The organism is Phocicoccus schoeneichii (assembly GCF_014635565.1).
GTDB lineage: Bacteria > Bacillota > Bacilli > Staphylococcales > Salinicoccaceae > Phocicoccus > Phocicoccus schoeneichii.
In genome coordinates this window covers 57,672-115,342 of sequence record NZ_BMDB01000004.1, presented here as the reverse complement: position 1 = coordinate 115,342, position 57,671 = coordinate 57,672, and the positions used below count along the sequence as shown (strand labels likewise).

The window sequence follows — 57,671 nt, the reverse complement described above, 5'->3', positions numbered from 1 at the left end:
GATTTTGTACGGAGGATTGTCATGCTGAGTAACGTAAAACATATATTTAAACTAGATCCAAATAAAGAGATTTCAGATGAAAACCTACAAAAAGTGTGCGAGAGTGGCACAGATTTAATTTTAGTAGGTGGCACGGATGGAGTCACAGAAGATAATGTGCTTGATTTACTTGCCCGTGTACGTAGATATAGTGTCCCGTTAGCATTAGAGGTGACAGACACGGATTCTGTAACTCAAGGATTTGACCATTACTTTATTCCGAGTGTGTTTAATACAAACGATATGAAATATCGTGACGGCATTCTTGTAGATGCATTAGAAGACCATTTTCCGGTCATCGACTTTGAGGAAATTAGTTTATTCCCATATATTATTTTAAACGAAGACTCAAAAGCGTTTAAAAAGAGCAACGCATATCTTCCGCCGGAGGATGCACTCACGTCTACTCTACACATGATGGACAAGCTGTATAAATTCCCGTATATATACATTGAATATAGTGGAACGCTTGGTGAAATAGAAACAGTCAAAGCAATTAAAGAGACTTTAGAACACTCAAAAGTGATTTACGGTGGCGGCATAAAAAATAAAGAGGAAGCTGAAGCGTTCAGTGAAGTCGCAGATATCATTGTAGTGGGCAATGCGATTTATGACGATTTAAAAAATGCATTAAAAACAGTAGCGAGGTCTAAATAATGGATTTATCTATGATGAATAAAGAACAAAAAGAAGCAATCGTGACAACAGACGGTCCTTTAATTGTCATGGCAGGTGCAGGGAGTGGTAAGACACGTGTCTTAACGCACCGCATCGCATATCTTTTAGAAGAGAAAGATGTTCCTTCATACAACATTTTAGCGATTACGTTTACAAATAAAGCAGCAAAAGAAATGCGTGAACGTGTGGACAAGTTGATTAAAGAAGATACGTCACACATGTGGATTTCAACATTCCACGCAATGTGCGTAAGAATCTTACGTCGTGATATCGATAAAATCGGATATGACAAAAGCTTTTCGATTCTAGACACAACAGACCAGCTGAGTGTTGTACGTGACGTATTAAAAAAGAGAAATATTGACGTAAAACGTTATCCACCACGCCAATTCTTAAATTATATTTCTAGCAATAAAAATGAGCTTGTGACAGTAAAAGAAGCGCGTGACTTAACAACAACATACATCGATGAACTGATGGCAAACGTATATCACGACTATCAAGAAACATTATTTAAAAATAGCGCGCTTGATTTCGATGATTTAATCATGTTGACCATTGAATTGTTTGAAAAACATAAAGATGTATTGTCTTATTATCAAAATAAATTCCAATACATTCATGTGGATGAGTATCAAGATACAAACCACGCACAATACAAGCTTGTAAAAATGTTAGCAGAACAGTTTAGAAACATTTGTGTAGTAGGGGATAGTGACCAGTCTATCTATAAATTCCGTGGTGCAGATATTTCAAATATCTTAAACTTTGAATCGGATTACCCTGATGCAAAAGTAGTCATGCTCGAAGAAAACTATCGTTCTAGAGAAATTATTTTAGATGCTGCAAACAAAGTGATTGAAAATAATACAGAACGTAAGCCGAAAAACTTAAGAACAAGTCGCGGTCGCGGTGAAAAAATCATGATGATCACTGCAGATAACGAGCGTGATGAGGGTACTGAAATCGTCAACCAGATGCAGAAGTTAAACAGAGAAGGTTTCAAGTATCGTGATATGGCAGTGTTATATCGTGCGAACTCTCAGTCTCGTGCGATTGAAGATGCACTTGTTAAGTCAAGCATGCCATACAACATGGTCGGCGGTATGAAGTTCTACCAACGTGCTGAAATTAAAGATTTAATGAGTTACATGAAAGTAGTCCTAAATCCATTTGATGACATCGCGATGGTGCGTATCATCAACACACCAAAGCGTGGAATTGGTGCGAAGACTATTGAGATTTTAGAAAATCATGCAGCCACGCTTGGTACGAGTATCTATGACGCAATGAAAGAAGCAGACTTCATTGGAATTCCTAAAGGGACAGCAAATAAGCTCGCAGTCCTTTTATCAACGCTTGATCAGTTGAAAGAAAAATCGAAGTTTATGTCTATCACAGAACTTGTAGATGAAATCCTGCATGACACAGGTTATCTAGAAATGCTCGTAAGAGAAAACACGCTTGAGAGCACGTCACGTATCGAGAACTTAGAAGAGTTCAAGACCGTAACGAAAGAATTCGACGGAGCAAATGAAATTTCTGATGATCTTCTCTTTGACTTCTTAAGTGACATGGCGCTCGTTTCCGATCAAGATAACATCGACAGTGAAGATCGCGTAACACTCATGACCATTCACGCCTCAAAAGGGTTAGAGTTCAAAGTTGTATTCTTAGCCGGTCTTGAGGAGGGTCTTTTCCCATCCAACCGTTCGATGGATACAGACGAGGAGATGGAAGAAGAACGACGCCTGATGTATGTGGCAATAACCCGCGCTGAGGATCGTCTGATTTTATCTCGCGCAAAATTAAGAACCATATATGGACGTTCTAACTACACACAAGAGAGTACATTCTTAACGGAAATTCCTGAAGAGTTACTTGAGCATAATTCGGCGTTTAAACGTGACATCGCATCTGGACCAAAGCGTCGTGCAACACGCACGTTTACAAATAACGATGGTGTGTCATTCAAGGTTGGAGATAAAGTAACGCATCCGAAATTTGGTGACGGACTCATCACTCAAGTGAAGGGTTCAGGAGATAATGAAGAACTGGATATCATATTCCAACAGGTTGGACCAAAACGATTACTCGCTAATTTTGCGCCAATCAAAAAGAAGGACTGAATGATTGAATGAAAGAAAAAATCAGAGAGTTACAAGAACAATTAACACAATATAATTATGAGTATCATGTACTAGATAAACCAACGGTTCCTGATGCTGTGTATGATCAGCTCTTACGCGAGTTATTTGATCTTGAGAAGGAATATCCTGAGTATAAGACGGAGGACTCTCCAACGGTTCGTGTTGGAGGACAGATATTAGATAGGTTTGAAAAAGTAGAACACTCGTCACCGATGCTATCTTTAAGTAATGCATTCAATGAGGAAGACTTACGTGCATTTGATCATCGTGTGCGTAAAGTGATTTCTGACGTGGAGTACATGTGTGAACTGAAAATCGATGGATTAGCCGTGAGTTTATCTTATGAGAATGGCAGGTTCACAGTAGGCGCGACACGTGGAGACGGAACAGTCGGAGAAAATATCACTGAAAACTTGAAGACGATTCGTGCGATTCCGCTTAAAATCGATGCAACGAGTAGTTTTGAAGTGCGCGGTGAGGCCTATATGCCTAAGAATTCATTCGAGAAACTAAATGCAGCACGTGAAGAAAATGGACAACAAGTATTCCAAAACCCAAGAAACGCAGCAGCTGGGAGCTTGCGTCAATTAGATACGAAACTCACTGCACAGCGTAACTTATCTATCTTCTTATACGGACTCACGCGTCAAGAGATATTTGACATCGATACGCAAAGCAAATCTTTAGAAACGCTAGATGATTTAGGATTTAAGACCAACAAAGAACGTAAAGTTGCTAAAGATATCGATGAAGTGATTGAATACGTGGAATATTGGCAAGCGCACAGACTCGATTTACCATATGAAATTGATGGTATTGTTATCAAGGTCAACAATCTAGAAGCACAAGAGAAAATTGGCTATACAGTACGTTCACCAAAGTGGGCAATTGCTTACAAATTCCCTGCTGAAGAAGTAGAAACAAAAATTTTAGACATTGAACTTACAGTAGGACGGACGGGTGTAATTACACCTACAGCGATTCTAGAGCCTGTGCGTGTGGCTGGAACGACGGTTTCAAGGGCGAGTCTTCATAACCACGAATTAATCGAAGCACGCGACATTCGTATCAACGATACAGTAATCATTCATAAAGCAGGAGATATCATTCCTGAAGTTGTTCGTGTGGTCATGGATAAGCGTACAGACCAAGAAGTGTACAAAGCACCGACGAAATGTCCGTCATGCGGTCATGAAACGGTTAAGCTTGAAGATGAAGTAGCGATCAGATGTATTAACCCAACATGCCCTGCACAAATCGTTGAAGACATTATTCACTTCGTGTCTCGCGGTGCCATGAACATCGACGGTCTTGGCGAAAAATTTGTGATCCAGCTATATGAAGCGGAACTCATTAAAGATGTTGCGGATTTATACACATTAAAATATGAGGACTTAATTAAACTCGACCGTGTTGGAGATAAAAAAGCAACAAACCTTTTAAATGCGATTGAAGCCTCAAAAAAACAACCGCTTGAGAAAGTGTTGTTTGGTCTAGGCATTCGTTTCTTAGGTCAAAAAGCATCGAGACTTTTAGCAGAAGAGTTTCTATCTATTGATAACGTTATGGAAGCAACAGCAGAACGTCTCGTCGAGATTCCAGAAATTGGCGAAGTGATCGCTCAATCTGTGGTTACTTATACACAGAACGATGATTTCGTAGACTTAATTGAGAAGCTTAAACAAAATGGACTAGAAATGAAACAAGAAGCTTTCGAACAGGAAAGTAATCTGTTTAATGACATGACATTTGTTTTAACTGGTAAGCTTGAAAATCTGACTAGAAACGAAGCAAAGTCACGTATCGAAGAAAACGGTGGTAAAGTAACAGGCAGTGTGTCGAAAAATACAACCGTTGTCGTTGCAGGGAGTGACGCAGGTTCTAAGCTAGAAAAAGCGAACGAACTCGGAATTGAAGTGTGGAGTGAAGCAGAACTTCTAGAAAGGCTGGGTGAGTAATATGAAAAAAATGATCATGTTACTCATCATGGGTGCTTTGTTTTTATCTGCCTGTTCTCAGACGTCAGTGGACGTAGAAAACGCGGGTAAAAAGAATACCGATCAGAACGTGTCGACAAAACGACAAGAAAATGTTGCGGACACAGTTACAGATAGCCAAGGAGACGAATACTATCGCTCAGCAATTCCATATAAACTTTCTAAGAGCCGCGGACTTACGAGTACAAACATGGTGTCATCATACAACATGGAAGACTTTGAAGAAGGGCTTTTTGAAATCTCTAAGGATGTGTATTCTACCGAAGATTATATATTCCAAGAGGGTCAAATCTTAACGGAAGACATGACGCGAGCTTATTTAAGACGTCAATTTACGAAAGATGAAATTGATGCAATGAGTGAAGAAGAACTTGTTAAAAGTGGTGCGTTCAGTAACTTAGGATTAAACCCTTCAAAACAGGGAGAAGAAGATCCTGAGGTCATCGCAAAGAATACGCCACTTTACTTATCTCATATCTTAGAGCAAAACTATCTGACTGTGGATGAGGAAGGAAACACTAATTTTGAAGGGATCACATTTGGTCTCGCAATGAATAGTGAGCACCTTTATCAAAAAGAACAGTATGGTACGACATATAGCGAAGATATTAATATAGAAGATGCGAAAAAAGAAGGTGAAGAGATGGCAAGAGAACTGTTAGATCGACTTCGTGCAAATAATGAGTACGTCGACAAAGCAGTGGTATTTGCGATCTATTCTCAGTCTAAGAGCACAGATATCGTTCCAGGACGTTTTCTTTCTTATGCGGTTGTAAAACCTGGAGAAAACGAGATTTCTAAATTCATAGATATCGACGAGCAAAATGTATTGTTACCTTCTAATAACGAAGAAATTTCTGAAGAACTGCGCTCAAATTACAACGCATTTAACAGAGATTTAAGCAGTTACTTTAAGTCATTCACAACTTCAGTTGGTCGCGGACATATTAAAGATGGGGATCTCGATAACTTGGAAATTGAAATTCCAATAGAGTATGAATCACGTGGAGAGATGATTGGTTTATCTCAATACGCGAAATCACTCGTAGAAAAATACTTCCCAAATACACAAGTTGAAGTGAAGGTACAAGATAAAAATAACGTCTATTCGATTATCACCTCGGACAAAGAAGGCAAAACATCGATGTACATTATGGAATAAACACGTATTTTTTGATAAAATTTATAATTACGAAGTAGTGAAATGGAGGATTACAATGCCTGAAATTGATAAAAAAGGATTGCAACATATCGCAAACCTAGCACGCATAGAAATTAAAGACGAAAAAGAACTCGATATCTTAGCTGAAAAAGTAGAAGAAGTTATTGAGCATTCTAAAGACTTAGCAGCACTCGATTTATCTGACGTTGAACCATTGACTCACCCAATCGAACTATTTGATGTGACACGTGAAGACGTTGTAGATGGTGCAGTATCACAAGAAGATGCACTTAAGAATTCACAATCAACAGCTGATGGACAATTTAAAGTACCCAATATGTTATCTTAGGAGGATTTAATGTGACTCACATTCACGAATTAACAGTCGAAGAACTCGTTAACAAAATTAAAGAAAAAGCGTTAAAACCTTCTGAAGTGGTTAACGCATATTACGAAAAAATCGAGAAAGATGAAGATAAGGTCAACTCTTTCATCACGATTACAAAAGAAGAAGCGTTAGAGCGTGCGAAAGAGCTAGACGCACTTCAAGATGAAGACAAGATGGATGGCGCCTTATTCGGTGTTCCATTTGGTATCAAAGACAACTTCAACACGAAAGATGTACTCACGACGTGTGCGAGCCAAATGTTAGAAAACTTCTATCCAATTCACACAGCAACATCTGTTGAAAAATTAGAAAGTTCAAACTCAGTTTCACTTGGTAAATTAAACATGGATGAATTTGCGATGGGTTCTACAACCGAGAGCTCTTTCTATAAAGTAACTGCAAACCCATGGAACTTAAACCATGTACCTGGGGGATCTTCAGGTGGATCAGCAGCAGCTGTTGCAGCAGGATTTGTTCCTTATGCATTAGGTACAGATACAGGCGGATCTATCCGTCAACCAGCAAGCTACTGTGGTGTTGTTGGTATGAAACCAACGTATGGCCGCGTATCTCGCTTTGGTGTCGTTGCATTTGGTTCATCATTTGATACCATCGGACCAATCACAAAAACGGTTAAAGACAACGCACTTGTTTTAGAACAAATGGCGGGTCAAGACGTGCGAGACTCTACAAGTGCTAATAAAGAAGCAGACTTCTTAAGCACAATTGACCAAGATCTTTCTGGTAAGAAAATTGCATTGCCAAAAGAATTCTTAGATGAGCGTACAGATGAAGACGTTAAAAAAGCAGTACAAGAAGCAGTGAAAGTATTTGAATCCTTGGGTGCAACTGTAGAAGAAGTAAGTTTACCTAATGTAAAATACGGTGTGAGTGCGTACTACTTAATCGCTTCAAGTGAAGCAAGCTCTAACTTAGCACGTTTCGACGGTATACGTTATGGTTACCGCGCAGAAAACCCTAAGAATCTTGATGAGTTATACATGAAGACGAGAAGTGAAGGGTTTGGAGAAGAAGTAAAACGCAGAATTTTACTTGGAACGTACGTGCTTGGATCCGGTCATTACGATGAGTATTTTGTACAAGCTCAAAGAATGCGCCGTGTGTTTATCGAAGACTTCAAACAATTATTTGAAACGTATGACTTAATTATTGGACCAACAACGACAGGCGTTGCACCGAAACTTAAAGGTGGTACACAGAATAGTGAAGTGGATGATGTTGAGTCATTACTAAACGACGTATTAACGATTCCAGCTAACATGACAGGCATTCCTGCAATGAGTATCCCATGCGGTAAATCTGAAGAAGGACTTCCAATCGGACTACAAATTTTAGCGGATCACTATAATGAAGCGGCGATTTATAACGCAGCTTACAAATTTGAAGAGAAATATAATCTTCATGATGAATTAAATAATCTCAAAATGGAGGTTAAATAAATGCACTTTGAAACAGTCATTGGACTTGAAGTTCACGTAGAACTCAACACAAACTCAAAAGCATTCTCTGGCGCACCATCACACTTTGGTGCAGAGCCAAACACAAACCTTTCTGTACTTGAGCTGGGTTATCCTGGTGCATTACCAGTAATCAACAAAGGTGCAGTAGAATATGCAATGAAAGCAGCATTAGCACTAAACATGGAAATCCCTGAAGTCACACGTTTTGACAGAAAACATTACTTCTACCCAGATAACCCAAGTGCTTACCAAATCACACAAGATAAAGAACCAATCGGACAAAATGGTTGGATCGAAATCGAAGTGAATGGTGAAAAGAAACGCATCGGTATCACGCGTCTACACTTAGAAGCAGATGCTGGTAAATCAATCCATAAAGAAGATCACTCACTTGTTGACTTAAACAGACACGGTTCTGCGTTAGTAGAAATCGTTTCGGAACCAGACCTTAGAACACCTGAGGAAGCGTACCTTTATCTTGAGAAATTACGTTCGATCATCCAGTACACTGGTGTATCAGACGTAAAAATGGAAGAAGGTTCGTTAAGAGCGGACGCAAACATCTCGATTCGTCCATACGGTCAAGATGAATTTGGTACAAAAACTGAATTGAAAAACCTAAACTCATTTAACTTTGTACGACGTGGCTTAGAACACGAGGAAAAACGCCAAGCTGCTGAATTACTTGCGGGTGGAGAAATTAAACAAGAAACACGTCGTTTTGATGAAAAAACAGGTGAAACAATTTTAATGCGTGTAAAAGAACATGCGGATGACTACCGTTACTTCCCAGAACCAGACCTTGGACCTGTAACGATTTCTGAAGAGTGGAAAGAACGCGTAAGAGCGAGCATTCCAGAACTACCAGATGTGCTTAAGAAACGCTATGTTGATGAATATAAATTGCCTGAATATGACGCGAATATTTTAACATTAGCAGTTGAGACATCAGACTTCTTCAACCAGATGGTAGAAGAATTTGGAACAGATCCAAAACTTGCATCAAACTGGATCATGACAAGTGTGACAGAGTATCTGAACAAGAACCAAGTGGAACTTAAAGATACGAAAATCACTCCAGAAAACTTATCTGAAATGATCAAGCTAATTGAAGATGGCACAATTTCTGGTAAACAAGCAAAACGCTTATTCACTGAACTCATCACTAAAGGCGGTAGCGCGAAACAAACAGCTAAAGACCTTGGTATGGAACAAATTTCAGATCCAGAAACACTGACTAAGATGGTAACAGAAGTCTTAGACGAAAACGAACAATCAATCACTGACTTTAAAGAAGGAAAAGACCGTGCAATCGGCTTCCTAGTAGGTCAAATCATGAAGAAATCAAGAGGACAAGCAAACCCACAAATGGTAAACAAAATCCTACTTGAAGAAATCAATAAAAGATAATTAGAGAAACTCTCCGAAACGATTTCGGAGAGTTTTTTTGATTGTTTTAGGTGAGTTGAAGGGAAGGATTGGTGACAATTTCGCGGTAAATATGGGAATGGTTGGATTATCATTGAAAAAAGGTTTCCTAACAGCTTCTAAAGGCTGGTAGGAAGCCTTTTTTAATTCTAAAGCTTTGCTTACAATTGCTATAAACCATTACAATTTCCATTACTACTTCAAAAATGGTAATGGTTTTTTCTTTTTAGAACATATTGTAAAGCATCGTGCATTAATTTAATTATTAATTTCTTATTTCTTGTATAGCTTTCATGCCACCTTCGATAACTTTTGGATCGAATCCTTTTGATTCCAGGAATGATGCCGCAGCAGTGATGAGATATTAAAGACATTAAAGACATTAAAGATTGGAAAGCCAAAACGATTTATTAACTTCTGTAATTGAAAATGTTCAAGATATAGAGAGTTCGAGAGAATTATTAAATGAATTCATTGAAAATAAAAGTATTGAAGTTATTTATGCTAAACCAATTATTCAAAACTTCTTAAAGTATAGTAAATATGATTTTGTAACCTTCAAAACATTCTATGATAAGCTATTCTTTGCTCATAAAGCTGTAGAAGATGAAGTAGGAGTTTCTATTATGTTAAATGAACCAATTACTGCCTACGGTGAAAAACATCAATTGGATTTATCTAAAGCTTTCTGGAGATCAATACAAAAGTACAAAGCAAATGAAATTGAAAAAGATTTTAATAATTATTTATTTTGAGTCTTCAAATGAGTCTAGTTCTATGGAAAAAGAGGTAGAGAAAAGAAGATGAAGATGAAAGTAAACTATGTAGAAACCTACTTAATGAATCCGTTAGATGATGAAATGATGGTTAAAATACCTAAAACTTACGAGTCATTAAGAAATGGGATTGCAGATCCAGAATCTAATTTTAATGTTGAAGGTGCAATTGACACATCTTTTGATACAGAAAATTTCGGTGAGTTTCTTTATTCCGTTACTAGTATAGAGATTAATAACTTTACAATAGAAGAGCCAACTAACTTATTCTATTTAAATGCTTATTTTATGATACTAAAAGAACGAAATTTGCTCATACTAGAAGAAGAATTAGTAATCACAACAGATAAGCTTAAAGAGATGATTGCTGAGTTATTAGATATAAGGATTGAAGATTTAAATCTACAGCGAATTCATGATACTTTGCAGAAAAAAGAAGTTGAACAACAGAAAGAAACCGATGTTTAGTATTAAAGAAATGCAAAGAGAACACAGGGAAAGACAGCAAAAAGCTAAAAATAAAAACAAGTATTAATTTTGCTAGCAATAGAGGCTATCAAATCAATACACGCCTAGTACTGGACAAAAATTCAGTACTAGGCGTGTATTTTTTTATGTATCAAGTATGAACTATAAAAAAAGACCTAAATACGACTATTGAGAGAAGCATTTAGAGGCCTTGATGTATATAAGATGAAATCGTCTCTAAATATACGTTATATTTGATGGTCCCATAAAAATGTTTTTGAAAAGGTAATATTAACATTTGACAAGAAAAAAAGGTAATGTTACCATAATTATAAGTTAAAAGGAGGAAAGATAAATGGGCGAAGAATTAAGGTTACTATGGAATAAAAACCAAAGAAATATTCAATCTGAAAAACATTTAATAGTACTAAGCTATTATTATTTAACAGCTTTAGAAAAACTAGAACCAGAGAGTGAGATATTAAAAATAGGTATCAAAAATAACTTTATGCGTGAGTTATCAGAGACTGAGTTAGACTCTATTGAACTATTCTTATCAAATAATTTTGAAATAGAGGACATCAGTCAACTACTTCTAGATTATCTTAATATGGTTGATTACACACCACAAATGATGTTTACAAGTTCGAATGAATCAATCTTAAGTTTAGCAAGTTCTTACTTTGACTTTACAAATAATGAATTTGCTGATTTTTGTTCCGGAAATGGCGCAATGTTAAGTAAAGCTCTAAAAAATAAGGCAAAAATCATTAAAGGAATTGAAATTAATGAATTAACACATCAATTATCAATTCTTAGGTTGTGGCTAGAACATGGTACTATGTTAAGAGATGAAATCATTCGAGCAGATATATTTGAGTATTTTGAAAAAAATCCTGAAGAGAAGTTTGAGCAAATATTTAGCGAGTTCCCACTGAATTTACGTCGAAAAGATAAGTATATTTTTGAAGGTATTGAAATTAATCAGAATTCTGATTGGGGATTTATTTCACTAATAATGAATCAACTAAAAGAACGGGGACGCGCGGTAGTTATTAGCACTGTAGGAATTGAAATGAGAAAGACAGATGAAAAAATAAGAGAGCATTTTATTCGTGAAGGCTACATTGAGGAAGTCATTGCCTTACCTGCAGGTATTCTTACTGGAACTGGAATTCCATCTTTTATGTTGGTCTTAAGCCATGGAAATGACTCCATTCGATTTACTGATGCATCAGATGTATATTCAAATGCAGGACGTGTTCGTTTACTTGAAGAAAAAGATGTAGAGAAAATTATCAATTCAGATAATATAAAAATAGATGTTCCAAATGAGAAAGTATTAAAAGAAGGTCGGTTAAGTCCAGAATTTTATTTGCTTCCTGAATTAAAAGGAGGTACAAAGCTAGAGAAAATTGCTGTTATTTTAAATAGTCGTCCACTTCGAAAGCAAGAAATTGATGAATATTCAGCAGCTGAAAACACTGGTATGCAATTAATTCGACTTTCTCATGTTAAAAACGGTCAAATATTAGACGGTGATTTTGTAAATAAAATAATACCAAAACTAATAGAATTAAAAAATCTCGATATAATTGTTACAAGAATCGGTTCTAAGCTAAATGTAGCCTTATATCAAGAGGAAGAGGATATACGCAGCTTCGTGGATGAAAATTTCTTTGTTATTCGTGTGAATAATAAAGATTGGAATCCATATTATTTATTCGCATATTTCCAAAGTGAAATGGGACAAAAATATTTATCTTCTACTTACAGTGGAGCAACTATTCAACGAGTAAATAAGAAGGATTTACTTCATATAGACATTCCGTATATGACGCTGACACTTCAAAATAAAATTGCTGAAAAGACTAAAGAATATTTGGAAAAAATTAATCAGCTTCAACTTTCTTTAGAGATAATTCAAGATGAAAAAGATGAAGTGATGAGTAGTTGGTTTAAGGAGGTCTAGAATAATGGACGACGTGTTAAGTATGGAAGAATTGGAAGTTTTAATTGCAGATGTTACAGAGAAAATACAAAATCAAATTGTTCATCACAACCGTCAAGGACAACTAAACTATTATATAAGCCAATTACCTATAGACTACGAATCCAGTAACAATTATATTCAAGAAAAAGAAGGTAAAATACTTGTAATAGGTCAAAGTCAAGTTCGAAAAAAAGATTTTCGTGGAATAGCTTCAAGTCTTGGAATCGATTCTAAACGATTTGACTTAATTATCAGCTATGAAGAAGTGAAACGATTTCCTTTTAATAGATTAGCCTACAGTGATCACTATGATTATATTTTTGTAGGACCTATGCCACACAAAGTAAAAGGATTAGAAGATGAAGCAAGTATAATTGCACAAATAGAAAACAATCCAGATGTATATCCAGAACTAATTCGAGTTTTAAGTCAATCGGGAGAATTAAAAATTACAAAATCTAGCTTTAAAAGAGCTCTTGAAGAGAATATTATTTAAAAACTGGATATTAATATAGGGTATTACAGTTAATTACTATTACAAAAATATTGGCATAACGAAAAGGAGAAAAATTATGATTACTTCAGAAGAAATTAAAAGTCGTTTATGGGATGGCGCAAATGAATTACGTGGTTCAATGGATGCGAGTCGCTATAAAGACTATATGCTTGGATTAATGTTTTACAAATTTTTAAGTGATAAAACTCTTAATACGTTTAAAGAAAGTTCACAGTTAGGCAATGATATGAGCGAAAGAGAATTAGTTAAGGCATATAAAGAAGCTCATGATGCTTATGGGGATGCATTAAATAATACGATTCAAAGTTTACTTGGTTATTATGTTTTACCAGAATACTTATATCAAACTTGGTTAATGGATATTAATAATGGGGAATTTGAAGTACAAAAAGTAACAGATAGTCTACATAACTTTGAGCGTACGATTGTTATAGAAGAAGGAGCAGATGATTTTAAAGGCTTATTCTCTAGTTCAACAATCGATTTGACCGATACAGCTTTAGGAAGTAATTTAAATGAGCGTAGTCGAAATATTCAGCGCCTAATTCTATTGTTTGCAGACTTAAACATGGTTGCTTTACAAAAAGGTGATATCTTAGGAGATGCTTATGAATATCTTATTGGGCAGTTTGCGATGGAGTCCGGTGCGAAAGCTGGAGAGTTCTACACACCAAAGCAAGTAAGTGAAGTAATGGCTCGAATTGTTGCGAAGTCATCAGAAATTCGTTCGATTTATGACCCAACAGTTGGTTCTGGATCATTACTTTTAACTGTTGCAAAACATTTAGATACACATGAACAGAGGAATCTATCTTATTATGGTCAAGAAAAGAACACAGCAACTTATAACTTAACACGAATGAACTTACTGCTTCATGGAGTTCGTCCTGAAAAAATGACGATTAAAAATGGGGATACCTTGGCTGAGGATTGGCCAGAAGATCCAGAACGACCAAATGAGGGAGTTCAATTCGACGCAGTAGTCATGAACCCACCATATTCTGTAAAAGGGTGGAATCGTTTTGACTTAACAGTGAGTGATCCGCGTTTTGAAGTTGCTGGAGTACTTCCACCACCAAGTCGAGGAGATTTCGCTTTCTTACTTCATGGACTTTTCCACTTAGGTCAAGAAGGAACGATGGCGATTGTTTTACCACATGGTGTATTATTCCGTGGGGGTGCAGAAGGTGAAATTCGTCAACGCCTATTAGAGAAAAATTACATTGATACGATTATTGGCATGCCCTCAAGCTTGTTTACCAATACAGGTATTCCAGTAACCGTTATGATCTTAAAGAAAAACCGAGCACTCGATGAGCCTGTTTTAATGATTGATGCATCAAAAAACTTTATTAAAGTAGGAAAACAAAATGTCTTAGAAGAAAAAGATATCGCAAAGATTGTAGATACGTACACTTCAAGGGAAGAAATAGAGGGATACAGTTATAATGTCTCACGAGAAGAAATCATTGAGAATGAATATAATCTAAATATCCCACGCTATGTAGTGCAACCAGATGAAGAGATCCCTCATGATGTAGATGCACATTTATACGGTGGAATTCCAAAAGAAAACATCGAAAACCTCCATGTACTAAATGAAGTTGCACCGACTATTTTAAAAAATGCTTTAGAAGAAATTCGACCAAATTATTTTGAGTTAAATCAAGAAATAGATAAGCTGACTGAAAGTGTTTTAAATAATGAAGAAATGAAAGAAAAAGCAGCTGAAATGAATGAACGAATTACTGATTATATCAACCATTACTGGCCAACCTTAAAACAAGTAGATGACCCAGCAGATGTTCGACCATTAATGGAAGAAATGTTAGTAGAAATTAAGGAAATCCTTACCAACTTTAAGCATTTGAATATTTATGATGGTTATCAGTTAGTCGCTGAACTATGGGAAAATTATCTAACAGAAGATGTAGAGAAAATATCAGCAGGTGATTTCTATGAACTAGGTCGCTCAAGAGAACCAAATATCGTGACTAAAGGAACAGGTAAAAACAAACGTGAAGAGCAAGAAGGTTGGATTGGTACGCTAGTACCAATTGATTTAATTCGTAAAGAACTCTATGAAGAAGAGGCGAATCTGATTGAAGAAATTGAAGCAAAGATGAGTGAAGTTGAGTTAGAACTTGATGAGCTAGTTGAATCAGCCCAAGTGGAGGATTCTGTTGAGAATGAAATTCTTGGTGAATCATTAAACGCAAGCAAGAATTCATTTACTGTTGGAAACATTCGCAAAGAAATTAAAAACTATGAAGAAAATACTGAAGAATATGAATTAGTTCAAAGAGTTCTAGATTTGCTATCTAAACGAACAAAAACTAATCGAACTATACGTGAAAAAACACAAGCACTCGATATGAAAGTGCAAAACCGTATTTTGGAATTAACGGATCAAGAAATTGATCAACTAGTGTATAAAAGATGGTTTGGTGATTTAGTAGAAGAAATGATTCGTTTAATTGAGGAACCACTGAAAGAAGAGTTAGATATCTTAAAAGAACTAGACAAACGATACAAAGATACTTTAGATGACTTAGATGCTGAATACAAAAGGCTTGAAGACAGCTTTAAAGAAATGACTAGTCAATTGGTGGTGACAGATAGTGAGTAAAGAAAAGTTGGTACCGAAGTTAAGATTTGAGGGATTTGAAAACAATGAGTGGATTCCATATAAATTAAAAAATATAGTTAGGTTTAGCAAAGGTAGAGGATATTCTAAAAATGATTTATTAGAACAAGGTTCTCCTATTATATTATATGGAAGAATGTATACAAATTATGAAATAATTATTCGTGATGTAGACACTTATGCAAAACCTAAAGAAAATACAATTTATAGTAAGGGAACAGAAGTGATAGTTCCTTCATCAGGTGAAACAGCAGAAGATATTGCTAGAGCCTCATTTGTATCAAAAAAAGGAATTATCCTAGGTGGAGATTTAAATATTATGCATCTAATAGAAAATCATAATCCCTTGTTTCTAGCACTATCAATATCAAACGATGATAGAAAAAAAGAATTAATTAGGAGAGCTCAAGGGTCATCAGTTGTTCATTTATATAATACTGATCTTGAAAATGCTGTAGTTTATTTCCCGACATTAACTGAACAAAATAAGATAAGTTCTTATCTTGAAAAAATCGATAAAATGATTCAATTGCAACAATCAAAAGTAAATAAAGTAAAAGATCTTAAATCTGCTTATCTTTCTGAGATGTTTCCAAAAGAAGGAGAAAAATATCCAAAGAAACGATTTGAAGGATTTACAGAGCCATGGGAAGAGTACAAATTGAAAGATATGGGTCGATCCCTTACTGGTCTGTCAGGTAAATCTAAAAAAGATTTTGGTCATGGTGAAGCTGAATTTGTCACTTATATGAATGTATTTGATAATCCTATAGCCAAAAGTACTCAGACAGCTCAAGTCGAAGTTGATGAAAATCAGACAGAAGTTGAATATGGCGATATATTTTTTACAGTTTCCTCTGAAACACCTAATGAAGTAGGGATGTCTTCCGTGTGGCTTTATAATAGACCAAATGTATATCTGAACAGTTTTTGCTTTGGGTTTAGACCTACTATAAATCTGAACCCTTATTACATGGCTTATATGCTTAGATCACCAGAAATAAGAAAAAGATTTATTCTTTTAGCACAAGGGATTTCTAGATACAATATTTCAAAAACAAAAGCAATGGAATTATTATTTCCTATTCCATCAAATGAAGAACAAGAAAAAATTGGACAGTTCTTTAAGAATTTAGACAATCAAATCTCTATCGAAGAAAAGAAACTAGCTAAGTTAGAGAATTTAAAACAAGGGTATCTAAACGATATGTTTGTTTAGAAAGGGGGAAACTGTATGCAACAAAAAACATCATCGGAACAAGCATTTCAAGATCGGTTTGTGCGTGAATTAGAAAAATATAAATGGAAAGCACCTGACCATTTAGATGGAAATAAACAACGCGTAACAGTCAATCATTTAATTGAAAATTGGCGTCATGAACTGAATCGGATGAATGCCGATCAATTAGAAGGAGTTCCTTTAAGTGATGCAGAGTTCGAACAAGTCATGGCAAAGGTTAAACAAATTGATAATAGTTTTGAAGCTGCCAAACTTTTAGCGATGGAAGGATCAACTGGAAAAATTGATGGAATTTACCGAGATGATCATCCGGGTATTACTCGCCGACAAATTACGTTAACGATTTTTAAAAAGTCTCAAGTCCGTGGGGGTGATTCAAGCTACCAAATTGCTCGCGAAGTGGAGAGTGAGAACGGGAATCGCTTTGATATTGTCTTGTTAATTAATGGCTTGCCGTTAATTAACATTGAACAAAAGCGAACAGATAAATCTCTAGATGAAGCCTTTGGACAATTTAAACGCTACTATCGAGATGGAGAATTTGTCAATAATTTCATGGCATTCTCTCAAATGATGGTTATTATATCTGAGGTAGCAACTCGATATTTTGCGACTCCGAAATCTATTAATGACTTTAATAAAAGCTTTGTTTTTCAATGGGCAGATGAAGAGAATAACCCTATAAATGACTGGCAGAAAGTTGTTGAACGCTTTTTAATGATTCCAATGGCTCATCAGTTAGTTGGAGATTATTTAATTATTGATGAAGCGGAAGATGAAGAGAACCGAAGACACATGATCATGCGTCCCTATCAAGTATATGCTTTACAAGCAGTTGAACGCGCTGCCTTAGGATGGGGTGAAGATGGTATTCGTCATGGAGGCTATGTCTGGCACACAACCGGTTCTGGAAAAACGATTACAAGTTTTAAAACTGCTCTATTCCTATCGACTAGAGGTGGTTTTGATAAAGTGGTGTTTCTTGTAGACCGACGTTCACTAGATGCAGCAACAAGTGCAAACTTTAAAGCGTATGCTGCTTATGAATCTGTAACTGTTGATGACACTACGCATACATATCATCTAAAAAAGAAAATGCTTTCTAAACAACGTGGAATTATTGTGACGACGACTTTTAAACTGGATTCTTTAGTGAAAGACTTAATGGAAAATGAGAATTATAGTTTAGCTGATAAAAAGATTGTATTTATCATCGATGAAGCCCATCGAACAACCATGGGCAAAATGATGGTCAATATTAAGAGCTACTTTAAGAAAAACGGGCTTTTTTATGGTTTTACTGGAACACCATTATTTGATGAGAATAAATCAACTGGAATGATTAATGTACAAAGTGAAGTCATTGACACTACCGAAAAACTTTTCGGTCCAGAATTGCATAGTTATACGATTGACCAAGCAATTCGTGATGGGAATGTTTTAGGTTTTCATGTGGATTATATAAATACAGGAGAGTTCGAAGATTATTCTAGTTTAAGAGAAGATTTAGCGGAAAAAGTTTTAAATGATAAACCAGAACTCGGAGAAAGAGCAATTGAGCGAGAGTTACTTAGCAAGTCAGATGCAGAAATTGAACGAATGGCTGTCAAGGAAGGATTATTATCTTACCATGATGAAACGCACATTCCTCGAGTAGTAGAAGAAATACTTTCTAATTGGGAATCACAATCGCAAGAAAAATTCTTTAACGCTATTTTGACGGTTGCCTATAAGGATCGAGTTATTGCTTACTATAATGAATTTAAAAAAGCTTTAGCTAAGATGGATTACGATTTAAATGTTGCGATGACCTTTAGCTTTGGAAATGAAAATGACCCTGACGGTATTTCACCTGATGTGATCAGTGAGATGTTTAAAGACTATGGTAAATTTACAGGTATTGAGTTTCGCGTAGAAGATGGCGACAGTTATTTTAAAGATTTAGTGGTTCGATCGACTCGTGGAGGTAGTGGTCGCAATCCACGAAATATTGATTTGATTATTGTAGCAGATCAGTTACTAACAGGCTATGATTCAAAGTATGTGAATACTTTATATGTAGATCGTCCACTAGAGCTTCAAGGTTTAATTCAAGCTTATTCAAGAACCAATCGCGTACAAGGTCCTATGAAAGAATTTGGAACGATAATTAATTACAAATACCCAGCTATGACAGAAGAGCAAGTCAATCGTGCACTTACACTGTATGGTTCTGGTGGAACGAGTAGTCTAGCAATTGTTGAACATTATGAGGTTGCTGTTCATAAATTTAAAGAGGCTGTTGAGTGGATACAAGAAGTACTACCAGATCCAACAAATTGGGCAGATTTAGAAACAAACAATGAGCAATTGGATAATTTCATTGAATCATTCGCGCATGCAAATCAACAGTTAAATACTGTTCAGCAGTACTATGAATATGAATGGGATGATACAGAATTTGGAATAGATGAGCATCAGTGGATGAAATATATTGGTGCTTATAAAAACTTAAAGCCTGAAGAAGATAACACTGAAATTTTACCAGTTCAGCCCTTAGTTGGTCGAGCTAAATTGTCAGGTACTCAAGTCATTGATGCGGATCATATCTTAGGATTGATTGGAGATCGTGTAAGTAGTAAAGACGGTATTCAAACAGTTGATACAGAGACTTTACGGATTATACATCAACAAATCCAAGAGTTAAGTGATATGGGTGAAGATGATCAAGCGAAACTATTAAAAGAGTTTGTGGATACTGAATTAGTAACCGGAAATTTATCTAGTAATTCACGTTTTGATGATTTGTTTGAAAAATGGAAAGAGAACAAAGTCCAAAGAGAAATTGATGTATTTGCGAAAGATTGGGGCCTTGACGCGAATTTACTATCTGAATCTGTTAAAGAATATTCTTTAAATAAAAAAGAAGTTATTCCTTATATTGAAGACCTACAACGGAGTGTAAATTATGAAGAAGCTAGAAAACCAGAAGTTAGTCCACTCATGCATACCATGCATCTTGTAAATGAAGCTTTGCCAGAGTATATGGTAGAGATAAAAAATAAGTATAAATAGACGAATAAATTATTAGGTAAAAGATAATCGATTAACTAAACCCTATATCCATCAGTTAAGGATATAGGGTTTTCTTGAAATAAACAGCTTTTTAAATTTAATATGAGAGTAGGTGAATTTATGACTATTGGAAAATTATTTGAAGTAGATATTAGAGACCTTTTGTAACATGAGCAGTATGACTTTTCTAACTGGCTTTCAAAATCTGAAAATATGGAAGAACTTAATAATACTGTTGGGATAACTCTTACTGATATTGAAAAAGAAGCTTATGTTGGTGCGTATCGTTGTGATTTAGTAGCAATTGATGAGTTTTATGCTAGAATGCTAAATCAAAATGTTCCACTATTCTATTTTGATTTTGAAAATTATACTAATTAAATAGTGTGCTATTAGTTTACTTTGAAAAAGTACTATTTTTTTTAAAACATAGGCGTATGCGTGTAAATTGAGTATAAATCATTACCAAAACCATTACTATATAACTATAAATGTTGATGTAAAGGGGTTCAGTTGAGCCCCTCAGTTCACAAATTTACTGCAGATAAAAACAGCATACTACAGCTAAAGTGTTTGATACTGAGATTAGCTGCAATCAAGAAAAAAGTATCGCTGCATTAATATTGAAAAAATGTAAGCTAGCACTACGATGTTGAGAGTATCCTCGCACTAATGTCTCGCAAACATCAACTATTACAATAATCCAATATATATATATCCACCAAAAATGAATTAACACAACACATTATATTTACACAAAAATTCCCGAAATCAATAATAGATTTTCGGGAATTAAAATTATTTCACTAAAAATTTTTTTATGTTTGAAATTATTTGTTTTTCTACTTGTGTTGAAAGTGTTGTTTCGTCTTCATTGAACATTGCATCTGCTTCAACGTCTACGTTGCTTACAAAGTAATAGTCATTATTGCTCATATAATCTTGGTCTTCAAGCAGGACGTTTTCTAGGTTATTGTGTTCATGTGCATTTGGTTCTGATAAAACGATTGCTGTCATTCCGTTGTTATAAAAGTCCATATAATACTCGAGCATCTTATTTAAGTTATGCTGAGGTAATACTTCGTCATTGTAGTCTTGAATTTGTAATGCACTAATCATGACAGCGTCTGAGTTATCAAAATAGGGGAGTGTACCTAGGCTTGTTGTATTTCCTTCAATATCAATTCGTTTAAAGGAAATTGTATCAGTATTAAAGGCGTCTTCCAAACTAGAAATAAAATCATTGCTATAATAACTTGGCAGTAGTACAGATACCACGAGTGGTTCATTTTGTTCTTTTAGTTCTTGGTATCTTGCATTTAAATCTTCATCATTAAATATGTAGTTTTCTTCTTTTTGTGAAACATCCTCTTCTTTTTCTGAGTCTGGTTCAATATTTTTATCTTTGTGCTCATCTTTACTTACTTCAGTTTTTTTCTCAGACGGTGATTCTGTATCCACTGCGAGTTTACTTTTAGTCTCAAAACCAAAGTTTAATACGAGTAATCCGAGAAAAATTAAAGCAAGAATCCCTATGATGATTTTTTTCATTTAAGTGCTCCTCTCACTAGGTATAAAAAGTCTATATTTTGACTCTATATGTTATACTTATCACATATAAATAATAACACTTTCTATTGATTTAATCATTATGAAGTATGAAAACGGAATGATAGAATTGATAAAAATGAATGTAACAGAATCTATTCAAGATATATATTTAAAAGCGACATATCCACTTTTAAACACATTGAGAAAAGTTGTGGTTGAAGTTCATCACATTGGATCATCTACATTTAGTACTGAATTTAATACAATTGATATTCTTTTTGTGTGCAAAAAAAGTACGGATATATATGATTATCAAGAAATTTTAATCGCAGATGGCTACACGCCTAGTAAAGAGAAGTCGCCATTTTTTCGGAATCTTCTTATCTTAACTAAAGAGATCGACCAATTGAGCACACGGTATATCTTTATTAGTGAGAATGATGTACGTGTTAAAGAAATTTTGGATTTATCGAATGTTATGAAAAAATCTAAAGTTTTACAAGATGAACTCATTGCCCTAAAGCGAGAAGGTGTTACGGACTACATTGATCAAAAATTTAAATTTTATAGCGATGTCAAAGACATTATGCTGAAAGGTACTGTTCTATGAAAACTGCAAGAATTATCTATAATCCTACGGCTGGTAAAGAAACGTTTCAAGCAGAGTTACCAGAAGTGTTGTCACGTTTAGAAGATGCAGGATATGTTGCGAGTGCCCATCGCACGAAAGGTAAAGGTGATGCTACTTTAGCGGCGAAGAATGCGAGTATTAATGGATTTGATCTTGTAATAGCCGTTGGTGGAGATGGGACTGTTAATGAAGTCATTAACGGCCTGTTTCAATTTGATGAACGTCCGACTCTCGGCGTTATTCCGATGGGTACTGTGAATGACTTTACGCGGGCATTAGGAATTCCTAATGACATTTTTGATGCACTCGATGTTATTATTAATGGAGAAACTGGAAACATCGACATTGGAGTTATGAATGGTAAATATTTCATGAATATTGCTGGAGCTGGAAAAATTACCGAGGTGAGCTACGAGGCACCTAGTCGATTAAAAACAGTAATCGGATCTCTAGCATACTACGTAAAAGGAATCGAGTTAATACCGCAAATTTCTGCGTTTCCAATTAGAATCGAGTATGATGACGAAGTTTATACTGGAAAAGTCATGCTCTTTTTAATTGGGCTTACAAACTCAATTGGTGGTTTTGAGAAGCTCGTACCAGACGCTAAACTAGATGACGGACAGTTTTCTCTTTTAATCTTAGAAGAAGTAAACTTAGCAGAACTTGCGCATGTCCTTACACTTGCTATGCGTGGAGAACACTTTAAGCACAGCAAAGTAAAGTTTATAAGTGCGAGAAATGTAAATGTTTCAAGCTACGAAGATGTACAACTGAATCTTGATGGTGAGTTTGGAGGCATGTTACCCGCTCAATTTAAGAACTTAAAACAGGCATTAGAAATTCGCATGAAAAAAGAGGCTGACTAAACATCGGCCTCTTCTTTATGTAGTGTCTCTGTGTTTGAATGAACTTCATCAGTGTGTTCTTGTGTATTATGTGCTTCATTGAATTCTTCTAAGTGAGTTTGTCGCACTAACGTATAATTTAAAACCATGAACAATGCGATTCCCGAAATGATTACTGCTGGCAAACCGATTTCAAAAATAGTAATAAAACAATAAGCAAACATAATCCAGAGTAATAATTTTGATGACTTCATTAATCGCACCACCTTTACATGTTCAATAGTATTATTATAATGAAAAAAAGAGAGTTTTTAAAGTATTTTAAGGAGAGATGTCAAGTGAGTGACATTCTACAAGGTTCTGTACTCAATTTAACACATGAAAGTAAAGGTGTTGTAAAAATTGGGCATTTTCCTGTTTTTATCAAAAATAGTTTACCAGATGAAGATATAGAATATAAAATTACGAAAAAGAAAAGTAAGTTTGCTGAGGGCGAACTTGTGCGTATTTTAAAAGAGAACGAGAGACGTGTATCTCCGCCGTGCCCGTACTTTTTTGAGTGTGGTGGATGTCAGACACAACATATGGATGACTCACTTGAAATCGAATTTAAGACAGAGAGTGTAAAAAATACGCTAAGTCGACATATTAAAAATATAAAAGTGAACACATGCGTATCGAAACATCTATATGATTATAGAAATAAATCTGTGTTCCATGTGCGTGAAGTGGATGGGGACGTTCATATTGGTTTCTATAAAGACAAATCAAGAGATATTGTTGATGTGAATTATTGTATGATTCAAAAACCCATTGCGAATGACATCATTAAAACCGTTAGAAAGTTAATAAAGACATACAATATTTCAGCATACAATGAAAAGTCAGGTAAAGGGTATCTGAGAAATATTATTATCCGTTCAAATAATGATAATAGCGAAATTCAAGTTGTGTTTGTGACGAATTCAGAATCACCGATTAATAAGAGGTTTGTAGAAGATCTGGTTCATGCACATCAAATGATCACAAGTGTCATTCAAAATGTAAATCAGAAACGTACAAATCTCGTGACAGGCAGAGAATCGAGAGTGATTCATGGAAATGAACGTATTCAAGATAAACTGCTTGGTAAGACGTTTAAACTTCGTCACCAGTCATTTTATCAGGTCAATCATGGTGTGACAGAACTTCTATATCAAGAAGCGATTGACCGAGCGCAATTAACAGAAGATGATATTGTCATCGACGCATATTGTGGCGTAGGAACGATTGGGCAAATTGCGAGTCCTTATGTTAAAAAAGTAATTGGTATTGAAGTAGTCGAAGAAGCGATTCGAGATGCAAAAGAAAATGCAGAGTTAAATGATCGTACGAATACTGAGTACCATGTTGGTAAAGCAGAAGAGATTATGAAACAATTGGTTAAGAACAATGTGCAGCCAGACGTTGTGTTTATCGACCCTCCGAGAGTGGGGACGGACAAAGACTTTTTAGACGCGGTACTCGAGGTCGCACCGGACCGTATTGTGTACATCTCGTGTAATCCGGCAACACTTGGAAGAGATATTAAGATTTTAAGCGAACAATATGAAATAGACGACGTCACTCCATTTAACATGTTTGGAAAAACGTATCATGTTGAAGCGGTGTGTTCGATGATTAAAAAAACAACATAAATATAAATTAAATAAAGTTAGTGATGTGATACTTATATGAGTCATTTCAAAAATCATAAAGGCTACTCTCGAATGTTCAAGGAGAATCATTTAACAATCGGTTTATCTATTCCACTTGAGACATATAAAGGTAGCATGCCAGAAATGAATCTTAAAGAGCAGATGAGGCTCGCTAAACTCGCAGATGATCTAGACTTTGCAGCACTCATGGTGCGTGATATTCCGTTACTCGACCCGTCATTTAGAGATGTCGGGCAGATGTATGATCCATGGGTGTATTTAGGATATCTTGCTGCTCACACAAAGAATATCGCACTCGTCACTGCGAGTGTAATCACGTCATTCCAACATCCACTGAATCTCGCAAAATCAGCAGCATCACTTGATAAGATTTCAGGGGGACGCCTTGTGTTAGGGCTTGCCACTGGAGATCGTGATGTTGAATTCGAAGCGTTTCAGGTGGATGAAAACAAGCGCGCTGAATATTTCCGTGAAGCTTGTTTAGTCATGAAAGACATTTGGAGTAAAGAATTTCCAAAAATACTGACAGAAAGAGTCAACATGACAGGTTCGACGGATATGATTCCAAAACCTGAAATAGGAGATATTCCAATCATGGTCACGAGTTTCTCGGGACAGACATTAGAGTGGATTGCGGAGCACAGTGATGGATGGTTTGGGTATTCCCATTCACCAGAGCAACAAAAAAGATTCACAGATGAATACCGTGAACGTGCTGGACAGTTTAAACCATATGCCCAAATTTTAAGTCTACAACTTTTAAAAGAACCTAATGCACCTAGAGAACAAATCTTTATGGGCACTCAAACGGGACGCAATGCATTAATTGATGAGCTAAACATTTTAAAAGAATCTGGCGTCAATCACGTCTATTTAAATCTAAAATCAAGTGAACGACCAATGGACGAAATGATGGAAGAACTTGCAGAATACGTTTTGCCACACTTTAAGACGATAGAAGAATAAGCATAAAAAAAGAGCGCTAATTTTTACTGAAAATCAGTGCTCTTTTTCTATTTTACAAATCTAATTGATCTAAACTTAAGTTTCCGCCAGAGATTAGGAAGCATACGGCTTCGTCTTTGTTTGGTTTGAATTTACCTTCTAAAATTGCTCCGATTCCAATACATGATGATACTTCGGCTAAAATTTTACCTTTTTCTAGAAGTAATTTTTGTGCTTCAATCATTTTTTCATCTGAAACTGTAATTACGTCTTCTACATACTTCTGTATGTATGGAAAAGTAACCGCTCCTGGTTGGTTTACTACAAGTGCGTCTGCTATTGTTGATACAGATTTTACTTTAACCCGTTTACCTGCTTTTAAACTCTCTGATTGTCTAGGAAGTTTTGCGGGTTCTAATCCGATGACTTTAATATCACTATCAGATTCACCAATCGCAGTTGCGATTCCACCAAGCATACCACCGCCACTTGTTGGAACAAGTATGTAGTCTAAATCCACACCAGTATTTAGAATTTCTAAAGCCATCGTACCTTGACCGGCCATGATAAGTTCATCGTCGAACGGTGGTACGATTGTCATTCCGCGTTCTTCAGCTAACTTATCCGTAACTTCGAAACGTTCTTCCACATCGCAGAATACCATTTCTGCACCATGCTCTTTAATTTTACTTTTCTTAAACTCAGGAGTTGTATGTGGAGTCACAACAACGGCTGGAATTCCAAGTTGTTTAGCTGCATATGATATCGCTTGTCCATGGTTTCCACTCGATGAACAAATGATTCCTCTGTTTAATTCTTCTTCAGATAAACTTAAAATCTTATTCATTGCACCTCTCATCTTGAATGAATTCGTGACTTGAAGGTTCTCTAATTTCACATAGACTTTTGTACCTAAGATATCTTCTAATGAATGGTTACGGATCATAGGCGTCTCAATTGTGTGATCCTTGATGCGTTCTTTTGCGTCTTTAAAATCATTTAATGTTAATGTCATATTGCCACTCCTCTTAGATATGTACTTAAGTCTATGATACAACATTTACTTAAAAACCAAATACAAAATATCTTGAACTTAACTTCAAATCTATATATCATTAATAAGACGTATGTGAATGGAGGAATAGTATGACGGAAGTTACACGTACATATGATGTTACGATTAAAGGTCTTGATAAAAAAGGATCTGGTACCGCAACAATTCGTCGTGAAGAAATCACAGGTAGAAACAAGAACTTAAAGGTGAGTGTACCTGAAACCTTAGTAGGCGAAGAAGTTAGAGTAACTGTACCAAATGCTTTAGGTCGTAGACGTGCAAATATATTACCAGATGAAATATTAAAGCCACATCCAGAAAGAGTAGGGCCAGAGTGTCCGCATTTCGAATTATGTGGGGGGTGTGTGTGGCAACACTATAGCTACGAAGGTCAGCTTAAAGAAAAATACAACAGTATCGTGAAGTTTTTAGAACAACATGATTTTGATACAAGGGTTGTGAATCCAGTTATCGGTATGAATGAAGATCCATGGCATTACCGTAATAAAATGGAGTTTACGTTTGGTAAGAATGGTGAACTTGGACTTCATGAACTTGGAAACTTTAGAAATGTGATTGATTTAGAGACATGTTTAATTGCAGGTAAAAATATGACAGCAGCAATGTTGATTGTGTCAGAATGGGCGAAAAGACATGAGTTACCAGGTTATAACAAAGATACAAATGTTGGTTTAATGAGACATTTAATGATTCGTGAATCACAACTCACTGGAGAAATGATGGTTGCGTTATTTACAACAGATGACCCAGAGAATCACAAAGAAATATTAGATGAATTGATTGAATCACTGACAACACAGCTACCACATATTGAGAGCATCATGTGGATGAAGAACACAGATATTGCAGACCGTGCACAATCTGAAGACACGACAACACTATATGGCCGTGATTTTATCTATGACGTGATGAGTGGCTATAAATATCGCGTGTGGTTTGATACGTTCTTCCAAACGAATCCAGTGCAAGCACAAAAACTTGTAGAACTGGCGATAGAAATGGCAGATGCGAACGAAGATATGAAGATGATTGACCTGTTCTGTGGAGTAGGGACATTCAGTTTACCATTTGCGAGTCGTGTGAAAGAGTTAGCTGGAATTGAGATTGTAGAATCGTCGATTGAATCGGCGAAGAGAAATGCGAGAGATAATGATATAGATAATACGTATTTCTTAGCACAAGACGCGAGACGTGGAATGGATAAGGTGCTAGAAGAGTGGGGAACACCTGATTTAGTACTTTTAGACCCACCGAGAAGCGGTGCTGGTGGTAAAGTGATGCGTAGAATCGGAAGACTGCAGACGGATAAAGTCGTTTACGTGTCATGTAACCCAGAAACATTCGCAGAAGACATTGTGTGGTTAAGAGACTTTGGATATGAACTCAAAAAGGTACAGCCGGTAGACTTGTTCCCACATACAGTGCACTGTGAAATTGTGGCGTTATTGTCTAGGGTGGATGAATAGGAAGAGTTGAAGTGTTGATAGAATAAGGTTTATAGGGTTTCGCTGAAGTTTATTTTGGATGGATAAACGAGCGGAACCCTTTTTTATTGGCTTTAGATGCCCTGAAAATCAGGGTTGACATGGAGGTTCCGGTTGGATAAGCCACCCGAAATCATTCAAAAGTAAATTTTGAAAAGACTCAAATGATGGGAAAATTATATATTGTCTACGGATCAAATTTAAATCTAGAGCAAATGGCAAACAGATGCCCAACTGCGAAATTAGTAGGAACAAGTGAAGTAAAGGACCACACACTCACTTTTAGTGGGCCACACTTGCATGCTGTGGCAACGGTTGAACCGTGCAACGGGAAAGAGTTCCAGCCCTTGTGTGGCAGATTACGCCCAATGACGAAAAAGCACTCGATCGGTATGAGGGATGGCCCTATCTATATAGAAAAGAAATGATAAAAGTTAAAATCGATAAAAAGACCGTCAACGCAATGGTCTATATTGTGAATGAAAGTAAACCACTTGAACAGCCAAGTTGTTTCTATTACTCAACTATTTTAGAAGGTTATCAAAGTGCAGGATTTGATGTCGAATATTTACGTAGAGCAGTTGAGAATTCATATAAAAAAGACGGTGTTACTTTAGAAAACGAATCTAATGGAGGGAAATTAGTGTAGTCCGAATAATATGATAATATACAAGCAAAGTTGAACACACTAGGTGAATGGAAAATACCAAAAAAGGACTGCCTAGATGGCAATCCTTTTTATTAAATGCTAAGGAATTTGTCACTTAGTTATTAAACAATTTATAGCTATTAAATACTGATAAAAATTGTTCGAAGTTAATGTTCCTTAAATCCTTTATTTTTGCATAACTTAAGGCTTTATTAAACTGGTTTTTAGTAAATAGTTCTCTTTGATGGGTGTCTTTTTAACATAATTAAAGAACTATTAATTTTAGGTTTTGGATGAAAGTATTCTTTAGGGATTTTACTTAATATGGATATATCTACTTCAGTCATTAAAAGTAACGCTAGAGAACGATTTGTATTGAGTAGCCTTTTAGCAAATCCTTCCTCGACTATTAAGTAACTAACTGTTGCATTACTTTCAAAGTGTTCTGTTGTTTGGGAACTTGAACTGTAATATATCCTTATTTATAATTCGAAAATTATCGTAATTTGTAACTTTATTTTGTGTTTGAATACATAAATTTGAATCTATCTCGATAGCTGTTACATAATTACATTTTTGAACCAGTTCTAGTGTGAAATGGCCTTTTCCTGAACCAATTTCAAAAACATTATCATTTCTATTTAATTCTAAATTACTCATAATTTTATTTATATGTCGTTTCGAGGTAATAAAGTTTTGACTAAATTTTATCTCTTTTTTGTTCATTATAACCCACTCCAATGTGGTTATAATGAATTTTCTATATTAACAATTCATTATAACCAATTATTTTTCATTGTTAAACCTAAAGTTATTTTAACACATAAATTGTGAATTAAACAGTGAATATTGTTCTGCAAAAGGGTACAGATTGTGGAACAATTAAATAGATGTCTTAAGCTCAGATAGCAATCTGGGCTTTTTTGTCGTGCAAAACTTTATAAATTCATTTAGTTTTTTTATTTGCTAAGGGGGTGGTTATAATTAGAAAGCTAGAAATTTATAAACCAACAATCTTTAAAGCTGAACAATCTTACTACGATAAGGATGCTGCTGATATGGCGGTGAATTTTATTAATTGTTTAAAGCATACAAAAGGTGAATGGTTCGGAAAAAACTTTGACTTGATAGATTGGCAGGAGCAGATTATTCGAGATGTATTTGGAACGATGAAGCCGAATGGCTATCGCCAGTTTAATACTGCCTATATTGAGATAGCCAAGAAACAAGGAAAGTCAGAACTTGCCGCTGCGGTTGCCTTACTTTTAACATGTGGTGATTTTGAACATGGTGGAGAAGTGTATGGATGTGCTGCGGATAGGCAACAAGCATCGATTGTATTTGACGTTGCTGTCGACATGGTGGAACAATCACCTGCACTTAAAGCACGATTTAAGCCAGTCCTTTCACAAAAACGATTGATTTATAAACCTTTGGGGAGTTTCTATCAAGTGTTATCTGCAGAAGCTTACACAAAACATGGATTGAACGTTCATGGGGTCGTGTTTGATGAACTTCACGCTCAGCCGAACCGAAGGCTATATGATGTTATGACTCATGGTTCAGGGGACGCAAGGAAACAACCATTGTACTTCTTAATCACAACAGCGGGAAATGATCAACACTCGATTTGTTATGAAGTACATCAAAAAGCAAAAGATGTACTTGAGGGAAGAAAAATAGATCCTACCTTTTATCCTGTTATCTATGGTGCAGAGGAAGATGATGATTGGACGAATCCTGAAGTTTGGAAGAAGGCAAATCCATCACTAGGAATTACAGTAGATATTGAAAAGGTCGAACAAGCATGTGAAAGTGCCAAACAAAACCCTGCTGAGGAGAACTTGTTTAGGCAGTTACGATTGAATCAGTGGGTAAAACAATCTGTCAGATGGATGCCAATGGAAAAGTGGGACAGATGTGGTTTGCCAGTTGACCCTGAAAGTTTAATTGGTAGAGAGTGCTATGCGGGACTCGATTTATCATCGACAACTGATATAACCGCATTTGTCTTAATCTTTCCACCAGAATATGAAGATGATAAATATGTGATATTGCCATACTTTTGGATACCAGAAGAAAATATTAGACAACGTGTGGATAGAGACAGAGTACCTTACGATGTGTGGGAACAACAAGGTCACATGCTAACAACAGAAGGAAACGTTGTTCACTATGCTTATATTGAAAAGTTCATCGAAGAATTAGGAAAGAAATACAATATAAAGGAAATAGCATTTGACCGTTGGGGTGCTGTTCAGATGACGCAAAACCTCGAAGGATTAGGCTTTACTGTAGTTCCATTTGGACAAGGTTTTAAAGATATGAGCCCATCATCAAAGGAATTAATGAAATTAACATTAGAAGAAAAACTTGCTCATGGTGGACACCCAGTTTTACGTTGGATGATGGATAATATTCATGTTCGAACGGATCCAGCTGGAAACATTAAACCAGATAAAGAAAAATCAACAGAAAAAATTGATGGTGCGGTGGCAACAATTATGGCACTTGACCGAGCAATAAGAAGAAGCGGAACAAGTGATTCCGTTTATGATGATAGAGGATTGATTGTGTTCTAAAGTTAAGGAGGTGATATTCATATGCGGTGGTTTACAAATTTGTTTAAAGCAAGAGACAAACCACAAAACTATTCATTTGGGAGCAATTATAGTTTTTTCTTTGGAAATTCTAGTAGTGGAAAATCTGTTAATGAATTTACAGCAATGCAAATGACTGCAGTATATTCATGTGTACGGATATTAGCTGAAGCTGTAGCTGGTTTACCTCTGCACTTATATAAATACACAGATACAGGTGGCAAGGAAAAGGCAATATCCCATACCTTATATTTTTTACTTCATGACGAACCAAATCCTGAGATGAGTTCATTTGTGTTTAGAGAAACATTAATGACTCATCTTTTATTATGGGGAAATGCGTATGCGCAAATTATTCGAAATGGAAAAGGTGAAGTTATTGCACTTTATCCACTTATGCCAAATAAAATGTCAGTCGAAAGAGATGCAAGAGGTAACTTGTATTATTTATACACAAAAACATTTGATGAAATGACTGGTTCAGAAAAAACAACTGTTGCATTAAAAGCTGAAGATGTACTTCACATACCCGGACTTGGTTTTGATGGTTTAGTTGGATATTCACCAATTGCGATGGCAAAAAATGCAGTAGGTTTGGCAATGGCCACCGAAGAATACGGAGCAAAGTTTTTTGCTAATGGGGCAGCACCGGGAGGGGTTTTAGAACATCCAGGAACTATCAAAGACCCACAAAGGGTAAAGGATAGCTGGAATAAAGCCTACCAAGGTTCTAGTAATGCCCATCGAGTCGCTGTATTAGAAGAAGGTATGAAGTATCAACAAATTGCAATTGCACCTGATCAGGCTCAGTTTTTAGAAACAAGAAAATTTCAGATTAACGAGATAGCTCGAATTTTCCGAGTGCCGCCTCATATGGTAGGTGACTTGGAAAAGTCGAGCTTTTCTAATATAGAGCAACAATCGTTAGAATTTGTTAAATACACACTTGATCCATGGGTTATTCGGTGGGAACAGGCAATAAGTCGAGCATTATTTACGAAAAGTGAAAAGAAAGCATACTTTGTGAAATTTAATGTGGATGGATTGCTTAGAGGTGATTATGCTTCACGAATGAGTGGCTATGCAACAGCGAGGCAAAATGGTTGGATGAGTGCTAATGACATTCGTGAACTTGAGAATTTAGACCGCATACCGGATGAACTTGGAGGAGATTTATATTTAATCAATGGGAATATGACAAAACTCCAAGACGCGGGTGTGTTTGCGAAGAAATATGAAAAGGAGGAAGCCGAAGATGAAGAAGTTTTGGAACTGGACAAAAAACGATAAAGCCGACAAGCGAATACTTCATTTATACGGAGCGATAGCAGAGGAAAGTTGGTTTGATGATGAAGTAACACCATCTGCTTTTAGGGAAGAACTCATGCAAGGCAAAGGTGATATCGAAGTTTGGATTAATTCTCCGGGGGGTGACTGTATTGCAGCTGCACAAATTTACAACATGTTGATGGAGTATCCAGGCGATGTCACCGTGAAAATTGATGGAATTGCCGCATCGGCAGCTTCTGTAATTGCTATGGCAGGCACTGAAATTCAAATGTCACCAACATCATTAATGATGATTCATAATCCATTTACCATCGCAATTGGAGACAGTGAGGAAATGAAAAAGACTTTGCATATGCTTGATGAAGTGAAAGAAAGCATAATTAATGCCTATGAAATCAAAACAAGTTTATCAAGAAATAAACTATCAGAATTAATGGATGCAGAAACATGGCTTAATGCACATAAAGCAATTGAACTAGGATTTGCGGATGGATTGATGTTTGCTAATGAAAATCAAGATAGTGCGGTAGAGAATAGTTTTGTTTTTAGTAGACGAGCAGTCACAAATTCTTTAATGAATAAAATAAAAAAACCACAATTAAAACAATCAGTTGATCCGCTTTATGAGCGGCTTAATCTATTGAAATATTAGGAGGAAATCAATATGAATAAAATTTTAGAATTACGAGAGAAAAGAGCAAAAGCATGGGAGGCTGCTAAAACTTTTTTAGATACTAAACGTGGAAGTGATGGTTTGGTATCGGCTGAAGATGCACAGATGTATGATCGTATGGAAGAGGATATTATGAATTTAGGAAAAGAAATTCAACGTTTAGAACGGCAAGAGGCTTTAGATGCAGAATTAAATCGTCCAATAAATACACCTATCATTGGAAATCCATCTGTTCCAGGAATGGAAACAAAGAGTGGACGAGCTTCTGAAGGTTATACAAAGGCATTCTGGAATGCGATGAGAAGTAAAAATCCAACACAAGAAATTATGAACTCACTATCAGTGGGAACAGATTCAGAAGGAGGATTTTTAGTTCCAGATGAATTCGAGCGTACACTTGTACAGTCATTAGAAGAAGAGAACGTATTCCGAAAACTTGCTAAGATTGTAAAAACGTCCAGTGGCGATCGTAAAATTCCAGTTGTCACTACTAAAGGTTCAGCGGCATGGTTGGATGAAGGAGAAGAATTTGAAGAAAGCGATTCAGTGTTTGGACAGACTTCAATCAGTGCTTATAAGTTAGGTACAATGATTAAAGTTTCGGATGAACTATTGAACGATAGTGTATTTAATTTAGAGAATTACATTTCAACTGAATTTGCTCGAAGAATTGGAGCAAAAGAAGAAGAAGCGTTTCTTGTCGGTGATGGAGCAGGAAAGCCGACTGGAGTGTTTCATGATACTGGTGGTGCAGAATTAGGAGTTACTGCCACATCAGCAACAGCTATTACTGCAGATGAAATTATTGACTTAGTTTACTCTTTAAAAGCACCATATCGTAAAAATGCTGTATTCATTATGAATGATGCAACAATAAAAGCAATTCGAAAATTAAAAGATGGTCAAGGTCAGTACTTATGGCAACCATCACTAACTGCCGGTACACCAGATACGTTATTGAATCGTCCAGTATTCACTTCAGCTTATGCACCGACTATTGAAACGAAAGCAAAGTCTATTGCCTTTGGTGATTTCGGATATTATTGGATTGCAGACAGACAAGGTCGTTCATTCAAGCGTTTAAACGAACTTTTTGCAACAACAGGGCAAGTTGGTTTCCTAGCAAGTCAACGTGTCGATGGAAAGTTGATTTTGCCAGAAGCAATTAAAGTCTTACAACAAAAATAAATAAAGGAGTAGAATGCGATGGGGTATAACGCTAAGAATTATACGGAACAAGGCGGAGAAAAAACGGTTATTGGCGGGGAACTTGTTATTGAAGAAGGGGCAAAGGTCACTGGCCTTCCTTCTTCTTCAAATGAAAAAATGGCAAATCAATCTGATAGTACAGCAGAAACAATAGAAGACTTAGTTGCGGATTTTAATGCATTACTATCGAAACTAAAAACATCTGGTTATATGTCAGAAGAATAAAGGTGGCGAAAGTGATGACATTACTAGAAAAAGTAAAGGCTAATTTAATACTCCAACATGATAAAGATGATGCTTTAATAGAAATGTACATCACTGCCGCCATTTCTTATGCAGAGAGTTATCAACATATTAAAGAAGGCACATATTTAGATGAGAATATGCCCGCGACAACGGAACAAGCGGTTATCATGTTGGCATCACACTTTTACGAAAGTCGAGATGGCAGTACAGGTGGATTTTTCGCAGATAGCGCACTTGCTGGAGAGCAAGTTTGGAAAACAGTCAACCTTTTATTAAGGCTAGATAGAGATTGGAAGGTATAGCGTATGAGTTTTGGTAAAATGCGTACATTTATCGATATCGTAACACGTGAAATTGTAAAAGATGAAGAGTCTTTCAGTGAAGAAACCGATAGAATCCTAGCATCTGTGACAGCATACAAAGAAGAACGCTTTGGTAGTAAGACTTGGGCAAATAGGGCAGCCTTTTCTGAAGCGAATGCGTTATTTCGTTTTAGAAACATTCCCGATTTAACCATTAAACCGAAAATGTTTATTGTATGTGATGATGGGCGATATGAAGTAGTAAGCGTTGATAATGTGAAAAATAGAAATATGTATATCGAGGTTTTAACAAAAAAGGTGGTGGCATCAGATGGCTAAAGTTAATATTAAAATGCCAGAAGAATTCTTGATGAAGATTTCAAGATTGGGAAGTAAAACAGATGAAATCGTTCCGAGGGTTCTTGAAGCAGGTGGAGAAATTGTATTAGATAAAATGAAGTCTAATTTAAGCTCGGTTATTGGGAAGGACACAAAACTTCCGAGTAGATCAACTGGTGAGTTGGTATCTGCATTAGGAGTATCACCTGCCTTAGTTGACCGAAGAGGAAATCATAATGTTAAAGTAGGGTTTAATGAACCACGTAAAGATGGGGTTAGCAACGCTAAATTAGCTAATATAATCGAATACGGAAAATCGGGTCAACCTGCAAAGCCATTTTTAAAACCAGCAAGAAGAACATCAAGGCAACCTTGTATGGATGCGATGATTAAAAAATTGGAAGAAGAAGTGGAAAGCATATGAATGTATTAGCCGAAGTAACTCAAATTGCGGAACAATGTGGTATTCCAGTTGAAACAGGTATCTTTTCAGATACTGCTCCTGATTTATACATTGTAATCACACCAATCGTTGATATGTTTGAATTACATGCAGATAATATTCCAAAGTATGATGTACAAGAAGTTAGGGTTTCGTTGTTTTCAAAAAAGAATTATACATCAATAAAAAATACCTTAGTCCGCACTCTTTTGGGTGCGGACTTTGTTATTACCGACAGAAGATATATTGGTCACGAAGATGATACAGGTTACCATCATTTAGCTATTGATGTAGCAAAATATTATGAATTTGAAATGGAGGAATGATTTATGGCGACTATCGGGCTTGATAGGCTTTATTATGCAAAAATAACAGAAGGGGAAAACGGTGATGAAACCTATGAAACTCCTAGTCCTTTAGCAAAAGCTATTAGTGCTGAATTATCTGTTGAATTAGCTGAGGCAACTTTATATGCAGATGATGGTGCGGCTGAAGTGATTAAAGAATTTCAAAGCGGAACACTATCGCTTGGTATTGATGATATTGGTGTGGCGGCAGCTAGTGATTTAACTGGAGCAACAATTGATGATAACCATGTATTAATATCTACAAGTGAAGATGGTGGAGATCCAGTTGCGATTGGTTTTAGGGCGAAAAAGGCAAATGGAAAATACCGATATTTTTGGCTATACCGAGTGAAGTTTGGTATTCCAGCAACAAACCTTGCAACAAAAGGGGATAGTATTACTTTCTCTACACCAACAATTGAAGGTACGGTATTACGAAGGAACAAGCTTGATGGGCAAGGAAGGCACCCATGGAAAGCTGAAGTGAGTGAAGGTGATGATGGAGTAAACCAAGAAATTATTACAGGCTGGTATAGCGAAGTGTATGAACCAGTATTTGCTGCGGGGACTGAAGGATAAAAGGAGCGATCAATTATGACGAATGAAAGAAGTGCTAAGATTACGATTGGTGGTTTGGACTATGAATTAATCTTAACAACAAAAGCGACAAAGGAAATTGCAAAAAGGTATGGTGACCTTGAAGATTTAGGTGAGAAGTTAATGAAAGCTGAAAATTTTGAAATGGCTTTAGACGAGATTGTCTGGTTAATTACCCTGCTTGCCAATCAAAGTATCTATATCCATAATCGATTAAATGAAGAAAAGAAAGAGTTGTTAACGGAAGATGATGTGGAACTGTTAACATCACCTGTTGAAATGGCAACTTTTAAAGATGCAATTATGGAAGCAATGTTTAAAGGGACAAAACGCTATATTGAGTCGGAGGAAGCCGATACAAAAAACGAAGTGGTCGAGTAAATGATGAAGAAATGTTTGCTCGACTTATTTATTATGGAGTTACACAGCTAAAAAGGACTGAAGAAGAAGTATGGTTGATGCCTATTGGCCATTTGCTTGATCAATGGGAAATCCACAAACAATTCACAGGTCTTACAAAACCTAAAAATGAACTATCCATTGATGACATCATTCCTTATGGAATTTAGAATATTTATTGACTGTGATATACTTTTTACTATAAGAGTGGATAGTTGAAGTATTCATCAAACAATTATATTAGATGTTATTTTGAAGGGAGTTCTTGTATGGATAAATTAAAGCAAATATCTGACTGGATAATATCACAAGGTGCAGAAATAGCACGAGATGTTTTAGAAGAGAAATTAAAAGAAGCATATGATCAAGGACGATTAGACATGTATAACGAACAAGTTGACGATACATTGGATAACATACTTTTTAATACTAAGCGGAACATTAATATCGAGAAGAAAAAGCTCCAAGAAAAGAATTTCTATAATAAACCTTCAGAAGAAGATGTAATCAAAATGCGAGCTTACGAATATTTAATTGAGAACCTTGGAGAAATAATAAAAAACTATAAAGAGAATTAAATATTTTTACATTCTGAGAACATGAATTTGAGAGCAATCAATAGATTGTTCTTTTTTTTATGCTTATTTTTAAAGGAGGTGGCAGTATGGCAGACAATTTTGGGCTTAAAATTGGTGTTGAAGGAGAACGTGAATTTAAGAAGTCGTTACGTGAGATAAATCAAAGCTTCAGAGTGTTAGGCTCAGAAATGAAATTAGTGACATCAGAATTCGATAGAAATGATAAATCTATTAAAGCAATAACCGCAAGAAATGCAGTATTGAATAAAGAAATTGATGCACAAAAGGAAAAAGTATCAACACTAGAAAAGGCTCTTGCCAATGCTGCTGAATCCTTTGGAGAAAATGATAGAAGAACACTTTCTTGGCAAACCCAGTTAAATAATGCGAATGCTGAGTTAAATAACTTAGAACGTGAACTGAAGGACTCACAAGAAGAAGTAAAGAATCTTAATCGAGAAAAAGTAGAAAAACTTGTGAATGGTTTAAAAACAGCGGGTGATATTGCAGGTAAAGTATTAGTAGCCGGTTTAAAAGCAGCGGCTGCGGCAATGGCCGCAATTGGAACTGGGGCAGTCGCATCAGGTAAGTTTATAAAGGACTCTTTAAATGTTTATGGCGAATATGAAGATGCCATGAAGCAAGTTCAAGCAACAATGGGACTTACAGGCGAAGAAGGGGAAGAAGCCTTTAGTAAATTATCTCAAGCAGCAAAAGATGCGGGAGCAACTACACGTTTCTCGGCATCAGAATCAGCCGAAGCATTAAATTATCTAGCTTTAGCGGGATATGATACAGAACAGGCGATTGGTGCATTACCTGGTGTGCTTACCCTTGCAGCTGCGGGTGATATGGATTTAGCAAGGGCATCTGACTTGGTGACAGATTCCATGGCTGCCTTAGGTCTTGAAATCGCTGATATGGATCTGTATATGGACAAAATGGCAAAGACATCACAAAAGTCCAACACAGATGTACAGCAATTAGGTGAAGGTATTCTTGTTGCAGGAGCAACAATGAAAAATGCTGGCCAAGATTTGGATACTTTGAATGTGATGTTGGGAGTCCTAGCAAACCGCGGGATAAAAGGCGCAGAAGGTGGAACGAAACTTAGAAACATCATTATGTCTTTAACATCTCCCACTTCAGCTGCTGCAAAAGAATTAGAAGGTCTGGGCATAAGCGTCACTGATTCATCAGGGAATATTCGAGATATGAACGACATATTTACTGATTTAAATAAAGAACTTGATGGATTGTCAGAAGCAGATAAAATGAACGCATTAAGTAATATTTTCAATAAACAAGATCTAGCGGGCGTTAATGCATTACTATCTGGAACTGGCGATGAGATGAATAACCTATATAAGGAACTTGAAAATGCTGATGGTGCCGCACAGCAAATGTCGGATACCATGGAAAGTGGTTTAGCAGGTTCAGTTCGGAGTCTAAAGTCAGCTTATGAAGGACTACAAATCGTTATCGGAGAACAGTTTGCAGAAATGGCCCAAGGGGCAGTTGGTGATGTGACAGAATTAGTTCGAGATATAACTGAAATATTAAATGATGGATTTCAAGAAGGTGATATTACCGCTATAGGCGAGAGAATATCATCTTTTTTAATTCAAGGAATTAATCGAATTACAGAGTATATCCCGGGTGCCATTGATATGATAGCCACAATGCTAACAGAGCTGGTGAATGTATTGGTAGAACTTTTGCCTACTTTACTGCCACCTTTATTAGAAGGTGCGATTGCTTTATTAACAGGAATTATTGAGGCGATTGTAGGGAATATCGAGCCGTTAGTTGAAATGGTCGTATATTTAGTAACAACTGTTGCGGAATTTATTATTGAAAATTTACCTATTTTAATTGAAGCGGCCATCCAAATTGTTATCGCATTAGCGAATGGGATAGCAGGTGCCTTGCCACAGCTAATTCCAGCGGTTATAGATGCAATCATTTTAATTGTAGATACGTTAATCAATAATTTAGGACAAATATTAAATGCGGCTCTTCGAATTATTATGGCTTTAGCTGAAGGTATTGTTGCAGCTTTACCTAGATTGATAGCTGCCTTACCACAAATAATAAATTCCATTATTAACTTTATTACCTCAAACTTACCGATGATTATCGATATGGGGATCCGTATCATTTTGCAATTAGTAGTTGGCATAATTAAAGCTATACCTTCCCTGGTCGCTGCTTTACCACAAATTGTGATGGCATTAATTACGGGAATAGGAAAAGCAACAATTGCAATTGTCGAAATCGGTCGAAATATTGTACGTGGTCTTTGGGATGGAATTGCCTCCATGGTTACTTGGATCAAAGATAAAATCAGTAATTTTGTAGGTGGAATTGTAAGTGGAGTAAAAGGTTTACTTGGTATTAAATCTCCATCAACTGTATTTGCTGGTATTGGTGATGATATGGCTCAAGGTTTAGGGGTTGGTTTTGATAAGGCAATGAGTCAAGTTTCTGAGGATATACAAGATGCAGTTCCGACAGATTTCGACATTCAATCAAACATGAATGTAGGGGCAAACGGTATTACAACAAGTCAAGATGGATATGGATCCTTAATTACAATCCAACAAATGATTGTCAGAAGTGAAGATGATATTAGAAAAGTTTCACAAGAATTATATAACTTAATTCAAACAGGGTCTCGAGCACAAGGGAGGTTCGTGCCAAGTTAGAAAGGAGTGGGATGAATGGGGTTTACATTTGATGGCGTTCATTCGAAAAACATGAAAATCACTGCAAGAATTGTTAGTTGGCAAGTTTCTCCCGCTCCTAGAAATGCATTTGAAGTTATACCTGGTCGAATGGGAATTGCCGATCTAGGTTCAGATACATCAGAAAAATATATCAAAGTCATTTGTAATATTTTTCCGCAGCATTCATTTACCGAAGTAATTCATCTATTGGATGATGTAGCTGAATGGTTGAACCCTAATTTAGGATTAAAACAATTAGTGCTAGACGATATTCCAAACAGATATTTTTTAGCACGTTTAGTAGAGGAAGTGGATTGTGAGCGAATTTTAAGAAGTGCAGGTTCATTTGAACTGACATTTGTATGTCCAGATCCTTATGGATATGCGATTACAGATGAGCAATTTACGATTAATTCTACTGGTAGCCATGTAGTTGATAGGGAGTTAGGCAATATAGAATCTTTCCCGATATATCGAATGAAAGGAAATATCAGTAGTTCAAGTTCAACATTTTTAACGGTTACCACAAATGGTGAAAGTTTAAAAGTTAATGGACCATTATCATCAAATGAAATATTAATCGTTGATAGTGGATTACTAACTGCAAAAATAACAGATACAAGTGGAAATACGGTTCGGAATGGTTTATCTGTTTTAGATGAGTTAAATTTTCCAGTTTTATATCCTGGTAGTAATGAAATAAAAGTAAATGGTACAGGAGCAGCATTTACGGAACTTCATGTATTAAGTCAAAGTAGATGGAGGTGATTTTATTATGGCGATTAAATCGGTTGTAACATCTCAAACAGATTTTACTGGTGAGTTTCCGATTCATGATGAAACAGTTGCATTATGGCGTTTTAATGAATCACAACCAAATGCAAGTAAGCTGATAGATAGTGGCACAAATAATCATCATTTTACTATATCAAATTGGTCTGGAACATCTGCCAGTTTAGTGGCAGGGAAGTTTGGGCGATTTTTCAGGCAGAATATTGTCAATCCAACAAGTGAAAAGACATATCTTACCGCTACCAATGATGGCAGCTTTTTTACTGATTTAGGGGAGAAAATTGTTGTCGGTGGCTGGATAAATCCAACAACCTATTCAATCGGTCAAACATTTATTCCTATATTTAGTACAAGAAATGGACCAGGACAACCAATCCTGTATATTTCGTTATATCAAGGAAGACTACGATTAATGCTTTATAACAATGCAGGGACATTAATTTATGATACATCCGAGACACCAAGTATTAGCTTTGTAAATAATGGTTGGTATTTTATCACAACAATTATTAATAGGACTGATAAAACAATTCAAAACTTTATCGGTGATAGGTCGAATGGGGCAACTTGGCAATCACCTGTAAGAAATTATACAGGTGTATTGAATGAAGAATGTACCGCTGACATTGTCGTGGGTATGTTACAAGATACGTATTACTATGCTGGTGGTTTTGATGATTGGTTTTTTGAGAAAGATTCAAAGTTAACAATGGAAGATATACACTTACATTTTAAATCTTCTATTCAAGCAAATGGTGCAGATAGTGCATCCCAGGTAGATGCATTAACGGAACCTGGTGCTGTTATTTTAAAGCAAGAAGATAACAAGTATCCAAGTAGTGGTGTACTCTATACAGTACCTAAAAAGTGTAGTTTAGGTGGCAATGGTAGAGTTTCAGTAACTAGTGAATATATTGCTGGAACAACTGCGATTAGTTTAGTAGAAACATCCACATCAGATGACCTTGAGGATTGGACTTCGTGGCAAACAATTGGACCAACAGGTGAATTAATTTCACCTAATAGAGCCTATATCCGCTATCGCATTACTTTAACGACAGAAGATGAAACGAAAACACCGAAACTAATAGAAGTTATATTGCATGATATCCCAAAACCTGCCTATGAAAAACTTGGATTTGCTAGGCCTGTCGTTTTGGATAGTAATGGAGCATGGGATGCAGTTTTAGAAAATGCGTTTGATGTCATTGTTACAAGTGAAATTAATGGTGCTGACATCTTAGAGTTTAAGATTCCTTTTCATGATTTAAAAAGGGAAAGTATTGAAAACGAAAAACAAATTCAAATCGTAGACGATGTGTATCGCATACGAACGATAACGGATGAAAAAAGTCAAGAAGGTAATATCATCACTCACGTATATGCAGAAGCAGATTTTTATGACTTAGCTTTTAGTACGGACAAACAGCCTATTGAATTTAATGCAGATACTGCTGATGTCCCGATGAAATATGCGTTAGAAGGAACGGAGTGGTCTGTTGGAAATGTGAATGTAACTACAAAGCGGACGTGGGAATCAGAGGAGAAAAATGCATTATCTATATTACGAGAAGTGCAAAATATCCATGGTGGAGATTTAATTTTTGATAGTGCGAATCGTTTAGTTCATTTACTGACATTTGGCGGTAAAGATAGTGGTGCGTTATTTAGCTATAGAAAGAATATGAAAAGTATTCAAAGAACAGTGGATACAAGAAGTTTAGTGACAAGATTATACGCATTCGGTAAAGATGGCATGACATTTTCATCTATCAATAATAACAAAGCATATGTAGAAGATTATAGTTTTACATCGGAAGTTCGAATTGCAACACTTGATGCCTCATCATTTAGCAATCCTTATCAAATGTTAGAGTTTGCAAATATGAGGTTAGGTCAATACGCAAAGCCAAGAGTGTCTTATGTTTTAACTGCTATGGACTTATCCGTACTAACAGGTTATGAACATGAAGAGTGGGATCTAGGAGATATTGTTACCGTTAACGATAAAGAATTAAATTTACAAGTGAAGACTCGTATCGTACGCAGGCAGTACAATTTGCAAGAACCATGGAAAACAGTGATTGAATTATCGACAAAATTAAAAGAATTAGGTGATTCATCAGCCCAGTGGGATAAGGCTGCAGATATGCTACATGACACAGATGTGCTTGATCGGCAGGAAATAAAAGATTTAGTACCGTTTAACCATTTAAGAAACTCCAGAGCAGATGATGGATTTACTTACTGGGTGAATTCTGGTTTTAATGTTGATACGAATAATGGTGCAAGCGGTGATGCATCTTTTAAAGCAGAAGGTGTTTTGGGAATGACGAAATCTATGTATCAAACCGTATATCCAGCAAATCGAAAGAATTATACTATATCCGCACAAATTGGTTCTGAAAATCTAGAGAAAGGGCCAAATGGGCAAGTAGGGATTGAAGTGGAAATTGAATACGAAGATGGATCGATTGAAAAGAGAATTATTGATTTATATTAGAGGTGTTTGAAATGGTTTTTTTTACTCAAACTGCACATGCAATTACTCCAAAAGGATCTGGGAAAATTAAGAAATTAACAATTCGATTATTTGTAAAAGATTGCACTGGGACAGTGTATTTTACAGATATTCTTTTGCAAGGTGGCTCAATCGCTACTGGGTGGGTTGGGCATGTATCAGAAATAAAGTGGACTCTTGATGGTTAGGTGATTCGAATGGCGATACAATTTACTCGATTTAGTGAAACGATACGTGTGAAAGAAGATAAAAGAGTCGTAAATGTAACTTTGAAATTGTTCGTTACAGACTGTACGGGGACGATTTATTATACAGATATACAACTTCAAGAAGGCGATAAGCTAACGGGATATGTCTTAAACACAGAAACCTCACTTGAAAAATATAGAGAAGAAAGCGGGGTTCTCCCAGTTCGTTTCTATAATGGAGTGGTTAGAAGTAAAGAAACGATTGTCATATTTAATCTGGGAACAACATCTGCAGGACTGGATTGTCATATCACACCCCTTCAATCAATGAAAGCAGGAAGTATTAAACTTTCGCAAGGATATGGATCCCACCATATGAAATTTAAAGCTGTAGCAAATCCAGATGACACATTTTCATTATTGGCTTCAAGTAGACAAGCGTTGCGAAATCAAAGCAAAACAGAAAAAGAAGGGTTTTATCAATATACCGCAGCATCTGATAGTAAGCACATTGTAGAACTCGAAGAAGGAAAAGCAGCACGAGTTTTATTTGAATTCCAGGAAATGCAAGAAGGAAGTGGCAAGCAATGAGTCAATATCTAGAAGGCAAAAAGACAATGGTGTGGAGTTTCATGGGAAACGCAAGAATGTATGAGGCTTTAAACAAATACGGGGATAGGCTTGATACGGTAGGTATATTTACATTTGAGGTAGATATTACAGGTACTATTAAAGAAACAGGGACAAGTATATCGAGCATGATGCCGTATATTAATAAATGGCCTCATATAAAGTGGCTGCTAACAATCATGAATCATGGAACGGCATCTATATTTACAGCAATCAGAAATAACACAAATGGTGCAAAGGATAAGTTTTTATCTGAAATCGTTCGAATCATGAATAAGTATCCATGGTGTGATGGTGTTGATATTGATTTGGAACGTGGTGGTGGTTATGAAAATAAAGATGCTGCAAACCTTTTATTTAAAGATATTTATCAAACTGTCAAACAACATGACTCATCAAAACTAGTCAATATCTGCTTACCTGGAATGACAGGGGTTCAAGGTTCTGTTGGTGGAGAAAACTGGTGTGTTTATGAAGACTTAGATCCTTATTGTGATACGGCTGCGATTATGAGTTATGGGATGGCTTGGGCGGGTTCCGCTCCTGGTCCTGTTTCCCCGCGAGATTGGTTGGAAGGTATTTATAATTATGCAACAAGCGTCATGTCTCCAAAGAAGATATTCTTAGGTCTTCCAGGTTACGGTTGGAACTGGCGAATTGATGATACTCCTCAGAATTTAAATAGGGTTTATCGTGGTACGTCCAACACCTATTATGCTGCACAACTTTGGATGACAGGTGGTTATAACTTTACAAATGATGCACCACCGCAACCGATGATTCCTATCATTGCTTATTGGGATGATTACGATAAAGTCCCATGGGCATTGCCACATGTCTATGATTACATGGAAGGTCCAGATGCAGTTACGAGAACCAATCCATTAATTGCAGAAGATTATAACCGAAGAAGCTTTTTAACAGCGTATAGTAAACAACAAAAGACAGAGTTTGGAAGTGTGTTTATTGATCGTCTAGGAAGTAATTATGATAGTCATGCGGGAATTGTATCTGATTCTTCTCAGATGGTTACTCTCGGTGAAAACGGTGAAACGACATATAATTTCACTTTGCAATCTAGTGGAACTTATGACATTGCAGTAAGGATTGGTTTTCCTTTTTGGGATAAAAATACGATTAAAATATCAATTGATAATGATGAAACAACCTTTAAGGAAAGTAGGCTATGGTGGCCTTATTGGAGAACAACTTGTTGGTTAACGTTAAAGAAGAATATATCCTTAACAGCAGGTGCACATACCATCAAAGTTAAAGCAGGAATACCTGGTGTACAGTTTTATGGTTTTAGAGTTTGCTCAGACTTTCAACAATCATCTAGCGCGGGTGAAGCGGAGTTCTTACTTGCACCTAGAAAGTTTAAAGGGGTAAATGGTCAAATGGTGGAACCTGATCGGGCATTTAAATTAACAACAGAAGTATTAAGAAGGAAACCAGATTCCGCACTTATTTGGTATGAAGACTTCAGGGATGAAAATCCGCTACCTAGCAATTATTGGACAACCTTAAGTGGTGAATGGGAAGTATGGAAAAAAGATGATTTTAACAATCCACGTCCTTATGCACAGCTTGATGGAAAAGGTGAATTGACATGGAGATATTCAGATTTTAAAGATATACACATTAGAGCAAGAATTGGATTCCCACAAAACGGAAGTGGGAGAGCAGGAGTTTTTTGTGGAGATTTGTTTTGCTGTTTAAATTATACATCTCAACGTCTAGAGTTGTATAAAAGTAATTCATTACTGGGTAGTTATAATGTTCAAATTGAACGAACATCAAACGCTAATTTACGAACTGCTCCTAATCTGTACACGATTGAAATGCGAATTCGTAATAATTCTGTCAGGGTGTATTCCGGGGCAGCAAACACATTCAGATTTAAAGTGGATATAAATGATTTCAGTGGAGGCTATGCAGGAATTCGTTCAGATAACCGCATGATATCTGACTTACTTCGTTTAGGAGATGCATGGACATACGAACCATATGAAAGTGTAGATATAACTTTTCCAAATGGAAACACAGTAGAATTCGGAAGGATACCAAGAATAGGTGTTACTTGGAATAACGAGTTTCAGGTCTTTAAAGTAAATAATGATGTGGAGGAGATAAGCACAAGAAGTGATGATATATCAATGGACTATGATTTCTTCCACTCACAAGAATTACCACTAATTGCGGGAAATGATTATACCGTCAAAATAAAACCAAAGGACATTAACCTTTGGATATCACGTTTATTTTTAGGAGATGCGGATGGTTTTTCAATTCTTTATTATCAAGATGTTGATAGCTTGGTTTATTGGGCAAATGAGGCAGCTTACAGGTGGAAATTACGAGGCATTGCCATTTGGTCATTAGGGCAGGAGGATATGCGAGTTTGGGAAGCATTACCAAAACAAATATAAACATTTAAGGGTGTCTATAAAATGTGGACATCCTTTTTATATAGATGTTTTTAAAATTAAAGGGGGAAACTTTTCTATGAAGGATATATGGAACTGGATACAAATCATCGTTACAGCGCTAGGTGGATTTATTGGTTGGTTTTTAGGAGGGTTAGATGGCTTTTTGTATGCATTGATCATATTGGTTGTTACTGATTATATCACTGGAGTTATGTGTGCAATTGTCGATAAGGAACTATCTAGTGAAATTGGTTACCGGGGGATATTTAAAAAGGTATTAATTTTTATATTGGTAGGTGTCGGACATATGATTGACACTCACTTGATAGGGGATGGCAGCGTTCTAAGAACAGCAGTCATCTTTTTTTATTGCTCGAATGAAGGTATTTCTATGTTGGAAAATGCTTCACAATTAGGTTTACCAATACCTGAGAAGTTGAAAAATGTACTTGCTCAGTTAAACAATAAGGGAGGAAATGAAGAATGAAATTAAAACAATTATTTTTAACGAAGAATGAATGTTACAAGGCAGGAAGGAAAATTACACCAAAAGGAATCATGGTCCATAGCACAGGGGCAAACAATCCCAATTTAAAACGTTACGTTGGCCCAGATGATGGTTTGTTAGGAAAGAATCAATACAACAATCACTGGAACCAGCCACGTCCAGATGGAAGACAAGTATGTGTTCATGCTTTTATCGGAAAGTTAAAAGATGGATCAATTGCAACTTACCAAACTTTACCTTGGAATCATCGCGGATGGCATGCGGGCGGTGATGCGAATAATACACATATTGGTTTTGAAATTTGTGAAGATGGTTTAACTGATAAGACTTACTTTAATAAGGTTTATAAAGAAGCGGTTGAACTTTGTGCTTATCTTTGTAAACAATACAAACTGACGGAGAAAAACATCATCGGTCATTATGAAGGCTATCAGAAGAAAATTGCTAGTAATCATGGTGACCCACGTCATTGGTTTTCAAAACATGGAAAATCAATGGATACGTTTCGGGCAGATGTGAAGAAGGAATTATCGAAAGGTGCGTCAACCTCAAAGCCATCAACTGGTGGAAAGAAACTATATCGGGTTCAGGTTGGTGCGTATAGTGTTAAAAAGAATGCAGATAAGCAACTAGAAAAAGCAAAGAAAGCTGGCTTTAAAGATGCGTTTGTGAAGTATGAATAAATAAAAACAACCGAGGAGTAGTTAAACTCTTCGGTTGTAACTTAAATGACTATTTGTTCTTCCACAATCGCGCCCTTTAATGGAACAAAAAGATTTTAATCTACTTTCATTATATCTAGAACTTCAATTACATATCAACTATTAATCAACATATTACAGAAACAAGGGTTCGAATCCTATCTTTTTATCGCATATAGGTAGAAGACTATTTAGGAGGAAAACCATATGCGAATGACACAACTCTCATCTGAGCATCAAACACCAAATCATAAACCATCAAAACCAACTGAAGAACAACTTCAAAATGAACTTCATTTTCATCTTGCTGAAAAAATGCTCATGAAACTACGCGAAAAAGAACTCATTTCTCAGGAAGAATTCGATCAAATAAGTAAATTAAATCGTCAAAAATTCAATCCATTATTAGGTCCTTTAATGTGCGATAAACCTTGATATAACAGTGTTCTAACGCTAATATGTCACGTACAAGAAAGGAGGGTGAGTGGATGAGAAAGATAACAACACTTGATATGACAACATTTTCAGTAGTAAAACCGAAACAAAAGGTCGCTGCCTATATACGGGTATCGACATCAAACGAGGAACAGCTGATTAGCTTAGAAGCGCAAAGACGACACTACAAAACTTTAATTGAAAATAATGATGAATGGCAGCTAGTTGATATTTATAGTGATGAAGGTATTACAGGAACGAAAAAGGATAGACGGCCAGAATTGCTTCGCTTAATATCTGATTGTGAAAAAGGAAAGATTGACCTCATTTTAACAAAATCTATTAGTCGATTTGCGAGAAACACAATTGACTGCTTGGAACTGGTTAGAAAGTTGATGGACTTAGGTGTGCACATATTTTTTGAAAAAGAAAACATCAATACGAATTCGATGGAAAGTGAACTCATGCTTTCAATCTTAAGTAGCCTTGCTGAGAATGAGTCCGTATCTTTATCAGAGAACAGTAAATGGTCGATTAGACAACGATTCAAACGTGGGACCTATAAATTATCGTATCCACCATACGGTTATGATTATATCGATGAACAAGTAATTGTAAATGAAGAACAAGCACAAGTGGTCAAGCGGATATTCAATAGTGTGCTTAAAGGAGTGGGAACAGAACGAATTGTCAGGCAGTTAAACGAAGAAGGGGTTCCAACAAAGCGAAATGGCAATTGGACGGGAAGCACGATTCGCGGAATAGTTAAGAACGAAAAATACACTGGAGATGTGCTACTTCAAAAGACTTTTACGGATGAGCATTTTAACCGAAAAGTAAATCAAGGTGAACTGGATCAATACTTAATTGAAAATCATCATGAAGCGATTATCACACATGCTGATTTTGAAGCGGCCAATCAGATGATTGAATACCAAGCAAGTCAGAAGAATGTAGCAGTAGGAAGCAGAAAATATTTAAATCGCTATCCATTTTCAGGAAAGATTGAATGCGCAGAGTGTGGCGATACCTTTAAAAGAAGAATTCACACTTCAACCCATAAAAAATATATCGCCTGGTGCTGTTCAACACATATCAAATACAGAGACGAATGTTCGATGCTTTTTATAAGGGAAGAACGTATTCATCAAGCATTTATTACGATGATGAATAAACTAAAGTTTGGTTATAGTTATGTATTAATCCCACTATCCAAACAACTAGAAACGTCAAATCAAGATGAAAACTATCAAATGATTTCTGAAATAGAAACACAACTCGAAGTTACAAAAGATGAACTGAATACATTAATTCAATTAATGACAAAAGGCTTTTTAGAACCTGCTATTTTCAATCAACAGAAAATTGAATTGTCCCAAAAGAATATGAAGCTAAAAGAAGAAAGAGAGCAGTTACTGTATTTAATCAATGACAGTTCAAATCAGCTAAGTGAAGTAAAGCGGCTCATTAAATACTTTAAACAAGGAATATTTATAGATGCATTTGATGAAGAATCTTTTCAAGACATTGTAAAAAAGATAATCGTATATTCACCAAATGAGATAGGATTTCATTTGAATTGTGGCACTACACTTAGAGAAAGGATTGATCGCTAATGGCACATACACCTTTTGGATATGCAATAGTAAACGGAAAAATTGAAGTTCACGCCAAAGAAGCTGAGCAATTAAAGCTTTTAATCGCATCATACTTATCGGGCCAATCTTTAGCTAATGCAGCAAGGGAATCTGGTATTAATCGGTCACATGGCGGAATTACTAGAATATTAACAGATGAAAGGTATCTGGGAAATGAAATATTTCCTAGCTTAATTTCAAAAGAGCAATTTGAAAAATTGAAAGAAGAAAGGTTTAAACGAGCGAAGAAGCTAGGTCGATTAAATAGAACAAAAGAGAAAGAATCATTTACACCACCATTCGCATTTACAATCGGAAAAGTGGAGGATAAATACGACAATCCCATTAAACAAGCAGAATATGTATATAGCTTAATAAAAGAAGAGGTGACTTAAAATGACCTTAGCAAGAAGCGTAACCGTTATCCCAGCGAGAAGAAGAACAAGAAATATTGATGCAGAGGAAAAGAAAAAATTAAAAGTGGCAGCTTATTGTCGGGTATCAACGGATAGCGAAGAACAAGCAACTAGTTATGAAGTTCAAGTGGAACACTACACTACCTATATTCAGAACAATCCTGAATGGGAACTTGCAGGAATCTATGCAGACGATGGCATATCTGGAACAAACACAAAAAAGCGTGAGCAGTTTAATAAAATGATTGAAGATAGCATGAATGGAAAAATCGACATGATTATTACAAAATCCATCAGTCGATTTGCGAGAAACACGCTGGACTGTTTAAAATACATCAGGCAATTAAAAGATAAAGAAATACCTGTGATTTTTTGAAAAAGAAAACATCAATACAATGGATGCAAAAGGTGAAATTATGCTCACCATCATGGCATCCCTAGCACAACAAGAAAGTCAGTCACTTAGCCAAAACGTAAAACTAGGAATACAATACCGATACCAGCAAGGTGAGGTGCAAGTGAACCATAATCGCTTTCTAGGCTATACAAAAGATGAACATAACAGATTAGTCATCAATCCAGAACAAGCAAAAATCGTTAAACGAATTTACCGAGAATATTTAGAAGGGGCCAGTTTGGTTCAAATTGCACGTGGACTTGAAGCGGATGAAATACTTACCGCAGCTAAACGATCTAAGTGGCGGCCAGAGTCGATTAAAAAGATTCTCCAAAACGAAAAGTATATCGGGGATGCATTACTTCAAAAGACATATACTGTAGATTTCTTAACCAAGAAGCGAGTTGTAAATAACGGACATGTCCCTCAATATTATGTTGAAAATAACCACGAACTAATCATTCCAAGAGAGATTTACCTACAAGTTCAAGAAGAAATGATGCGAAGGGCAAATATTCGAAACGGAAAAACTGGAAAGAAACGAGTGTATAGCAGCAAGTATGCCTTGTCGAGCATTGTCTTTTGCAAAGAATGTGAAGATGTTTTCCGAAGGGTACATTGGAATAACCGAGGATACAGATCTATCGTGTGGCGATGCGTTAGCAGGCTAGAAAGAAAAACACATCTTTGCAATGCAGAAACAATCAGAGAAGATGAACTACACCAAGTCATAGTACAAGCCATTAATGAAGTCTTGGGCAACAAAGATAATTACTTAGAAATATTAATAGAAAATATTGAAACAGTTTTGAATGAAAATGCGGATAAACCAACAACTGATATTGACGAAAAGTTAGAAGAACTTCAAATGGAACTGCTGAGGCTCGCAAATTCAAAAGAAGACTACGATGATGTAGCGGAAGAAATATACCGATTGCGGGAACTGAAGCAAGAAGTCATGTTGAAAAATGCAGCGCGAGAAGGACTTAGACAGCGGATTGAAGAAATGACAAAATTTTTAAAAGAGCAACCACAGCAACTTGAAGCGTATGACGACTTATTAGTAAGGAGATTGATTGAAAAAATAATGATACATGAAAGACAATTAACAATTGAATTTAAGTCAGGAATTGAAATTATCAAAGAAGTATAATCTGAATACCCAACGAGCCCATGTCGGAAAAGGCATGGGCTTTTATTTATATTAAATTGACCGAAGATTCATGCCCATATACAATAATGTAAAGGGGAGTGATATCAGATGACGGATGCGAAGAAAGCGTATGATCAAATATCTGAATTTATTAGCAATGATAATGAGAAATCACTTTTGTTACGTGGTATAGCTGATACTGAAAAGCATCAGGTGTTATTAAAGGCTCTTAACAAACATGGTAATTTGAAAGGTATAATACTCCTTATCCATACAGCGAGAGATGGAATGAAAAACTTTTTCAGGTGGGCAGAGCTATTTAAAGTAAAAGTGCCAAAAAAATACGGAGAGGCTATGAAATTATCTAATCTAACACTTTACTTTGATAATCTCACTACTAAAAGTTATAGTGGAAAATATGATAATTATGAGTTTGATTTTATGATTATATGGCCAATTCAAAGTGTTACTAAAAATGAAGATGAAATCCAAATGATTAAAGAACTGACAAAGCGTCAGAAAACTAAAAAAATAATTTATTTAACTATTAAAGAGCCTTGGTACAATCCAGATGCCTTCGCAGAATTTGCTGATAGGGTTGTTCAGTTAGATTGTGAGGATGATAATCCCAAAGAATATAAAAGGATACTAGATGTCTATAAGGATGATATGGATAGGCATAGAAGAATGTAAGTTCTTTGTGCGATATTTTTTTAAGGTCTGACAGGGGAAAAAGTATATAAGGGTGAGTTGTTAAAGATATGGATAAGATGATACAGAGAATTTGGCAATATTCTAATTACTACGGTGACATGTTAGCAACAGCAGTCCGATTACATAATGAGGGAGAAGATTATGCAGCTACATTAGTTTTGTACAATGCAACGGAGCTTATTTGCAAGTCCGTAAGAGAAAATTATAACCAAAATTTTTCGCAGGATTTATCCCACTTACAAAAGAATGGTTTGTTGTCTGAAGATGATTATGAATTCCTTTCAAACAATGAATTCGGTGTGAGAGGTATTAGAAATAAAATGATGCACAGAGATGCCTATCAATTCTGTTTAGAAGATTCTGAGGGAATTGTTCTTCCGTTTGCAGATGATGGAACTTGGGAGATTATTTTTGATAATTATGGACCTAGGATAATTAAAATATTATACAGTATTATAAATGAAAGTTAAAATTGCTGTAGATAAGGTGGAGGAGTTTTGTTTTTATCAAAATATAAATTAAAAGGTAGTGAACAATGCCCATGTGGTAGCAATAAAAGTTTTCAAGAATGCTGTAAGGGAAAAGAGTCATTGATAATAAAACCTTCTAAAAAACCAGCTGAAGTTCTGATAATGGAAAAAATGAGATCTTCGATGAAGAAGAGTTGTATGCATCCGGATAAAGAAAAATGCAAAGGTAGAATCAAAGAGGCTCATGCACTACAGAATAACAAAATTATTTCTTTATTAGCAGGTTCAGAACGTCATGTATACATGTTAAACACAAAAAAGCAACCTCTCCTTATCCCTTTAGATAATGGTGAAGTAGTACCTATAGTGGAGATGAGTAAAGTCAGCGCAAATGACGCAACTACGGAAACTTGTTTCTGTGATTATCATGATAATGTAGCATTTTCTGTTATAGAAAAAGGGGCTCCTGATCTTGATGAAACAAGTGAAAAAATGAAATTTGTTTATGCATATAAAGCTTTTATTTTTGAATATTACAAGCAAATGATGGCATTTGATATATTTCAAAATAATTTTAAAGAAAATTCGACTGCTTTTCAATCTCCAGAAATGATTGGAATGTACAGAATGTTTCAGCTTAAGAAAAAGGAATTTGAACCTGTGAAGCAGCATTATGATAGGCAATTAATGAGCAATACTTTCGAAGGTATTACAACTTGTGTAATAAGGGTTCCAGAACAAATAAAGTTTGCTGGCTATGCGTACATTGCTCCTGACTACGATTTAAATGGTAAAAGAATTAAACATACAATAAAAGGAATTATGCATAGAATTGCAATTACTACTTTTCCAGAGAAGACGCAATCGTGGCTGCTGTTAAGTTGTCTTGAATCAGAGAAGTATATTTATGACAAATTGTTTGATCAGCTTGAAACAGCTTCCATAGATAAACTTAAGTTTTATATAAATATGGTTTTACCTTTGTATTCTGAGAATATGGTACTTAACCCTTCATTATGGAAAGCGTGGGATGAAGAAACACAGATGGCTTACACATATTATGCAAATATCCATGGTCCAGAAGCATTGCGAATTGGAATGGGTATCGGATTTGGATTAAAGAATGCTGCAAGAGACAAATCTGGTAAGGCTTATGAGCAAGCACCAAAAATCAATTTATTTTTGTGATTTAGTCGATATGTTTCCTGTCTGCAATAGTGTAAATATTTATCCTACTATGAAACAGACTCGACTATATTGTGCACAGATTGTCGGATAGAAAAACGCACCCTTTGATAATGTTGATGATGAAAGGAGGTTGTTCAATGGATTCTTTAAGAAGTATGAATAATGCATTGGCATATATTGAAGAGCACTTAACAGAGGAAATTGACTATAGTGAAGTATCTAAAATTGCTTACTGTTCAGAGTATCATTTTAAGCGGATGTTTTCTTTTTTAGCAGGCATAAGTTTATCAGAATATATTCGGAGAAGAAGACTGTCGTTGGCTGCAATTGATTTGAAAGATAAGGATTTGAGAATAATTGATGTAGCCGTCAAATATGGCTATAATTCGGCTGATTCATTTTCCCGTGCTTTTCATTCCCTGCATGGTATTCTCCCTTCTGAGGCAAGGAGTGAGAATACACAATTAAAAGCCTATCCACGAATGACCTTTCAATTATCAATTAAAGGAGGATGCGAAATGAACTATCGTATTGTTGAGAAAGGACCTTTTAAGTTAGTAGGATTTAAGAAGAGAGTCCCAATTATTTTTGAAGGTGTCAATCCAGAGATTGCACAAATGACCGAACTTTTAACACCGGAGGTTATTAAACAATTAAAAGCAATCTCAAATGTAGAACCAATGGGTATTATTAGTGCTTCCACTAATTTTTCAGAAGAAAGAATGGAAGAAAAGGGCGAGTTGGATCATTACATCGGGGTAGTAACTTCAGGTGATGAAACAGCAGAATTTGATGTATTAAAAATTGATGCTTGTACCTGGGCAGTATTTGAATCGATTGGACCATTCCCAAAGACACTTCAAAATGTATGGGGTAGAATATACTCAGAGTGGTTTCCGTCTTCAAGTTATGAGTTAGTTGAAGGTCCAGAAATTTTGTGGAACGAGAGTCCAGACACTGGAAATCCAAAGTATCGAAGCGAAATCTGGATTCCGGTAAAGAAAAAAGACTATTAATTACACCGATTTTTATGATTGAGGGCACTCCTAGCAAGAGTGCCCTTTTCGTAAACGGTACGATTGGTGGATATGTTCCCACGAACGTACAAATAAGTCGATATGTTCCCGCATACGACCATTTTGCTGAAAATCGCAAATACATCAATTCTATCAACTCGTCCCATGTGGAGTGTGTATCGTTGCTACAAAGAGAAACTATATAGAAATCCTTAATTTTAAACACTTTCACAAGCATTTCGTGTTTGTAGGAGAAGGTGAAAAAACGAGAAATAAAGTACTGAAAAACCACATTACCGTTTCAGTGGTAATTGATCTGGGGTGTGGGAACACACTAGAATAAAAACATTGTAAGGCGTTCAAATAAAATGAACGTCTTTTTTTTACGCCTAAAAACGGAGAATAGAAGGTGGAGTATGACAAAACTAACTTTAGGAAGTTTATTTGATGGTATTGGTGTATTTCCATTAGCTGCTTCTCGTTACGGGATTCAACCAGTATGGGCAAGTGAAATTGAAAAGGCTCCCATTTCTATTACGAAACGACATTTTCCTAACATACATCATTTGGGAGATATTACAAAAGTAAATGGTGGAGAAATACCACCTGTTCATATCATTACATTTGGTTCCCCTTGTCAGAACTTATCCAATATTGGTAAACGAGAAGGTCTTACAGGAAGTCAATCTAGTTTATTTTATCATGCAATACGAATTATTGAAGAAATGAGGTGTGCAACGAATGGAACATATCCAGTTATCGCTGTTTGGGAAAACGTCATGGGAGCTTTTTCATCAAATAACAGGCTGGATTTTAAGACCGTGCTTGAATCGTTCACAAATACCGAAATTCCAATGCCTAATTCTCAAGTCTGGGCGAACGCTGGAATGGTCCGAGGGAATGATGTTGATATCGCCTGGCGATTGTTGGATGCCCGATATTGGGGAAAGCCCACACTCGCTCAAAGAAGAAGACGTATCTTCCTCGTGGCAGATTTTGGAGGATCACGTGCCACAGAAATATTATTTAAAGCCCGCGATTTGCAATCGGTTTTTACGTCTTGCGGAGAGAGCAGGCTGTCCTCCACCATTGCCAGTAGAATATCTACTCGAAAAGCAAGGGGGAAAATACCCATCATCCGTCCCTTTCAAGAACGACGTATGCGAAGTACAGCCAAAGAAAAAAATGAAAAAGGATTTCATAGAAGTTTCGGAAAAACAGGAGATCCTTTCCCCACTTTACTTGCGGGATCCGTAAATTATTTTACATTTTGGTACGAAGGAGAAGAGAAAGAAGGATTTATTCGCCAACTTACTCCATTAGAATGTGAACGTTTGATGGGATTACCAGAAGGATGGACAACCCTTGGAAATAAAAATGAAGCTATAAGTGATTATGCTAGATATAAAGCAATTGGAAATGCGATTGCTGTACCATGTGCCGAATACATTATGGCTGGTATTGCAGAAGTTTTATAAATAGAACTAAACTACCGTGTGACAAAGTCATTCTGTCATGCTTTTTTAATGCCTAAAATAAGGTGGTGTGTAATTTATATGGAAGAAAATGAAGCAAAAGTGATGGATTGGATTGACGATCATTTTATTTTAAGTGAGATAGAGATTGAAGACTTTCCGTTTTTTCCTCACGGGAAATTGGTGCGTGATAAAAATGAAGAAACAATGATTGTCTTTTGGTGTGTGATTTATGGACGTGTAGATTATCGTTTGCAAGAAGCATGAAAAATGATTTACTAATGACCATTTTCTGCAATTCTCCCATCTTTATGATACTGATCTTGTAGGATAAATAAAATATTAGATTTTA

At 36.0% G+C, this 57,671-nt stretch carries 56 protein-coding genes and 1 pseudogene; 53 read left to right on the top strand and 4 right to left on the bottom strand.

Annotated elements, in window-relative coordinates; genetic code table 11:
- Positions 1-21: 21 nt before the first annotated feature.
- The 15 genes from pcrB (at position 22) to IEU51_RS08405 (ending at position 20,399) form a co-directional block, all read left to right on the top strand.
- Positions 22-696 (top strand): heptaprenylglyceryl phosphate synthase, encoded by a 675-nt coding sequence (gene pcrB / locus IEU51_RS08475; protein WP_186088492.1) that lies wholly within the window; start codon positions 22-24, stop codon positions 694-696.
- The gene (gene pcrA, locus IEU51_RS08470; protein ID WP_186088493.1) at positions 696-2,846 is read left to right on the top strand and encodes a DNA helicase PcrA; all 2,151 of its coding nucleotides are present in this window, start codon (positions 696-698) and stop codon (positions 2,844-2,846) included. The genes pcrB and pcrA overlap by 1 nt, the downstream gene beginning before the upstream one ends.
- Before the next feature lie 8 nt (positions 2,847-2,854).
- Positions 2,855-4,825: an NAD-dependent DNA ligase LigA gene (ligA, locus tag IEU51_RS08465; RefSeq protein ID WP_186088494.1), complete on the top strand. Its 1,971-nt coding sequence runs from the start codon at positions 2,855-2,857 to the stop codon at positions 4,823-4,825.
- Between the two features lies 1 nt (position 4,826).
- Positions 4,827-6,026, top strand: coding sequence for a CamS family sex pheromone protein (locus IEU51_RS08460; RefSeq protein ID WP_186088495.1), 1,200 nt, complete (start codon positions 4,827-4,829; stop codon positions 6,024-6,026).
- A 55-nt stretch (positions 6,027-6,081) separates the two neighbouring features.
- Positions 6,082-6,375 carry an Asp-tRNA(Asn)/Glu-tRNA(Gln) amidotransferase subunit GatC gene (gene gatC / locus IEU51_RS08455; protein WP_186088496.1) on the top strand — a complete coding sequence of 98 codons (294 nt, stop codon included), beginning with the start codon at positions 6,082-6,084 and terminating at the stop codon, positions 6,373-6,375.
- A gap of 20 nt (positions 6,376-6,395) precedes the next feature.
- Entirely contained in the window at positions 6,396-7,874 is a 1,479-nt protein-coding gene (gatA, locus tag IEU51_RS08450) for an Asp-tRNA(Asn)/Glu-tRNA(Gln) amidotransferase subunit GatA (protein WP_229713936.1), read from the top strand.
- Positions 7,875-9,305, top strand: coding sequence for an Asp-tRNA(Asn)/Glu-tRNA(Gln) amidotransferase subunit GatB (gatB, locus tag IEU51_RS08445; RefSeq protein WP_186088498.1), 1,431 nt, complete (start codon positions 7,875-7,877; stop codon positions 9,303-9,305).
- 407 nt (positions 9,306-9,712) lie between these two features.
- The gene (locus tag IEU51_RS08440) at positions 9,713-10,078 is read left to right on the top strand and encodes a hypothetical protein (RefSeq protein ID WP_186088499.1); all 366 of its coding nucleotides are present in this window, start codon (positions 9,713-9,715) and stop codon (positions 10,076-10,078) included.
- A 48-nt stretch (positions 10,079-10,126) separates the two neighbouring features.
- On the top strand, positions 10,127-10,567 hold the full coding sequence (locus IEU51_RS08435) for a hypothetical protein (RefSeq protein WP_186088500.1): 441 nt from the start codon (positions 10,127-10,129) through the stop codon (positions 10,565-10,567).
- Positions 10,568-10,922: 355 nt separating this feature from the next.
- A complete protein-coding gene (locus IEU51_RS08430; RefSeq protein WP_186088501.1) occupies positions 10,923-12,539 on the top strand; it encodes an N-6 DNA methylase in 1,617 nt (538 codons plus the stop codon).
- A 22-nt stretch (positions 12,540-12,561) separates the two neighbouring features.
- Complete coding sequence (locus tag IEU51_RS08425) at positions 12,562-13,056, top strand: hypothetical protein (protein WP_188349297.1); 495 nt, start codon at positions 12,562-12,564, stop codon at positions 13,054-13,056.
- 76 nt (positions 13,057-13,132) lie between these two features.
- Entirely contained in the window at positions 13,133-15,706 is a 2,574-nt protein-coding gene (locus IEU51_RS08420) for a type I restriction-modification system subunit M (protein WP_186088503.1), read from the top strand.
- Positions 15,699-16,943, top strand: coding sequence for a restriction endonuclease subunit S (locus tag IEU51_RS08415; RefSeq protein ID WP_186088504.1), 1,245 nt, complete (start codon positions 15,699-15,701; stop codon positions 16,941-16,943). The genes IEU51_RS08420 and IEU51_RS08415 overlap by 8 nt, the downstream gene beginning before the upstream one ends.
- Before the next feature lie 15 nt (positions 16,944-16,958).
- The gene (locus IEU51_RS08410) at positions 16,959-20,018 is read left to right on the top strand and encodes a type I restriction endonuclease subunit R (protein ID WP_186088505.1); all 3,060 of its coding nucleotides are present in this window, start codon (positions 16,959-16,961) and stop codon (positions 20,016-20,018) included.
- A gap of 213 nt (positions 20,019-20,231) precedes the next feature.
- Positions 20,232-20,399 carry a hypothetical protein gene (locus IEU51_RS08405; protein WP_186088506.1) on the top strand — a complete coding sequence of 56 codons (168 nt, stop codon included), beginning with the start codon at positions 20,232-20,234 and terminating at the stop codon, positions 20,397-20,399.
- Between the two features lie 417 nt (positions 20,400-20,816).
- Here the strand turns inward: IEU51_RS08405 and IEU51_RS08400 are convergent, their stop codons facing one another.
- Complete coding sequence (locus IEU51_RS08400; protein WP_186088507.1) at positions 20,817-21,569, bottom strand: hypothetical protein; 753 nt, start codon at positions 21,567-21,569, stop codon at positions 20,817-20,819.
- A 100-nt stretch (positions 21,570-21,669) separates the two neighbouring features.
- On the opposite strand from IEU51_RS08400, the gene IEU51_RS08395 reads away from it, so the two are divergent.
- On the top strand, positions 21,670-22,179 hold the full coding sequence (locus tag IEU51_RS08395) for a GrpB family protein (RefSeq protein ID WP_186088508.1): 510 nt from the start codon (positions 21,670-21,672) through the stop codon (positions 22,177-22,179).
- A complete protein-coding gene (locus tag IEU51_RS08390) occupies positions 22,176-23,069 on the top strand; it encodes a diacylglycerol kinase (RefSeq protein ID WP_186088509.1) in 894 nt (297 codons plus the stop codon). The genes IEU51_RS08395 and IEU51_RS08390 overlap by 4 nt, the downstream gene beginning before the upstream one ends.
- Here IEU51_RS08390 and IEU51_RS08385 read toward each other — a convergent pair.
- Positions 23,066-23,302 (bottom strand): hypothetical protein, encoded by a 237-nt coding sequence (locus IEU51_RS08385; RefSeq protein WP_186088510.1) that lies wholly within the window; start codon positions 23,300-23,302, stop codon positions 23,066-23,068. The two genes, IEU51_RS08390 and IEU51_RS08385, sit on opposite strands and share 4 nt — an antisense overlap.
- Before the next feature lie 84 nt (positions 23,303-23,386).
- Between IEU51_RS08385 and rlmD (IEU51_RS08380) the strand changes: the two genes are divergently transcribed.
- Together rlmD (IEU51_RS08380) and IEU51_RS08375 are read left to right on the top strand one after the other, a co-directional pair.
- The gene (rlmD, locus tag IEU51_RS08380; protein WP_186088511.1) at positions 23,387-24,724 is read left to right on the top strand and encodes a 23S rRNA (uracil(1939)-C(5))-methyltransferase RlmD; all 1,338 of its coding nucleotides are present in this window, start codon (positions 23,387-23,389) and stop codon (positions 24,722-24,724) included.
- A 36-nt stretch (positions 24,725-24,760) separates the two neighbouring features.
- Positions 24,761-25,711 (top strand): LLM class oxidoreductase, encoded by a 951-nt coding sequence (locus tag IEU51_RS08375; protein ID WP_186088512.1) that lies wholly within the window; start codon positions 24,761-24,763, stop codon positions 25,709-25,711.
- Positions 25,712-25,763: 52 nt separating this feature from the next.
- Here IEU51_RS08375 and IEU51_RS08370 read toward each other — a convergent pair whose 3' ends face one another.
- On the bottom strand, positions 25,764-26,705 hold the full coding sequence (locus tag IEU51_RS08370) for a threonine ammonia-lyase (RefSeq protein ID WP_186088513.1): 942 nt from the start codon (positions 26,703-26,705) through the stop codon (positions 25,764-25,766).
- A 131-nt stretch (positions 26,706-26,836) separates the two neighbouring features.
- Between IEU51_RS08370 and rlmD (IEU51_RS08365) the strand changes: the two genes are divergently transcribed.
- Positions 26,837-28,231 carry a 23S rRNA (uracil(1939)-C(5))-methyltransferase RlmD gene (gene rlmD, locus IEU51_RS08365; RefSeq protein WP_186088514.1) on the top strand — a complete coding sequence of 465 codons (1,395 nt, stop codon included), beginning with the start codon at positions 26,837-26,839 and terminating at the stop codon, positions 28,229-28,231.
- A 340-nt stretch (positions 28,232-28,571) separates the two neighbouring features.
- Positions 28,572-28,898 (top strand): gamma-glutamylcyclotransferase family protein, encoded by a 327-nt coding sequence (locus IEU51_RS08360; protein WP_229713930.1) that lies wholly within the window; start codon positions 28,572-28,574, stop codon positions 28,896-28,898.
- A 115-nt stretch (positions 28,899-29,013) separates the two neighbouring features.
- Here the strand turns inward: IEU51_RS08360 and IEU51_RS08355 are convergent.
- Positions 29,014-29,624, bottom strand: a pseudogene (locus IEU51_RS08355) (rRNA adenine N(6)-methyltransferase family protein).
- Between the two features lie 257 nt (positions 29,625-29,881).
- Between IEU51_RS08355 and IEU51_RS08350 the strand changes: the two are divergent.
- The 32 genes from IEU51_RS08350 to IEU51_RS08200 all read left to right on the top strand — a co-directional run bounded on the left by IEU51_RS08350 (position 29,882) and on the right by IEU51_RS08200 (position 57,586).
- On the top strand, positions 29,882-31,480 hold the full coding sequence (locus IEU51_RS08350) for a terminase large subunit (RefSeq protein ID WP_186088603.1): 1,599 nt from the start codon (positions 29,882-29,884) through the stop codon (positions 31,478-31,480).
- 21 nt (positions 31,481-31,501) lie between these two features.
- Positions 31,502-32,788, top strand: coding sequence for a phage portal protein (locus IEU51_RS08345; protein ID WP_186088515.1), 1,287 nt, complete (start codon positions 31,502-31,504; stop codon positions 32,786-32,788).
- A complete protein-coding gene (locus tag IEU51_RS08340; RefSeq protein ID WP_186088516.1) occupies positions 32,754-33,440 on the top strand; it encodes a head maturation protease, ClpP-related in 687 nt (228 codons plus the stop codon). Before IEU51_RS08345 ends, IEU51_RS08340 begins: the two co-directional genes overlap by 35 nt.
- A gap of 12 nt (positions 33,441-33,452) precedes the next feature.
- A complete protein-coding gene (locus IEU51_RS08335; protein WP_186088517.1) occupies positions 33,453-34,649 on the top strand; it encodes a phage major capsid protein in 1,197 nt (398 codons plus the stop codon).
- A gap of 18 nt (positions 34,650-34,667) precedes the next feature.
- Positions 34,668-34,895 (top strand): hypothetical protein, encoded by a 228-nt coding sequence (locus tag IEU51_RS08330; RefSeq protein WP_061114370.1) that lies wholly within the window; start codon positions 34,668-34,670, stop codon positions 34,893-34,895.
- A 14-nt stretch (positions 34,896-34,909) separates the two neighbouring features.
- Positions 34,910-35,218, top strand: coding sequence for a head-tail connector protein (locus IEU51_RS08325; protein WP_061114369.1), 309 nt, complete (start codon positions 34,910-34,912; stop codon positions 35,216-35,218).
- Positions 35,219-35,221: 3 nt separating this feature from the next.
- Positions 35,222-35,557, top strand: coding sequence for a head-tail adaptor protein (locus tag IEU51_RS08320; protein ID WP_061114368.1), 336 nt, complete (start codon positions 35,222-35,224; stop codon positions 35,555-35,557).
- Positions 35,550-35,981, top strand: a complete 432-nt coding sequence (locus IEU51_RS08315) for an HK97-gp10 family putative phage morphogenesis protein (RefSeq protein WP_061114367.1) — start codon at positions 35,550-35,552, stop codon at positions 35,979-35,981. Before IEU51_RS08320 ends, IEU51_RS08315 begins: the two co-directional genes overlap by 8 nt.
- The gene (locus tag IEU51_RS08310) at positions 35,978-36,325 is read left to right on the top strand and encodes a hypothetical protein (protein WP_061114366.1); all 348 of its coding nucleotides are present in this window, start codon (positions 35,978-35,980) and stop codon (positions 36,323-36,325) included. The genes IEU51_RS08315 and IEU51_RS08310 overlap by 4 nt, the downstream gene beginning before the upstream one ends.
- A 3-nt stretch (positions 36,326-36,328) precedes the next feature.
- Positions 36,329-36,925: a major tail protein gene (locus tag IEU51_RS08305; RefSeq protein ID WP_186088518.1), complete on the top strand. Its 597-nt coding sequence runs from the start codon at positions 36,329-36,331 to the stop codon at positions 36,923-36,925.
- 15 nt (positions 36,926-36,940) lie between these two features.
- The gene (locus IEU51_RS08300; protein ID WP_186088519.1) at positions 36,941-37,324 is read left to right on the top strand and encodes a hypothetical protein; all 384 of its coding nucleotides are present in this window, start codon (positions 36,941-36,943) and stop codon (positions 37,322-37,324) included.
- A gap of 11 nt (positions 37,325-37,335) precedes the next feature.
- Positions 37,336-37,512, top strand: coding sequence for a hypothetical protein (locus tag IEU51_RS08295; protein ID WP_186088520.1), 177 nt, complete (start codon positions 37,336-37,338; stop codon positions 37,510-37,512).
- Between the two features lie 99 nt (positions 37,513-37,611).
- Positions 37,612-37,920 (top strand): hypothetical protein, encoded by a 309-nt coding sequence (locus IEU51_RS08290; protein ID WP_186088521.1) that lies wholly within the window; start codon positions 37,612-37,614, stop codon positions 37,918-37,920.
- Between the two features lie 86 nt (positions 37,921-38,006).
- On the top strand, positions 38,007-40,628 hold the full coding sequence (locus tag IEU51_RS08285; RefSeq protein ID WP_186088522.1) for a phage tail tape measure protein: 2,622 nt from the start codon (positions 38,007-38,009) through the stop codon (positions 40,626-40,628).
- A 15-nt stretch (positions 40,629-40,643) separates the two neighbouring features.
- On the top strand, positions 40,644-41,417 hold the full coding sequence (locus tag IEU51_RS08280; protein ID WP_186088523.1) for a distal tail protein Dit: 774 nt from the start codon (positions 40,644-40,646) through the stop codon (positions 41,415-41,417).
- Between the two features lie 7 nt (positions 41,418-41,424).
- Positions 41,425-43,944 (top strand): phage tail spike protein, encoded by a 2,520-nt coding sequence (locus IEU51_RS08275; RefSeq protein WP_186088524.1) that lies wholly within the window; start codon positions 41,425-41,427, stop codon positions 43,942-43,944.
- 11 nt (positions 43,945-43,955) lie between these two features.
- Positions 43,956-44,150: a hypothetical protein gene (locus tag IEU51_RS08270; RefSeq protein ID WP_123317351.1), complete on the top strand. Its 195-nt coding sequence runs from the start codon at positions 43,956-43,958 to the stop codon at positions 44,148-44,150.
- 9 nt (positions 44,151-44,159) lie between these two features.
- Positions 44,160-44,741, top strand: coding sequence for a hypothetical protein (locus IEU51_RS08265; RefSeq protein ID WP_186088525.1), 582 nt, complete (start codon positions 44,160-44,162; stop codon positions 44,739-44,741).
- Entirely contained in the window at positions 44,738-47,209 is a 2,472-nt protein-coding gene (locus tag IEU51_RS08260; RefSeq protein ID WP_186088526.1) for a glycosyl hydrolase family 18 protein, read from the top strand. The genes IEU51_RS08265 and IEU51_RS08260 overlap by 4 nt, the downstream gene beginning before the upstream one ends.
- Positions 47,210-47,285: 76 nt before the next feature.
- Positions 47,286-47,696, top strand: coding sequence for a phage holin family protein (locus tag IEU51_RS08255; RefSeq protein ID WP_186088527.1), 411 nt, complete (start codon positions 47,286-47,288; stop codon positions 47,694-47,696).
- A complete protein-coding gene (locus IEU51_RS08250) occupies positions 47,693-48,400 on the top strand; it encodes an N-acetylmuramoyl-L-alanine amidase (protein ID WP_186088528.1) in 708 nt (235 codons plus the stop codon). The genes IEU51_RS08255 and IEU51_RS08250 overlap by 4 nt, the downstream gene beginning before the upstream one ends.
- A 225-nt stretch (positions 48,401-48,625) precedes the next feature.
- Entirely contained in the window at positions 48,626-48,853 is a 228-nt protein-coding gene (locus IEU51_RS08245; RefSeq protein ID WP_186088529.1) for an SHOCT domain-containing protein, read from the top strand.
- 53 nt (positions 48,854-48,906) lie between these two features.
- Complete coding sequence (locus tag IEU51_RS08240) at positions 48,907-50,469, top strand: recombinase family protein (RefSeq protein WP_186088530.1); 1,563 nt, start codon at positions 48,907-48,909, stop codon at positions 50,467-50,469.
- Positions 50,469-50,885, top strand: coding sequence for a recombinase (locus IEU51_RS08235; RefSeq protein WP_186088531.1), 417 nt, complete (start codon positions 50,469-50,471; stop codon positions 50,883-50,885). Before IEU51_RS08240 ends, IEU51_RS08235 begins: the two co-directional genes overlap by 1 nt.
- A gap of 1 nt (position 50,886) precedes the next feature.
- Positions 50,887-51,282, top strand: a complete 396-nt coding sequence (locus IEU51_RS09465) for a recombinase family protein (RefSeq protein ID WP_456299542.1) — start codon at positions 50,887-50,889, stop codon at positions 51,280-51,282.
- 19 nt (positions 51,283-51,301) lie between these two features.
- Complete coding sequence (locus IEU51_RS08230) at positions 51,302-52,456, top strand: recombinase family protein (RefSeq protein ID WP_456299541.1); 1,155 nt, start codon at positions 51,302-51,304, stop codon at positions 52,454-52,456.
- 108 nt (positions 52,457-52,564) lie between these two features.
- Positions 52,565-53,149: a hypothetical protein gene (locus tag IEU51_RS08225; RefSeq protein WP_186088532.1), complete on the top strand. Its 585-nt coding sequence runs from the start codon at positions 52,565-52,567 to the stop codon at positions 53,147-53,149.
- A 68-nt stretch (positions 53,150-53,217) separates the two neighbouring features.
- On the top strand, positions 53,218-53,640 hold the full coding sequence (locus IEU51_RS08220; RefSeq protein WP_186088533.1) for a hypothetical protein: 423 nt from the start codon (positions 53,218-53,220) through the stop codon (positions 53,638-53,640).
- Positions 53,641-53,667: 27 nt separating this feature from the next.
- Positions 53,668-54,828 (top strand): YchJ family protein, encoded by a 1,161-nt coding sequence (locus IEU51_RS08215; RefSeq protein ID WP_186088534.1) that lies wholly within the window; start codon positions 53,668-53,670, stop codon positions 54,826-54,828.
- 137 nt (positions 54,829-54,965) lie between these two features.
- On the top strand, positions 54,966-55,844 hold the full coding sequence (locus tag IEU51_RS08210; protein ID WP_186088535.1) for an AraC family transcriptional regulator: 879 nt from the start codon (positions 54,966-54,968) through the stop codon (positions 55,842-55,844).
- A 416-nt stretch (positions 55,845-56,260) separates the two neighbouring features.
- Positions 56,261-57,322, top strand: coding sequence for a DNA cytosine methyltransferase (locus tag IEU51_RS08205; protein ID WP_186088536.1), 1,062 nt, complete (start codon positions 56,261-56,263; stop codon positions 57,320-57,322).
- A 78-nt stretch (positions 57,323-57,400) separates the two neighbouring features.
- Positions 57,401-57,586, top strand: a complete 186-nt coding sequence (locus IEU51_RS08200; protein ID WP_186088537.1) for a hypothetical protein — start codon at positions 57,401-57,403, stop codon at positions 57,584-57,586.
- Positions 57,587-57,671: the final 85 nt, after the last annotated feature.

What these genes read in the sequence shown, in the direction of transcription:
- pcrB (WP_186088492.1), top strand. Translation starts at nt 22, where the DNA reads ATGCTGAGTAACGTAAAACATATATTTAAACTAGATCCAAATAAAGAG.
- pcrA (WP_186088493.1), top strand. Translation starts at nt 696, where the DNA reads ATGGATTTATCTATGATGAATAAAGAACAAAAAGAAGCAATCGTGACA.
- ligA (WP_186088494.1), top strand. Translation starts at nt 2,855, where the DNA reads ATGAAAGAAAAAATCAGAGAGTTACAAGAACAATTAACACAATATAAT.
- IEU51_RS08460 (WP_186088495.1), top strand. Translation starts at nt 4,827, where the DNA reads ATGAAAAAAATGATCATGTTACTCATCATGGGTGCTTTGTTTTTATCT.
- gatC (WP_186088496.1), top strand. Translation starts at nt 6,082, where the DNA reads ATGCCTGAAATTGATAAAAAAGGATTGCAACATATCGCAAACCTAGCA.
- gatB (WP_186088498.1), top strand. Translation starts at nt 7,875, where the DNA reads ATGCACTTTGAAACAGTCATTGGACTTGAAGTTCACGTAGAACTCAAC.
- IEU51_RS08435 (WP_186088500.1), top strand. Translation starts at nt 10,127, where the DNA reads ATGAAGATGAAAGTAAACTATGTAGAAACCTACTTAATGAATCCGTTA.
- IEU51_RS08430 (WP_186088501.1), top strand. Translation starts at nt 10,923, where the DNA reads ATGGGCGAAGAATTAAGGTTACTATGGAATAAAAACCAAAGAAATATT.
- IEU51_RS08425 (WP_188349297.1), top strand. Translation starts at nt 12,562, where the DNA reads ATGGAAGAATTGGAAGTTTTAATTGCAGATGTTACAGAGAAAATACAA.
- IEU51_RS08420 (WP_186088503.1), top strand. Translation starts at nt 13,133, where the DNA reads ATGATTACTTCAGAAGAAATTAAAAGTCGTTTATGGGATGGCGCAAAT.
- IEU51_RS08410 (WP_186088505.1), top strand. Translation starts at nt 16,959, where the DNA reads ATGCAACAAAAAACATCATCGGAACAAGCATTTCAAGATCGGTTTGTG.
- IEU51_RS08405 (WP_186088506.1), top strand. Translation starts at nt 20,232, where the DNA reads ATGGAAGAACTTAATAATACTGTTGGGATAACTCTTACTGATATTGAA.
- IEU51_RS08400 (WP_186088507.1), bottom strand. Translation starts at nt 21,569, where the DNA reads ATGAAAAAAATCATCATAGGGATTCTTGCTTTAATTTTTCTCGGATTA.
- IEU51_RS08395 (WP_186088508.1), top strand. Translation starts at nt 21,670, where the DNA reads ATGAAGTATGAAAACGGAATGATAGAATTGATAAAAATGAATGTAACA.
- IEU51_RS08390 (WP_186088509.1), top strand. Translation starts at nt 22,176, where the DNA reads ATGAAAACTGCAAGAATTATCTATAATCCTACGGCTGGTAAAGAAACG.
- IEU51_RS08385 (WP_186088510.1), bottom strand. Translation starts at nt 23,302, where the DNA reads ATGAAGTCATCAAAATTATTACTCTGGATTATGTTTGCTTATTGTTTT.
- IEU51_RS08375 (WP_186088512.1), top strand. Translation starts at nt 24,761, where the DNA reads ATGAGTCATTTCAAAAATCATAAAGGCTACTCTCGAATGTTCAAGGAG.
- IEU51_RS08370 (WP_186088513.1), bottom strand. Translation starts at nt 26,705, where the DNA reads ATGACATTAACATTAAATGATTTTAAAGACGCAAAAGAACGCATCAAG.
- rlmD (WP_186088514.1), top strand. Translation starts at nt 26,837, where the DNA reads ATGACGGAAGTTACACGTACATATGATGTTACGATTAAAGGTCTTGAT.
- IEU51_RS08345 (WP_186088515.1), top strand. Translation starts at nt 31,502, where the DNA reads ATGCGGTGGTTTACAAATTTGTTTAAAGCAAGAGACAAACCACAAAAC.
- IEU51_RS08340 (WP_186088516.1), top strand. Translation starts at nt 32,754, where the DNA reads ATGAAGAAGTTTTGGAACTGGACAAAAAACGATAAAGCCGACAAGCGA.
- IEU51_RS08335 (WP_186088517.1), top strand. Translation starts at nt 33,453, where the DNA reads ATGAATAAAATTTTAGAATTACGAGAGAAAAGAGCAAAAGCATGGGAG.
- IEU51_RS08330 (WP_061114370.1), top strand. Translation starts at nt 34,668, where the DNA reads ATGGGGTATAACGCTAAGAATTATACGGAACAAGGCGGAGAAAAAACG.
- IEU51_RS08325 (WP_061114369.1), top strand. Translation starts at nt 34,910, where the DNA reads ATGACATTACTAGAAAAAGTAAAGGCTAATTTAATACTCCAACATGAT.
- IEU51_RS08320 (WP_061114368.1), top strand. Translation starts at nt 35,222, where the DNA reads ATGAGTTTTGGTAAAATGCGTACATTTATCGATATCGTAACACGTGAA.
- IEU51_RS08315 (WP_061114367.1), top strand. Translation starts at nt 35,550, where the DNA reads ATGGCTAAAGTTAATATTAAAATGCCAGAAGAATTCTTGATGAAGATT.
- IEU51_RS08310 (WP_061114366.1), top strand. Translation starts at nt 35,978, where the DNA reads ATGAATGTATTAGCCGAAGTAACTCAAATTGCGGAACAATGTGGTATT.
- IEU51_RS08305 (WP_186088518.1), top strand. Translation starts at nt 36,329, where the DNA reads ATGGCGACTATCGGGCTTGATAGGCTTTATTATGCAAAAATAACAGAA.
- IEU51_RS08300 (WP_186088519.1), top strand. Translation starts at nt 36,941, where the DNA reads ATGACGAATGAAAGAAGTGCTAAGATTACGATTGGTGGTTTGGACTAT.
- IEU51_RS08295 (WP_186088520.1), top strand. Translation starts at nt 37,336, where the DNA reads ATGTTTGCTCGACTTATTTATTATGGAGTTACACAGCTAAAAAGGACT.
- IEU51_RS08290 (WP_186088521.1), top strand. Translation starts at nt 37,612, where the DNA reads ATGGATAAATTAAAGCAAATATCTGACTGGATAATATCACAAGGTGCA.
- IEU51_RS08285 (WP_186088522.1), top strand. Translation starts at nt 38,007, where the DNA reads ATGGCAGACAATTTTGGGCTTAAAATTGGTGTTGAAGGAGAACGTGAA.
- IEU51_RS08280 (WP_186088523.1), top strand. Translation starts at nt 40,644, where the DNA reads ATGGGGTTTACATTTGATGGCGTTCATTCGAAAAACATGAAAATCACT.
- IEU51_RS08275 (WP_186088524.1), top strand. Translation starts at nt 41,425, where the DNA reads ATGGCGATTAAATCGGTTGTAACATCTCAAACAGATTTTACTGGTGAG.
- IEU51_RS08270 (WP_123317351.1), top strand. Translation starts at nt 43,956, where the DNA reads ATGGTTTTTTTTACTCAAACTGCACATGCAATTACTCCAAAAGGATCT.
- IEU51_RS08265 (WP_186088525.1), top strand. Translation starts at nt 44,160, where the DNA reads ATGGCGATACAATTTACTCGATTTAGTGAAACGATACGTGTGAAAGAA.
- IEU51_RS08260 (WP_186088526.1), top strand. Translation starts at nt 44,738, where the DNA reads ATGAGTCAATATCTAGAAGGCAAAAAGACAATGGTGTGGAGTTTCATG.
- IEU51_RS08255 (WP_186088527.1), top strand. Translation starts at nt 47,286, where the DNA reads ATGAAGGATATATGGAACTGGATACAAATCATCGTTACAGCGCTAGGT.
- IEU51_RS08250 (WP_186088528.1), top strand. Translation starts at nt 47,693, where the DNA reads ATGAAATTAAAACAATTATTTTTAACGAAGAATGAATGTTACAAGGCA.
- IEU51_RS08245 (WP_186088529.1), top strand. Translation starts at nt 48,626, where the DNA reads ATGCGAATGACACAACTCTCATCTGAGCATCAAACACCAAATCATAAA.
- IEU51_RS08240 (WP_186088530.1), top strand. Translation starts at nt 48,907, where the DNA reads ATGAGAAAGATAACAACACTTGATATGACAACATTTTCAGTAGTAAAA.
- IEU51_RS08235 (WP_186088531.1), top strand. Translation starts at nt 50,469, where the DNA reads ATGGCACATACACCTTTTGGATATGCAATAGTAAACGGAAAAATTGAA.
- IEU51_RS09465 (WP_456299542.1), top strand. Translation starts at nt 50,887, where the DNA reads ATGACCTTAGCAAGAAGCGTAACCGTTATCCCAGCGAGAAGAAGAACA.
- IEU51_RS08230 (WP_456299541.1), top strand. Translation starts at nt 51,302, where the DNA reads ATGGATGCAAAAGGTGAAATTATGCTCACCATCATGGCATCCCTAGCA.
- IEU51_RS08225 (WP_186088532.1), top strand. Translation starts at nt 52,565, where the DNA reads ATGACGGATGCGAAGAAAGCGTATGATCAAATATCTGAATTTATTAGC.
- IEU51_RS08220 (WP_186088533.1), top strand. Translation starts at nt 53,218, where the DNA reads ATGGATAAGATGATACAGAGAATTTGGCAATATTCTAATTACTACGGT.
- IEU51_RS08210 (WP_186088535.1), top strand. Translation starts at nt 54,966, where the DNA reads ATGGATTCTTTAAGAAGTATGAATAATGCATTGGCATATATTGAAGAG.
- IEU51_RS08205 (WP_186088536.1), top strand. Translation starts at nt 56,261, where the DNA reads ATGACAAAACTAACTTTAGGAAGTTTATTTGATGGTATTGGTGTATTT.
- IEU51_RS08200 (WP_186088537.1), top strand. Translation starts at nt 57,401, where the DNA reads ATGGAAGAAAATGAAGCAAAAGTGATGGATTGGATTGACGATCATTTT.